Origin of the sequence: Sphingopyxis sp. P8 (assembly GCF_020622175.1) — a bacterium.
Lineage (GTDB): Bacteria > Pseudomonadota > Alphaproteobacteria > Sphingomonadales > Sphingomonadaceae > Sphingopyxis > Sphingopyxis jiangsuensis.
Window position 1 is genome coordinate 170,162 of sequence record NZ_JACNMK010000002.1, and the last position, 52,880, is coordinate 223,041.

60 protein-coding genes (2 of these 60 running past the window's edge) are annotated in these 52,880 nt (G+C 66.0%); 34 read left to right on the forward strand and 26 right to left on the reverse strand.

Annotation, left to right across the window (positions count from 1 at the left end; genetic code table 11):
* The 5 genes in view from H7692_RS09215 to hemC are tightly spaced (at most 46 nt apart) and all read right to left on the reverse strand, a layout consistent with a single transcriptional unit that may run on beyond the window.
* Window positions 1-394 carry the start of a CaiB/BaiF CoA transferase family protein gene (locus tag H7692_RS09215; protein WP_201928549.1) on the reverse strand. 746 nt of this gene lie to the left of the window's left edge, so the window shows 394 of its 1,140 coding nt (coding positions 1-394); the start codon lies at window positions 392-394; the stop codon falls past the left edge of the window.
* Window positions 387-1,589 (reverse strand): acyl-CoA dehydrogenase, encoded by a 1,203-nt coding sequence (locus H7692_RS09220; protein WP_201928548.1) that lies wholly within the window; start codon window positions 1,587-1,589, stop codon window positions 387-389. Before H7692_RS09220 ends, H7692_RS09215 begins: the two co-directional genes overlap by 8 nt.
* A gap of 46 nt (window positions 1,590-1,635) precedes the next feature.
* On the reverse strand, window positions 1,636-2,541 hold the full coding sequence (locus tag H7692_RS09225) for a mitofilin family membrane protein (protein WP_201928547.1): 906 nt from the start codon (window positions 2,539-2,541) through the stop codon (window positions 1,636-1,638).
* Window positions 2,542-2,563: 22 nt separating this feature from the next.
* Window positions 2,564-3,250 (reverse strand): uroporphyrinogen-III synthase, encoded by a 687-nt coding sequence (locus tag H7692_RS09230; protein WP_222136631.1) that lies wholly within the window; start codon window positions 3,248-3,250, stop codon window positions 2,564-2,566.
* Window positions 3,247-4,194: a hydroxymethylbilane synthase gene (hemC, locus tag H7692_RS09235; RefSeq protein ID WP_201928545.1), complete on the reverse strand. Its 948-nt coding sequence runs from the start codon at window positions 4,192-4,194 to the stop codon at window positions 3,247-3,249. Before hemC ends, H7692_RS09230 begins: the two co-directional genes overlap by 4 nt.
* A 63-nt stretch (window positions 4,195-4,257) precedes the next feature.
* Here hemC and tsaD point away from each other — a divergent pair, with 63 nt between their 5' ends.
* The 3 genes from tsaD to H7692_RS09250 all read left to right on the forward strand — a co-directional run bounded on the left by tsaD (window position 4,258) and on the right by H7692_RS09250 (window position 7,923).
* Window positions 4,258-5,292 (forward strand): tRNA (adenosine(37)-N6)-threonylcarbamoyltransferase complex transferase subunit TsaD, encoded by a 1,035-nt coding sequence (gene tsaD / locus H7692_RS09240; protein ID WP_227340086.1) that lies wholly within the window; start codon window positions 4,258-4,260, stop codon window positions 5,290-5,292.
* The gene (locus H7692_RS09245; protein ID WP_227340087.1) at window positions 5,289-6,299 is read left to right on the forward strand and encodes an NAD(P)H-dependent glycerol-3-phosphate dehydrogenase; all 1,011 of its coding nucleotides are present in this window, start codon (window positions 5,289-5,291) and stop codon (window positions 6,297-6,299) included. Before tsaD ends, H7692_RS09245 begins: the two co-directional genes overlap by 4 nt.
* A gap of 76 nt (window positions 6,300-6,375) precedes the next feature.
* The gene (locus tag H7692_RS09250) at window positions 6,376-7,923 is read left to right on the forward strand and encodes a lipopolysaccharide biosynthesis protein (protein WP_413541443.1); all 1,548 of its coding nucleotides are present in this window, start codon (window positions 6,376-6,378) and stop codon (window positions 7,921-7,923) included.
* On the opposite strand, the gene H7692_RS09255 is transcribed toward H7692_RS09250, so the two are convergent.
* Complete coding sequence (locus H7692_RS09255; RefSeq protein ID WP_201928542.1) at window positions 7,920-8,183, reverse strand: hypothetical protein; 264 nt, start codon at window positions 8,181-8,183, stop codon at window positions 7,920-7,922. The genes H7692_RS09250 and H7692_RS09255 overlap by 4 nt on opposite strands.
* A gap of 55 nt (window positions 8,184-8,238) precedes the next feature.
* A complete protein-coding gene (locus H7692_RS09260; protein ID WP_222136638.1) occupies window positions 8,239-9,237 on the reverse strand; it encodes an adenosine kinase in 999 nt (332 codons plus the stop codon).
* Between the two features lie 109 nt (window positions 9,238-9,346).
* On the opposite strand from H7692_RS09260, the gene H7692_RS09265 reads away from it, so the two are divergent.
* Together H7692_RS09265 and H7692_RS09270 are read left to right on the forward strand one after the other, a co-directional pair.
* Window positions 9,347-10,039, forward strand: coding sequence for an EI24 domain-containing protein (locus tag H7692_RS09265; RefSeq protein ID WP_201928540.1), 693 nt, complete (start codon window positions 9,347-9,349; stop codon window positions 10,037-10,039).
* Window positions 10,036-10,404, forward strand: a complete 369-nt coding sequence (locus tag H7692_RS09270) for a hypothetical protein (protein WP_222136642.1) — start codon at window positions 10,036-10,038, stop codon at window positions 10,402-10,404. The genes H7692_RS09265 and H7692_RS09270 overlap by 4 nt, the downstream gene beginning before the upstream one ends.
* A 7-nt stretch (window positions 10,405-10,411) precedes the next feature.
* On the opposite strand, the gene queG is transcribed toward H7692_RS09270, so the two are convergent.
* Window positions 10,412-11,464, reverse strand: coding sequence for a tRNA epoxyqueuosine(34) reductase QueG (gene queG, locus H7692_RS09275; RefSeq protein ID WP_201928538.1), 1,053 nt, complete (start codon window positions 11,462-11,464; stop codon window positions 10,412-10,414).
* Window positions 11,465-11,531: 67 nt separating this feature from the next.
* Between queG and H7692_RS09280 the strand changes: the two genes are divergently transcribed.
* From H7692_RS09280 to H7692_RS09300, 5 genes are all read left to right on the forward strand, one after another.
* Window positions 11,532-12,488, forward strand: coding sequence for an ABC transporter ATP-binding protein (locus tag H7692_RS09280; protein ID WP_222136644.1), 957 nt, complete (start codon window positions 11,532-11,534; stop codon window positions 12,486-12,488).
* A complete protein-coding gene (locus tag H7692_RS09285) occupies window positions 12,485-13,759 on the forward strand; it encodes an ABC transporter permease (RefSeq protein WP_222136646.1) in 1,275 nt (424 codons plus the stop codon). The genes H7692_RS09280 and H7692_RS09285 overlap by 4 nt, the downstream gene beginning before the upstream one ends.
* A gap of 69 nt (window positions 13,760-13,828) precedes the next feature.
* Window positions 13,829-15,088 (forward strand): cytochrome P450, encoded by a 1,260-nt coding sequence (locus H7692_RS09290; protein ID WP_201928535.1) that lies wholly within the window; start codon window positions 13,829-13,831, stop codon window positions 15,086-15,088.
* Window positions 15,089-15,131: 43 nt separating this feature from the next.
* Window positions 15,132-15,635: a peptide-methionine (R)-S-oxide reductase MsrB gene (gene msrB / locus H7692_RS09295; RefSeq protein WP_227340088.1), complete on the forward strand. Its 504-nt coding sequence runs from the start codon at window positions 15,132-15,134 to the stop codon at window positions 15,633-15,635.
* A 122-nt stretch (window positions 15,636-15,757) separates the two neighbouring features.
* The gene (locus tag H7692_RS09300; RefSeq protein ID WP_222136648.1) at window positions 15,758-16,522 is read left to right on the forward strand and encodes a hypothetical protein; all 765 of its coding nucleotides are present in this window, start codon (window positions 15,758-15,760) and stop codon (window positions 16,520-16,522) included.
* A gap of 46 nt (window positions 16,523-16,568) precedes the next feature.
* Here the strand turns inward: H7692_RS09300 and H7692_RS09305 are convergent, their stop codons facing one another.
* From H7692_RS09305 to H7692_RS09330, 6 genes are all read right to left on the reverse strand, one after another.
* Complete coding sequence (locus tag H7692_RS09305) at window positions 16,569-17,516, reverse strand: ParB/RepB/Spo0J family partition protein (protein WP_222136650.1); 948 nt, start codon at window positions 17,514-17,516, stop codon at window positions 16,569-16,571.
* The gene (locus H7692_RS09310) at window positions 17,517-18,299 is read right to left on the reverse strand and encodes a ParA family protein (RefSeq protein ID WP_201928532.1); all 783 of its coding nucleotides are present in this window, start codon (window positions 18,297-18,299) and stop codon (window positions 17,517-17,519) included.
* Entirely contained in the window at window positions 18,296-18,946 is a 651-nt protein-coding gene (rsmG, locus tag H7692_RS09315; protein ID WP_390881109.1) for a 16S rRNA (guanine(527)-N(7))-methyltransferase RsmG, read from the reverse strand. The genes H7692_RS09310 and rsmG overlap by 4 nt, the downstream gene beginning before the upstream one ends.
* Window positions 18,947-19,192: 246 nt before the next feature.
* Complete coding sequence (mnmG, locus tag H7692_RS09320; RefSeq protein ID WP_222136654.1) at window positions 19,193-21,055, reverse strand: tRNA uridine-5-carboxymethylaminomethyl(34) synthesis enzyme MnmG; 1,863 nt, start codon at window positions 21,053-21,055, stop codon at window positions 19,193-19,195.
* A gap of 76 nt (window positions 21,056-21,131) precedes the next feature.
* Window positions 21,132-22,436 carry a tRNA uridine-5-carboxymethylaminomethyl(34) synthesis GTPase MnmE gene (mnmE, locus tag H7692_RS09325; RefSeq protein ID WP_314817501.1) on the reverse strand — a complete coding sequence of 435 codons (1,305 nt, stop codon included), beginning with the start codon at window positions 22,434-22,436 and terminating at the stop codon, window positions 21,132-21,134.
* A 23-nt stretch (window positions 22,437-22,459) separates the two neighbouring features.
* The gene (locus tag H7692_RS09330; protein ID WP_201928528.1) at window positions 22,460-22,750 is read right to left on the reverse strand and encodes a DUF6489 family protein; all 291 of its coding nucleotides are present in this window, start codon (window positions 22,748-22,750) and stop codon (window positions 22,460-22,462) included.
* A 102-nt stretch (window positions 22,751-22,852) separates the two neighbouring features.
* On the opposite strand from H7692_RS09330, the gene H7692_RS09335 reads away from it, so the two are divergent.
* Both H7692_RS09335 and H7692_RS09340 read left to right on the forward strand, forming a co-directional pair.
* The gene (locus H7692_RS09335) at window positions 22,853-23,551 is read left to right on the forward strand and encodes a dienelactone hydrolase family protein (protein ID WP_201928527.1); all 699 of its coding nucleotides are present in this window, start codon (window positions 22,853-22,855) and stop codon (window positions 23,549-23,551) included.
* On the forward strand, window positions 23,548-23,964 hold the full coding sequence (locus H7692_RS09340; protein ID WP_201928526.1) for a nuclear transport factor 2 family protein: 417 nt from the start codon (window positions 23,548-23,550) through the stop codon (window positions 23,962-23,964). The genes H7692_RS09335 and H7692_RS09340 overlap by 4 nt, the downstream gene beginning before the upstream one ends.
* Here H7692_RS09340 and H7692_RS09345 read toward each other — a convergent pair.
* From H7692_RS09345 to hemE, 8 genes are all read right to left on the reverse strand, one after another.
* Window positions 23,951-24,352 carry a DUF1489 domain-containing protein gene (locus H7692_RS09345; protein WP_201928525.1) on the reverse strand — a complete coding sequence of 134 codons (402 nt, stop codon included), beginning with the start codon at window positions 24,350-24,352 and terminating at the stop codon, window positions 23,951-23,953. The genes H7692_RS09340 and H7692_RS09345 overlap by 14 nt on opposite strands.
* A gap of 31 nt (window positions 24,353-24,383) precedes the next feature.
* Window positions 24,384-24,818, reverse strand: a complete 435-nt coding sequence (locus tag H7692_RS09350; protein ID WP_201928524.1) for a hypothetical protein — start codon at window positions 24,816-24,818, stop codon at window positions 24,384-24,386.
* Between the two features lie 77 nt (window positions 24,819-24,895).
* Window positions 24,896-25,234 carry a c-type cytochrome gene (locus tag H7692_RS09355; protein ID WP_201928523.1) on the reverse strand — a complete coding sequence of 113 codons (339 nt, stop codon included), beginning with the start codon at window positions 25,232-25,234 and terminating at the stop codon, window positions 24,896-24,898.
* A 53-nt stretch (window positions 25,235-25,287) separates the two neighbouring features.
* Window positions 25,288-26,274: a lyase gene (locus H7692_RS09360; protein WP_227340089.1), complete on the reverse strand. Its 987-nt coding sequence runs from the start codon at window positions 26,272-26,274 to the stop codon at window positions 25,288-25,290.
* 73 nt (window positions 26,275-26,347) lie between these two features.
* Window positions 26,348-27,070: a TerC family protein gene (locus tag H7692_RS09365; protein ID WP_201928521.1), complete on the reverse strand. Its 723-nt coding sequence runs from the start codon at window positions 27,068-27,070 to the stop codon at window positions 26,348-26,350.
* 22 nt (window positions 27,071-27,092) lie between these two features.
* Window positions 27,093-28,349: a transcription termination factor Rho gene (gene rho, locus H7692_RS09370; protein WP_201928520.1), complete on the reverse strand. Its 1,257-nt coding sequence runs from the start codon at window positions 28,347-28,349 to the stop codon at window positions 27,093-27,095.
* A 193-nt stretch (window positions 28,350-28,542) separates the two neighbouring features.
* The gene (locus tag H7692_RS09375; RefSeq protein WP_201928519.1) at window positions 28,543-28,983 is read right to left on the reverse strand and encodes a CopD family protein; all 441 of its coding nucleotides are present in this window, start codon (window positions 28,981-28,983) and stop codon (window positions 28,543-28,545) included.
* A 9-nt stretch (window positions 28,984-28,992) separates the two neighbouring features.
* Window positions 28,993-30,018, reverse strand: coding sequence for a uroporphyrinogen decarboxylase (gene hemE, locus H7692_RS09380; RefSeq protein WP_201928518.1), 1,026 nt, complete (start codon window positions 30,016-30,018; stop codon window positions 28,993-28,995).
* A gap of 336 nt (window positions 30,019-30,354) precedes the next feature.
* On the opposite strand from hemE, the gene H7692_RS09385 reads away from it, so the two are divergent.
* The 12 genes from H7692_RS09385 (at window position 30,355) to H7692_RS09440 (ending at window position 38,664) form a co-directional block, all read left to right on the forward strand.
* Window positions 30,355-31,173, forward strand: a complete 819-nt coding sequence (locus H7692_RS09385) for a pyruvate, water dikinase regulatory protein (RefSeq protein WP_201928517.1) — start codon at window positions 30,355-30,357, stop codon at window positions 31,171-31,173.
* A complete protein-coding gene (locus H7692_RS09390; protein WP_201928516.1) occupies window positions 31,170-31,769 on the forward strand; it encodes a Maf family protein in 600 nt (199 codons plus the stop codon). The genes H7692_RS09385 and H7692_RS09390 overlap by 4 nt, the downstream gene beginning before the upstream one ends.
* Window positions 31,766-32,584, forward strand: a complete 819-nt coding sequence (aroE, locus tag H7692_RS09395) for a shikimate dehydrogenase (RefSeq protein WP_222136656.1) — start codon at window positions 31,766-31,768, stop codon at window positions 32,582-32,584. The genes H7692_RS09390 and aroE overlap by 4 nt, the downstream gene beginning before the upstream one ends.
* Complete coding sequence (coaE, locus tag H7692_RS09400) at window positions 32,581-33,204, forward strand: dephospho-CoA kinase (protein ID WP_201928514.1); 624 nt, start codon at window positions 32,581-32,583, stop codon at window positions 33,202-33,204. Before aroE ends, coaE begins: the two co-directional genes overlap by 4 nt.
* Window positions 33,205-33,224: 20 nt before the next feature.
* A complete protein-coding gene (gene dnaQ / locus H7692_RS09405; RefSeq protein ID WP_201928513.1) occupies window positions 33,225-33,926 on the forward strand; it encodes a DNA polymerase III subunit epsilon in 702 nt (233 codons plus the stop codon).
* 47 nt (window positions 33,927-33,973) lie between these two features.
* Window positions 33,974-34,546, forward strand: a complete 573-nt coding sequence (gene hpf / locus H7692_RS09410; RefSeq protein WP_201928512.1) for a ribosome hibernation-promoting factor, HPF/YfiA family — start codon at window positions 33,974-33,976, stop codon at window positions 34,544-34,546.
* Between the two features lie 146 nt (window positions 34,547-34,692).
* Entirely contained in the window at window positions 34,693-35,157 is a 465-nt protein-coding gene (locus H7692_RS09415; protein ID WP_201928511.1) for a PTS sugar transporter subunit IIA, read from the forward strand.
* A gap of 18 nt (window positions 35,158-35,175) precedes the next feature.
* Window positions 35,176-35,514, forward strand: coding sequence for a DUF1491 family protein (locus H7692_RS09420; RefSeq protein ID WP_222136657.1), 339 nt, complete (start codon window positions 35,176-35,178; stop codon window positions 35,512-35,514).
* Window positions 35,515-35,749: 235 nt separating this feature from the next.
* Window positions 35,750-36,373, forward strand: a complete 624-nt coding sequence (locus H7692_RS09425; RefSeq protein WP_227340090.1) for a cell wall hydrolase — start codon at window positions 35,750-35,752, stop codon at window positions 36,371-36,373.
* Between the two features lie 73 nt (window positions 36,374-36,446).
* A complete protein-coding gene (locus tag H7692_RS09430; RefSeq protein ID WP_201928508.1) occupies window positions 36,447-37,073 on the forward strand; it encodes a DUF4136 domain-containing protein in 627 nt (208 codons plus the stop codon).
* Complete coding sequence (locus tag H7692_RS09435; RefSeq protein WP_201928507.1) at window positions 37,070-38,185, forward strand: M14-type cytosolic carboxypeptidase; 1,116 nt, start codon at window positions 37,070-37,072, stop codon at window positions 38,183-38,185. Before H7692_RS09430 ends, H7692_RS09435 begins: the two co-directional genes overlap by 4 nt.
* The gene (locus tag H7692_RS09440) at window positions 38,182-38,664 is read left to right on the forward strand and encodes a GNAT family N-acetyltransferase (RefSeq protein WP_227340091.1); all 483 of its coding nucleotides are present in this window, start codon (window positions 38,182-38,184) and stop codon (window positions 38,662-38,664) included. The genes H7692_RS09435 and H7692_RS09440 overlap by 4 nt, the downstream gene beginning before the upstream one ends.
* 59 nt (window positions 38,665-38,723) lie before the next feature.
* On the opposite strand, the gene H7692_RS09445 is transcribed toward H7692_RS09440, so the two are convergent.
* On the reverse strand, window positions 38,724-39,182 hold the full coding sequence (locus H7692_RS09445; RefSeq protein WP_227340092.1) for an Hsp20 family protein: 459 nt from the start codon (window positions 39,180-39,182) through the stop codon (window positions 38,724-38,726).
* Window positions 39,183-39,383: 201 nt separating this feature from the next.
* Here H7692_RS09445 and gpmA point away from each other — a divergent pair, with 201 nt between their 5' ends.
* Window positions 39,384-40,070: a 2,3-diphosphoglycerate-dependent phosphoglycerate mutase gene (gene gpmA / locus H7692_RS09450; RefSeq protein WP_227340093.1), complete on the forward strand. Its 687-nt coding sequence runs from the start codon at window positions 39,384-39,386 to the stop codon at window positions 40,068-40,070.
* Between the two features lie 6 nt (window positions 40,071-40,076).
* Here the strand turns inward: gpmA and dapD are convergent, their stop codons facing one another.
* A complete protein-coding gene (dapD, locus tag H7692_RS09455; protein WP_227340094.1) occupies window positions 40,077-40,919 on the reverse strand; it encodes a 2,3,4,5-tetrahydropyridine-2,6-dicarboxylate N-succinyltransferase in 843 nt (280 codons plus the stop codon).
* Window positions 40,916-41,593 carry a pyrimidine 5'-nucleotidase gene (locus H7692_RS09460; RefSeq protein WP_201928503.1) on the reverse strand — a complete coding sequence of 226 codons (678 nt, stop codon included), beginning with the start codon at window positions 41,591-41,593 and terminating at the stop codon, window positions 40,916-40,918. The genes dapD and H7692_RS09460 overlap by 4 nt, the downstream gene beginning before the upstream one ends.
* Window positions 41,594-41,726: 133 nt before the next feature.
* Between H7692_RS09460 and H7692_RS09465 the strand changes: the two genes are divergently transcribed.
* Window positions 41,727-44,123 (forward strand): S8 family peptidase, encoded by a 2,397-nt coding sequence (locus H7692_RS09465; RefSeq protein ID WP_222136666.1) that lies wholly within the window; start codon window positions 41,727-41,729, stop codon window positions 44,121-44,123.
* Between the two features lie 46 nt (window positions 44,124-44,169).
* A complete protein-coding gene (locus tag H7692_RS09470; RefSeq protein WP_227340095.1) occupies window positions 44,170-45,471 on the forward strand; it encodes an amidohydrolase family protein in 1,302 nt (433 codons plus the stop codon).
* Between the two features lie 139 nt (window positions 45,472-45,610).
* On the opposite strand, the gene H7692_RS09475 is transcribed toward H7692_RS09470, so the two are convergent.
* Complete coding sequence (locus H7692_RS09475) at window positions 45,611-46,114, reverse strand: DNA-deoxyinosine glycosylase (protein ID WP_227340096.1); 504 nt, start codon at window positions 46,112-46,114, stop codon at window positions 45,611-45,613.
* Window positions 46,115-46,405: 291 nt separating this feature from the next.
* Between H7692_RS09475 and rpsL the strand changes: the two genes are divergently transcribed.
* From rpsL to rplD, 7 genes are all read left to right on the forward strand, one after another.
* On the forward strand, window positions 46,406-46,777 hold the full coding sequence (rpsL, locus tag H7692_RS09480; RefSeq protein WP_067108793.1) for a 30S ribosomal protein S12: 372 nt from the start codon (window positions 46,406-46,408) through the stop codon (window positions 46,775-46,777).
* 130 nt (window positions 46,778-46,907) lie between these two features.
* Window positions 46,908-47,378 (forward strand): 30S ribosomal protein S7, encoded by a 471-nt coding sequence (rpsG, locus tag H7692_RS09485; protein WP_033074359.1) that lies wholly within the window; start codon window positions 46,908-46,910, stop codon window positions 47,376-47,378.
* A 122-nt stretch (window positions 47,379-47,500) separates the two neighbouring features.
* Window positions 47,501-49,594, forward strand: coding sequence for an elongation factor G (gene fusA / locus H7692_RS09490; protein ID WP_222136671.1), 2,094 nt, complete (start codon window positions 47,501-47,503; stop codon window positions 49,592-49,594).
* A gap of 118 nt (window positions 49,595-49,712) precedes the next feature.
* Entirely contained in the window at window positions 49,713-50,903 is a 1,191-nt protein-coding gene (gene tuf / locus H7692_RS09495) for an elongation factor Tu (RefSeq protein WP_201928498.1), read from the forward strand.
* A 147-nt stretch (window positions 50,904-51,050) separates the two neighbouring features.
* The gene (rpsJ, locus tag H7692_RS09500) at window positions 51,051-51,362 is read left to right on the forward strand and encodes a 30S ribosomal protein S10 (RefSeq protein WP_011543089.1); all 312 of its coding nucleotides are present in this window, start codon (window positions 51,051-51,053) and stop codon (window positions 51,360-51,362) included.
* 308 nt (window positions 51,363-51,670) lie between these two features.
* Window positions 51,671-52,444, forward strand: a complete 774-nt coding sequence (rplC, locus tag H7692_RS09505) for a 50S ribosomal protein L3 (RefSeq protein ID WP_201928497.1) — start codon at window positions 51,671-51,673, stop codon at window positions 52,442-52,444.
* Window positions 52,445-52,446: 2 nt separating this feature from the next.
* A protein-coding gene (rplD, locus tag H7692_RS09510; protein ID WP_201928496.1) for a 50S ribosomal protein L4 crosses the window boundary here: on the forward strand, window positions 52,447-52,880 show its 5' portion. It continues 193 nt past the right edge of the window; only the first 434 of its 627 coding nucleotides appear in the window; the start codon lies at window positions 52,447-52,449; the stop codon falls past the right edge of the window.

The window sequence follows — 52,880 nt, forward strand, 5'->3', positions numbered from 1 at the left end:
TCGAACAGACGATCAGCCGGGGGAAATCGGCGCGCAGCCGCGCGGGGTCGAGCCCATATTTGGCGAGGCCGCCGACCTTGTAATTTTCGATGACGACGTCGGCGCCCGCAATCAGGTCGCGGATCTCGGCCTGCCCCGCCGCGGTCGCGATATCGATCGCGACGCCGCGCTTGCCGCGGTTGCAGCTGTGATAATAGGCCGCGCCCAGATTGTCACCGTCGGCGCCGGTGACGAAGGGCGGCCCCCAGTGGCGCGTATCGTCGCCCTGTCGCGGCCGTTCGACCTTGATCACCTCTGCGCCAAGGTCGGCGAGCAACTGCCCGCACCACGGCCCCGCAAGCACCCGCGCCAGTTCGACGACGCGGACGCCCTCGAGCGGCCTCGGATCAGGCAAAGGCGCTGATGCCGGTAATCGCGCGGCCGAGGATCAGCGCGTGGACGTCGTGCGTCCCTTCATAGGTGTTCACCGTTTCGAGGTTCACCGCATGACGGATGACATGATATTCGGCGGCGATCCCGTTGCCGCCGTGCATGTCGCGCGCAACGCGTGCGATGTCGAGCGCCTTGCCGCAATTGTTGCGCTTCAGGAAACTGATCATGTCGGGCGCGAGCCGCCCCTCGTCGATCAGCCGCCCGACGCGCAGCGCCGCTTGCGTTCCGAGCGCGATTTCGGTGAGCATGTTCGCGAGCTTCAGCTGAACGATCTGGTTCGCCGCGAGCGGACGCCCGAACTGCTTGCGCTCGAGCGTGTAATTGCGCGCGGCCTCGTAACAGAATTCGGCGGCGCCCATCGCGCCCCAGCCGATGCCGTAACGCGCACGGTTGAGGCAGCCGAACGGCCCTTTCAGCCCCGAGACGTGCGGCAGCAGTGCATCCTCGCCGACCTCGACGCCGTCCATCACGATTTCGCCGGTGATCGAGGCGCGCAAGCTGACCTTGCCCTCGATCTTGGGCGCCGACAGCCCCTTCATCCCCTTTTCGAGGATGAAGCCGCGGATCGCGCCGTCGTGCGCGTCCGACTTCGCCCACACGACGAAAACGTCGGCGATGGGCGAATTGGTGATCCACATCTTCGCGCCCTTGAGGCGATAGCCGCCCTCGATCTTTTCGGCGCGCGTGCGCATTCCGGCGGGGTCGCTGCCCGCATCGGGTTCGGTGAGCCCGAAACAACCGATCAGCTCGCCCGACGCGAGGCCGGGGAGAAAACGCTTCTTCTGCTCGTCGCTGCCATAGGCGTTGATCGGATGCATCACGAGCGAGCTTTGCACCGAACAGGCCGAACGATAGCCCGAATCGACGCGCTCGACTTCGCGCGCGATCAGCCCGTAGCTGACATAATTGAGCCCCGCGCCGCCATATTCGGGGTCGATCGTCGCGCCGAGCAACCCGAGCGCGCCCATTTCGGACATGATCTCGCGGTCGAATCGCTCGTCGAGAAAGGCCGAGGTCACGCGCGGCAGCAGCGCGTCGGTCGCATAGCTGCGCGCGGTATCGCGCACCATGCGCTCCTCTTCGGTCAGCTGATCGTCGAGCTGGAGGGGGTCGAGCGGGTCGAGCGCCTCGATGCGCTGCGGATCGGCGAGGGCCATGAAAGGGCTTTCTTCAAAGGCGACCGGCGCCGCGCGCGGGCCGGTGCTAGGGGGTCCGATCGCCCTGGCTGCGGGCGATTGCGGCAGCGGGGCTGTCGCGCGGTTCCAGTATCGCCGCAGTCTCGATCAGGTCAAGCGCGCGGCGCGCTTCATGATAGCGGCGCGCATCCATGATCCAGTCGGCGGCGTCATCGGCGCCGGGCATCGCCTCGACCTCCTCGATCGCCTTGTCGACCTGGCCCGCCGACAAATAGCGACGTGCACGGTCGAGGCGCTCCGACGCGCGCGGCGATTGGGTGCCCGCGGGACGCACGACGAACAGCTCGGACAATTCACGGCGCAGGCCGGTCCACAGGCTGCCGCCATCCTCGGCACCGCGACCGACAAGCTCGGGCGCAAGCCGGTCGAGCGCGGTGCGCAATTGTTCGAGCGTCACCGGGTCGCGCGAGGTGTCGATGATCGTTTTCACCGCATTGGGCTGGTCGTCGCCAAAGCGCAGCCGGAGCTGGGCGTCGAGATAGCCGAGCGACAGCCCGCGGTCGAGCGCGCGACGCACTGCAAAGGCGACGAGCAGCCCTTCGGCGCGCGAGGCATTGCCCGACGCCGATTCGGCCTGCAGCGTGATGCGCGACAGGCGCTGCTCGAGTTCGGCGACGCGCGCTGCGAGCGCGCTGGCGCCATCGACCGGTGCGACGACCATCGCCGGTTGCGCGGCGACCGCAGCCTCGGCCGTGGTGCCGATCAGCGTGTCGGCAGCCGCCGGTTCGGGAGCAGCCTTCGCCGCCGCCGGGCGATCTTCGACAGCTATCAGGCGGTTCATCGCCCAGCCGCCGCCGACGATGCCGATCAACAGCAGCAGCGCCGCTCCGATCGCCAATGTGCGGAACGATGGCCCCTTCGTCGATGCCGCGCCATTCGCAGGCGCAGCCGTGTCGAAGTTTTCGATTGGCATGTTTCTCTTTCGAACGACCCTGTTATCCCCTCTTGTGGCACAAAGCATGTGCCTCTGCCAACATTGCGGCGTCGTCGGGGCGAGGAGAAATTGCCAATCCGGCCCAACCAGCGCCCGCAGCGTCCGCCGCGGCGGCACTTATCGCAAGCAAGATCAGATGCTTACGCTCCGGCCCCATCAGGTCGGACAGCCGGGCAGCCGCCCGTGACGAATGCACCATCATCACCGCCGGCCCGGCAACCAGCGCGCTCCATTCGGCGGGGGGATCGACCGGGTCGACCGCATAGACCGGACGCGCGGTGAGCGCGGCGCCGCGCGCATCGAACGACGACCGTTCGCGCCCGCAAAGCCATAGAATCCTTGTAAAATTCTGTGACGTCATAGCGTCAAGAAGCCCCTGCCCGTCGCCCGGGCCGATTGCGGTCACGGCCAGCCCCGCCGCACGCGCCGCGGCGGCGGTCGCATCGCCGACGGCAAATACGGGTAGGCCCGCAAGCGCAGCAATCCCCGGCCCCGCCAAGCGCGGCGCCTGTGCGCTGGTCAGCATCAGCGCGTCGAAATCGGCGGGATCGGGCGGCGTCCAGTCGAGCGGATGCGCGGCGAACAGGGGCATGTGCCGCACGTCGAGCCCCATGGCCGCAGCGCGCTCGACCGTCTGCGCGCCGCCGGGGTCGGGACGAACGACAACGAGCGGAATCGCGCCCCTCATACCGTGAAAAGGCGCTTTACCGACGCGGGCGCCTGCGCCAGCAGGCGGTGCCCCAAAGCCTCGGCGTCGGCGGAGTCAGACACGAAGGTCGCACCGCCAATATGATCGGCCCCGTCTTCCGAGAATATTTCGGCGAAAAGCCGCAGGCGCCCGTCGTCCTGCCACATCGCATGGGCCGCCACCGGCGAGCGGCAATCGCCGCCGAGCGCCGCGAGCAGCGCGCGTTCGGCGGCGACGGCGCGATGCGTCGGTTCATGGTCGACCGCAGCAACCAGCGCGCGCGTCGCGGCATCGTCGGCGCGGCACTCGATCCCGATCGCGCCCTGCGACGCCGCCGGGAGCAGGATCTCGGCCGATTGGGCAAAGCCGACGTCGTGCATCCCGAGCCGGTCGAGACCCGCCGCCGCAAGCAGGGTCGCATCGCAGTCGCCGCTGTTCAGCTTGGCGAGGCGCGTCGCCACATTGCCGCGCAGCAGCGGCGTTTCGAGGTCGGGCCGAAGCTTTTTGACCTGCGCGGCGCGGCGCGGGCTGCTCGTCCCCAGCCGCGCACCCTGCGGCAGGTCGGCGATCGTCTGCGCTTCCAGCCCGTCACGCATGACAAGCCGGTCGCGCGGATCGGCGCGCTCGAGCATCGCCGCGACGTGAAAGCGCGGATCGCGGATCGTCTCGACATCCTTGAGGCTGTGCACCGCGACATCGATCACGCCTGCGTCGAGCATCGCGTCCAGTTCGCGCGTCCACAGCGCCTTGCCGCCGACCTCGGCGAGCGCGCGGTCCTGGATCTTGTCGCCCGTCGCGGTGACCGGCACGATTTCGAGCGCCTGCGGATCGAGCCCGTGACTCGCAATCAGCGTGGCAACCGCCATATGCGCCTGCGCCATCGCGAGCGGCGAGGCGCGCGTGCCGATGCGAAGCGGGTGGTCGGGCGTCGGAAGCATGGTCATCGTGCCGCTGCTAGCGTGGCTTGCCCTGCCGATAAAGGGGCGGGTAAAGGGAAGCGTAATATTATGACTCTGATCCTCGGCCTCGAATCGAGCTGCGACGAAACCGCGGCCGCGCTCGTCACCAGCGACCGGGCCATTTTGGCGCATCGCGTCGCGGGGCAGGAGGCCGAGCATCGCCCCTATGGCGGCGTCGTTCCCGAAATCGCCGCGCGCGCGCACGTCGACCGCCTTGCGCCGCTCGTCGAACAGGTGCTCGCCGACGCGGGCGTCGCGCTGTCCGATGTCGACGCGATCGCGGCGACCGCCGGCCCCGGGCTGATCGGCGGCGTCATGGTCGGCCTCGTCACCGGAAAGGCGCTCGCGCATGCGGCGGGCAAGCCGCTCGTCGCGGTCAATCATCTCGAAGGCCATGCGCTCAGCCCCCGACTCGTCGAACCCGACCTCAGCTTTCCCTACCTGCTGCTGCTCGTCTCGGGCGGTCATTGCCAGCTGCTGCTCGTCGAGGGGGTGGGCGCCTATCGCCGCCTCGCCACGACGATCGACGACGCGGCAGGCGAAGCCTTTGACAAGACAGCGAAACTTCTCGGACTCGGCTATCCGGGCGGGCCCGCGGTCGAACATATTGCCGCCGAGGGCGATCCGCGCGCCGTCGCGCTGCCGCGTCCGCTCGTCGGCAGCGACGAGCCGCATTTCTCCTTCGCAGGGCTCAAGAGCGCGGTCGCGCGCGCGGCGGCCAGCGGAGCGCACGCCACGCCCGATCTCGCCGCCTCCTTCCAGGCCGCGGTGGTCGATTGCCTCGTCGACCGAAGCCGCATCGCGCTCGCGGCCTGCCCGCAGGCAACCGCTTTTGTCGTCGCGGGGGGCGTTGCCGCCAATGGCGCGATCCGTACCGCGCTTACCGCGCTCGCGGGCGAGTTCGGCAAGCCCTTTGTCGCGCCGCCGCTGTGGCTGTGCACCGACAATGGCGCGATGATCGCGTGGGCGGGCGCCGAGCGTTTCGCCGCAGGGCTCACCGATCCCCTCGACACGGCGGCGCGCCCGCGCTGGCCGCTCGATCCCGCGGCCGAAGCCGTGCGCGGTGCCGGAGTCAAAGCATGACCGATGACAGCATGACGTCGTCACCTGCGCATTTCGGCGTCGTCGGCGCGGGCGCGTGGGGCACGGCGCTCGCGCAGCTCCTCGCCGCCGACGGCGCCCCCGTGCGGCTCTGGGCGCGCGAGGCCGAGGTCGTCGCTGCGGTCAACGCCGATCACGCCAATCCGCTTTTCCTTCCGAATGCCAGGCTTTCGCCGTCGATTGCCGCGACCGACTCGCTTGCCGATCTTGCATCGTGCGACGCGCTGCTCATTGTCGTGCCCGTTCCCTTCATGCGCGGCGTGCTTGCCAATCTCCCCGCAGGCAACGCCCCGCTCATCCTGTGCAGCAAGGGGATGGAGGCGGAGAGCTTCGCCTTTCCCATCGATATTGCGCGCGCGCTCTGCCCCGGCAGGCCGCTCGCCGTGCTCGCCGGGCCGACCTTTGCCAAGGAGGTTGCGGCGGGGCTGCCCACGGCGATCACGCTCGCGGCCGAGGACGCCGGCGTTGCCGACGCGCTCGCTCGCGCGATCGCGCGGCCGCATTTCCGCCCCTATGTTTCGCACGACATGATCGGTGCCGAAATCGGCGGCGCGATCAAGAATGTCCTCGCCATCGCCTGCGGCATCGTCGAGGGCGCGGGGCTGGGCCTCAATGCGCGCGCCGCGCTGATCAGCCGGGGTTTTGCCGAGATGACGCGCTTCGGCCTCGCGCGCGGCGCGCATGCCGAAACGCTCGCCGGACTCGCGGGGCTTGGCGACCTTGTCCTCACCTGCACCTCGTCCAATTCGCGCAATTTCGCGCTTGGCGAAGGGCTGGGGCGCGGCGAATCCGCCGCCTCGCTGATGTCCGACCGCCGTTCGGTCGCCGAAGGCGCCTTCAGCGCGCCGGTCATCGCCGCCGCCGCCCGCGCCGACGGTATCGACATGCCGATTACCGATGCGGTGGCGCGCCTCGTCGCGGGCGAGACCCGCATCGCCGACGCCATTCAGGCGCTGCTCAGCCGACCGCTGCGACCCGAGGGGCGATGAGCGACCGCTTGCAATTGCCTGCCTCCCCGCGCCGCGCTAAACCCGGCGCAGGGGACGAACAGAAGGGGCGCGGGGCTTGAGCCAGACCGACAGCGGAACCGCGCGCACGCCCGATTCGGAGCATCGCCCCGACGCCGAGTTGCGCGATGCCGATGCCGCCGCGCTCGCCAAGGGCGGACGCACCAATTTCTTCGGATTCGTGCTGCGCCTCGTCGCGCGCCTGCCCTTTCTCTATGTGGCCGGGCGCTGGTACGGGCCCGAGGCGGTCGGGCGTTTCGCCTTTGCCGTCCTCGTCATCGAACTCGTCGCGCAGCTCGCCACTTTGGGCCTCAAGCGCGGTCTCGCCGAACAGTTGAGCGCGCCGGGCGCCGATCACCGCATGGTCGTGTGGGACGGCATGTTCGTCGCCTTTCTCGCCTCCGCCGCAGGCTCGACCTTCCTCTTTCTTCTTCCGCAGGTCATGTTCCCGGCGGGCGACGTCGCGGGAGCCGACCGCTGGATGGCGCTGCTCGTCTTTGCGATTGCAGGGACCGAGATTGCGCTCGCCGCCTGCGCCTATCGCTTTGACATCGGCGCGACGGTGCGTGCGCGCGCGGTCGTCGAGCCGTGGGTGATCAGCGCCGCGGCAGCCGGATTCTGGTACGTGTCGGTGCGCGACGGGCTGATGCTGTCCTACGCCACGGCGATGATCGCGGCCTTTCTGACCGCACTCGTCCCGATGATCGGCCATTATGGCGCCCCGCGCGGGTGGCAGCCGCACCCCGCAACGCTGATCAGGGTTGCGCGGCGCAACGCGCCGCTCGCCGCCGCCGATGCGATCGAATGGGGGACGCGCCGGCTCGACCTCTTCATCCTCGGCCAGTTCACCTCGCCGGCGATTTACGGCATCTATTACATGGCGCAGCAGGTTGCCTCGCTGCCACAGAAACTCAAGACAAGCTTCGAGCCGATCCTCGGCCCCGTGATCACGCGGAACCTGGCGGAAAACCGGCTTGGCGCCGTGGCGGCACAGGTCAGCCAGGTCGGCTTCTGGATTATCGCCGCGCAGGCGGGCGTCGCGCTCGCGCTCGGCATTCCGGGCGAGGCGGTGATGGGGCTCGTCGGCCCCGAATTCGTCAGCGGTACCGGCGCGCTCGCCTTCCTGCTCGCCGCCGAGGTCGTGGCGGCGACCGCGGTCGTCAGCGAAGCCGCGCTCGTCTATGTCGCGCGCCACCGCAACCTGCTCATCAGCCTCGCGACGCTCGCGCTGCAGGCGGTCCTCAGCGTCGGGCTGATCCTGCTCGCGCAGTCGATGGGGCTTCACCCGATCTATTATGCTGGCGCCGTCGCGCTCGCGCTGATGCTGGCACTCGGCTTTGCCTCGCTCGTCAAGGCGCGACTGCTGTCGCGGATCCTCGGCGCGCCGGTGAACAGCCTGCGCTGGGCGCTGTTCTGGGCGACCGGCGGCGCGGCGGTGCTCGGCTGGGGCGCGACGCAGCTTCCCGAATGGGCCGAGCTGCTGATCGGCGTCCCCGTCATCCTCGGTATCTATGCCTGGCTCATCTGGACGCGCGGCTTCGGCCCCGCCGACCGCGCGCTGTTCCGCAAGCATCCCGATGCCGCCGCACCGGCAACCCAGGCCTAGTCGTTATTCACGGCGTCCTGCGCCGCATTTCCGACATCCTGCGCGGCGTCGCCCACCTTTTGCGCGGCTTCGGTGATTGCGCCGGTTTCGGCCTGTTCGTTGCCGAGGAACTGGAACGCGACGAAGACGGCGACCGCAAGCGCGACCAGCGCGATGATCGCCATGCCCAGCCCGCCGCCGCGGCGCGGTTCGCGATCGACGACCGTCGTGGTGTGCGTCGTCCCGTCGGGATTGCGCGTCGTGTGAATTTCATCGGCCATGCTTATGCCTCCTATGCTGTTGGGCGATAGGACGCACGACGCGGGCCGAAGGTTCCTAACCGAGCCGCGCGGCGACCTTGGCGTTGAGGTCGCTTTGCGCGCGCGGGCCGATCTGCGCGATGATTTCGCGCGCGCACACCGCGCCCATCGTCAGGCATTCGGCAACCGGGCGCGCTTCGGCGAGGCCCGCCAGGAATCCGGCCGCGAACAGGTCGCCCGCGCCCGTCGTGTCGACGACCTCGTCGATCGGCTCGGCGCCGACTTCGGTGCGGACGCCGCCCTCGACCGCGATCGCGCCCTTTTCGCTGCGTGTCACGACAAGCAACGGCACTTTCGGCGCAATCTTCGCGACCGCCGCCTCGAAATCCTGCTCGTCCGCGAGCGCCATGATCTCGACCTCGTTCGCGAACAGGATGTCGAACAGCCCTTCGGCGATCAGCGCGCGGAAATCCTCGCCGTGGCGGTCGATGATGAAGGCGTCCGAAAGGGTGAACGCGACCTTGCGGCCCGCCGCGCGCGACACGTCGATCGCGCGGCGCATCGCCGCACGCGACAGCGGCGGATCCCACAGATACCCCTCGAGATAGAGGATATCCGACGCCGCGATCACGTCCTCGTCGATCATCGCCTGTTCGAGCAGGTGGCTCGCGCCGAGAAAGGTGTTCATCGTGCGCTGGCCGTCGGGCGTGACAAGGATCAGGCAGCGCGCGGTCGGCGCGCCTTCCTTGAGCGCGGGCGTATCATAGGCGACGCCGAGCGCGCGCAGGTCGTGCGTGAAGACATGGCCGAGCTGGTCGTCGGCGACCTGCCCGATGAACGCGCAGCGCCGCCCGAGCGCTGCCATCCCGGCCAGCGTGTTCGCCGCCGACCCGCCCGACATTTCGACCGCCGGACCCATTGCGGCATAAAGGCGCGTCGCCTCGTCGGCGTCGATCAGGCGCATCGACCCCTTGGTCAGCCCTTCGGCGGTGATCAGCGCATCGTCGGCGCGGGCGATGACGTCGACGATGGCATTGCCGATGGCGACAACGTCGAAACGGGCGGTGGAGGCCATGAAAATTCCTGTGTCCGGATGCGGGAGTTGCGCGCGCCTTTACGGGGCGGGGCGCCGCAAGGCAAGCGCAGCGCTTGACGCGGCGCCGCCCGGCGCGCCAACGAAGCGCATGACCCGCGCGCTCCACGCCCTGTCGCTCGCCCTCGGCGACCTCCCCAACCGGCGCGTGCTCGCGATTCTGGCGCAGAGCCTCGCGCTCACGCTGCTCGTCTTCGTCGCGGCGGGCGCGGCGATTGTCGCGGCGGCGCGCTGGGCGCTCGTCCATTGGCAATGGCTCGGCTCGCGCGAAGCCGACATGGCGGGGGTGCTGGTCGCGCTCCTGCTCGTCGCGGGCGCGTGGCTGCTCTTTCGCGCGGTCGCGATCCTCGTCATCGGCCTGTTCGCCGACGGCATCGTCGCCGCGGTCGAGCGGCGCCACTATCCCGCCGCCGCCGACCGCGCGGTTCCGGTCAGCCTTGCGGCGAGCGCGAGGCTCGGGCTCGCCTCGGCCGGGCGGGTCGTCGCGGTGAACCTCGTCGCGCTGCCATTCTATATCGCGCTCATCTTCACAGGCGTCGGTGCGCCGCTCCTTGCCTTTGCGATCAACGCGGTCCTGCTCGGCCGCGATCTCGAGGCGATGGTGCGCGCGCGCCATCCGGCGAGCATGCCCCTGTCGCGGCGGGCGCGCTGGTCGCTCGGCGCGCTGTCCGCCGCAGCCTTTCTGGTCCCCGTCGCCAATCTGTTGGCGCCCATCGTCGGCGCGGCTATGGCGGTCCACCTGTTCCATCTCGGCCGCACCGGCCCGATCGAGGATGTGCCATGACCCTGCGCCCGCTCGCCCTCCTGCCGCTTGCGGCACTGCTCGCCGGATGCGCCGGCAGCGCGATCCCGCAGGTTTATCGCCCCCCCGCAGCGACCGCTCCGCCCGTCGCCGCGCAACCGGTCCAGCACAACCGGCTGCTCGGCAACAGCGCCGATGCGGTGGGACGGATGTTCGGCAAGCCGCGGCTCGACGTCAGCGAGGGCGGCGGGCGCAAGCTGCAATTTGCGGGGTCGAGCTGCATTCTCGACGTCTATTTCTATGCGCCGCGCACCGGGGCACAGGCGGTCGCAACGCACGCCGACGCGCGCACCCCCGATGGCCGCAACGCCGAAGTCGACAGCTGCGCCGAGACGCTGCGCCGCTAGCGCGGCGTCATGACGCCAGTTCGGCGAGCGCCCAGCGCGCCGCGTCGGCGACCATCGGTGATTCGTCGTTTGCCAACGCGCTGAGAATCTTCGTAAATCCTGCATCGCCGCTGTTCCCCGCCGCGATTGCGGCGTTGCGGACCATGCGGTTGCGCCCGATCCGCTTGATCGGCGATCCCGCAAAGACGCGGCGGAAATCGGCGTCGTCGAGCGCGAGCAGCCCCGCCAGCGACGGCGCCGCAAGCTCGGCGCGCGGCAGGAAGGCGCGGTGCGCCTGCGCCGTGCTTGCAAATTTGTTCCACGGGCACACAGCAAGGCAATCGTCGCAGCCATAGATGCGATTGCCGATCGCGCGGCGATGCTCGACCGGGATCGGCCCGTCATGCTCGATCGTGAGATAGGAGATGCAGCGCCGCGCATCGAGGCGATAGGGCGCGGGAAAGGCGTTCGTCGGGCACGCGTCCTGGCACGCGGCGCAACTGCCGCAGCGGTCTCGCCCGGGCGTGCTCGCGGCGAGATCGAGCGTGGTATAGATCGCGCCGAGGAACAGCCAGCTGCCATGTTCGCGGCTGACCATGTTCGTATGCTTGCCCTGCCAGCCGAGCCCCGCGGCGGCGGCGAGCGGCTTTTCCATCACCGGCGCGGTGTCGACGAAGACCTTGACCTCAGCATCGGGAACCTCGCCGACGAGCCAGCGTGCGGTCGCCTTGAGCGCCTTTTTGACGACGTCATGATAGTCCGCGCCCTGCGCATAGACCGAAATGCGCCCGCGGTCGCGATGACCGGCGAGCGCGAGCGGGTCGGTCGCGGGCGCATAGCTCATCCCGAGCGCAATCACCGATTTGACCTCGGGCCACAGCCCCTTGGGCGATCCGCGCTGCGCTGCGCGGCTCTCCATCCAGATCATGTCGCCGTGGCATCCATCGGCAAGCCATTCGCGCAGCCGCGTCGCCGTTTGCGGCGCGGAATCGGCCCCCGCGATCCCGAAGGCGACGAACCCGTGCGCGCGCGCGGCGGCTTCGAGGCGCTGTTCGAGGGGAGGCAAGGCTTCGGAAACCATCGGCGCTCTATACGGCAAGCACCCGTCCATGCCATAGGTCGGGATATGTCAGCACGGGGACCAGCTTTTGACCGACTATAGCGTCGAGGCGACCGGCCTCTCGAAAGATTTCGGCGGATTCAAGGCGGTCGACGGCGTCTCGTTGCAGGTTCCATCGGGCAGTATCTATGGCGTGCTCGGCCCCAATGGCGCGGGCAAGACGACGAGCCTGCGCATGACGCTCGGCATCATCGACCCCGACGCGGGCCAAAGCCGCCTGCTTGGCGGCCACGCGCCGCGCGCCGTGCGCCACCGCATCGGCTATCTGCCCGAAGAACGAGGCCTTTATCCCGGGATGAAGGCGCGCGAGGCGATCGCCTTCATGGGCGCGCTGCGCGGGCTCGACTGGCGCGAGGGGCGCCGCCGCGCCGCCGCCTTCATGGGCGAACTCGGGCTCGAACGCGTCGTTGACGAAAAGATCCGCAAGATGTCGAAAGGCATGGCGCAGATGATCCAGCTCATCGGGTCGATCGTCCACGCGCCCGACCTTATCGTCCTCGACGAGCCTTTTTCGGGGCTCGACCCCGTCAACCAGGAACGGCTCGAAATGCTCGTCCGGCGCGAGCGCGACCGCGGCGCGACGATCCTCTTTTCGACGCATGTCATGGCGCATGCCGAGCGGCTGTGCGACCGGATCGCGATCATCGCGCGGTCGCAGCGCCGCTTCGAGGGCAGTGTCGACGATGCGCGCGCGCTGCTGCCGATGCAGGTGCGCTATACGCCGCGCGGCGACGCCGACGCCCCCGCCATCGCCGCTCTGCTCCCCGCGGGCGCCGAGCGGCGCGGCGACGCCTGGTATTTTCCCGTCGACGACACGGCGATCGAGCCGCTGCTCGCGCGCATCACCGCGAGCGGATTCGGCGTCGCCGGCTTGTCGATCGCGCGTCCCGGATTGCACGATGCCTTCGTCCATATCGTGCGACAGGTCGACGCCGCCTTCGACGCCGACGCAACGAGCGACGCGGTCGAGGAGGCAGCGGCATGAATCATTTCGTCCGCAACATGCTTGTTATCGCGCGGCGCGACTTTCTTTCGATCGTCGCAACGCCGACCTTCCTCCTTTTCCTCCTCGCGCCGCTGTTCATGATCGGCCTCGGCGCGATCGGCGGGCTCGGCGCGTCGCAGCTCGCCGACAGCGCGCGCGGCGCGGGACGCATCGTCGCGCTGGCCGACGCCGCCGATATCGAGGCGCTGCGCAGCGCCGACCAGCGGCTGCGCGCCGCGCTCGCGGGACGCGGCGCCCCGCCGACGCTGCTCATCCGTGTCGCCGCCCCCGGCGACGACCCGCGCGCGGTGATGCGCGAAAAGGGAAGCGACACCTATGCGGTGATGCACGGCCCGCTTGCCGCACCCGCGATCGTCGAGCAGGAAGCGGGCAGCCGCTCGGGACGCTATCTCGCGCTGCTCGCCGACGCCGTGATGCGCGACCGCGCCGCGGGAACGGTCACCCCGGTCGAAGCGCGCTTCGAAAGCGTCGCGACCGGCGGCACCAGCGTCGCGGCGCAGCAATCGATGGGCTTTGGCGCGGTCTTCACCATCTTCCTCCTCACCCTGCTCCTCGCGGGACAGGCAGTGGGGATGCTCGCCGAAGAAAAAGGCAACAAGGTCATCGAGATACTGGCGGCAGCCGTGCCGCTCGAAAGCGTCTTTCTCGGCAAGCTGCTCGGCCTGCTCGGCGTCGCGATCCTTTTCATCGCTTTCTGGTCGGCGATGGCGGTCGGCGGCGGTTTCATCGCCGCGACGCAGATGGACCCCGCGGCAGTCGCGGCTGCCAATGCGGCGAGTCCGGCCGCAGCCGCGCTCGGCGCCGCCCCTGCAACCGGCTGGGCTTTCTTCATCGCCATCTGCTTTGCCTATTTCGTCATGGAATTCCTGCTGCTCGGCGCGGTGTTCCTCGGCGTCGGCGCGCAGGCGGGGACGGTGCGCGAAATCCAGATGCTCAGCCTGCCGATCACCATTTTCCAGGTCGGCATGTTCAGCCTGTCGGCGGCCGCGGCGAGCGCGCCCGGCACAGCGCTCGCGACCGTCGCGCAGATCTTCCCCTTCTCCTCGCCGCTCGCGATGGCGGCGCGCGCCGCGACCGACGGCGACCACGCGGTCCACCTGCTCGCGCTCGGCTGGCAGGCGCTGTGGGTCGGACTCGTCATCCTCCTCTCGGTCCGCCTCTTCCGCTCGGGCGTGCTCAGCGGCGGCGGCGGGTGGAAATTCTGGCGCGGCACGGCGCGCGCGCAGGGCGATTCGCCAGCGCTTCGTTGACAAAGCTGTTAATAGTGGCATTCTGCAACTGATCGGGCCGCATCAGACGGCCAAGAGAGGAGCTGCCCCATGGCCACCGTCGTTCGCGAATCCCCCGCTGCCGCCGCCAATCCGCTCGACGTCAGCCGCGCCGAGCTGTGGAGCGAGGATCGCTGGCAGGAGCCGATGCGCCAGCTGCGCACCGAATCGCCGATCTATTATTGCGAGGATTCGAAGTTCGGCCCCTATTGGTCGGTCACGACCTACAAGCCGATCCAGCATGTCGAGGCGCTGCCCAAGATCTTCTCCTCGTCGTGGCAATATGGCGGCATCACCGTCGCCGGCGACGGGGTCGACCATCTGAAAGAGGGCGAGGTCCCGATGCCGATGTTCATCGCGATGGACCCGCCGCAGCACACCGCGCAGCGGCGCACCGTCGCGCCCGCCTTCGGCCCCTCCGAAATCGAACGGATGCGCGCCGACACGCAGCAGCGCACGAGCGACCTTCTCGACACGCTGCCCGTCGGCGAGACGTTCGACTGGGTCGAAAAAGTGTCGATCGAACTCACGACCGACATGCTCGCGATCCTCTTCGACTTTCCCTGGGCCGACCGGCACAAGCTCACCGGCTGGTCCGACCGCCTCGGCGATATCGAAAGCTTCGGCACGGTCGAGGAGCGCCAGGCGCGGCTCGCGACTGCCTATGAAATGGGCGCTGCTTTCAAGGAGTTATGGGATCACAAGGCCAAGAATCCCGGCAAGCACGACCTGATCTCGATCATGCTCCAGTCGGACGCGATGAGCCACATGAGCCATGAGGAATTCATGGGCAACCTCATCTTGCTCATCGTCGGCGGCAACGACACGACGCGCAATTCGATGTCGGCCTATGCCTATGGCCTCCATCGCTTCCCCGACGAGCGCGCGAAGCTCGAATCGAACCACGATCCCGAACTCGCGGTCAATGCGATGCACGAGATTATCCGCTGGCAGACCCCGCTCGCGCACATGCGCCGCACCGCGATGGAGGATACCGAGCTGTTCGGCCAGCAGATCAGGGCGCGCGACAAGATCGCGCTCTGGTACGCTTCGGCGAACCGCGACGAGAGCGTCTTTCCCGACGGCGACCGCATCATCGTCGACCGCGAAAATGCGCGACGCCACCTCGCCTTCGGTTACGGCATCCACCGCTGCGTCGGCGCGCGCGTCGCCGAGCTTCAGCTGACGACGCTGATTTCCGAAATGCAGCGCCGCCGCCTCCGCGTGAATGTCGAGGCCGAGCCCGAGCGCGTCCACGCCAGCTTCGTCCACGGCTATCGCCACATGAACGTCACGCTCGAAAAATACTGACGCGCGCTGAAACCGGGCGGGCGTCGCCACCGAACAAGGGGCAATGAGAAAGCCCGACATGATCGAACGTCGCTATATATTGTCCGGACTCGCCCTCGGCGGGGCGCTGATCGGCGCGCCGATGCTGTTCGCCAAGTCGGGTTCGCGCCCGCAGGCGGCGCCCGGCTGGCGGCTGAGCGAGGCCGAATGGCGCAAGCGGCTGACCCCGATGGAGTTTCGCGTGCTGCGCGAGGCGGCCACCGAACGCCCCTATTCGAGCCCGCTCGACGGCGAAAAACGCGCCGGAACCTTTGTCTGCGCGGGGTGCGCGCTGCCGCTCTATTCGAGCAGGACCAAATATGAAAGCCGCACCGGCTGGCCCAGCTTCTGGGCGCCATTGAAGGGCGCGATCGGCACCGGCACCGACTATGACCTCGGCTATCCGCGCACCGAGGTGCATTGCAAGCGCTGCGGCGGGCATTTGGGCCATGTTTTCAACGACGGACCGAAGCCGACGGGCAAGCGCTATTGCATGAACGGCGTCGCGCTCGATTTCCGTCCCGCCTGAGGCGGCGCGTTCGCGGGGCCGTTCGGCGCGCGCTTGCGGGCAGATACTTGTAAAACTTCGGGCGCGCCCGTATTCCGCGACCTGTCGCATCTGGCATCCGGGCCAGCGGACATCATCAAAGATTGCCCCAGCTGAGCCGCGCTTCCGCCACCCCCTATGTCGAACTTCTCAGCATCGGGGCGGGGCGCCGCACCTTTGCGATAAGCCTCGCCGTCCTGATCACCGCGCTGCTGCTTCTGATGCTGCTCGCCTTTGGCCCGCAACTGCCAACCGACGAAAAACTGCAACCGATCAGCGTCGTGACGATCAGCGCGCCGCAGGAGTCCGTGGACGAGGCGCAATCGAGCCGCTCGGAAAGCGTGCCTGCCGCCGAACAGCCCGTCCCGACCGAACCCGACATGGTCGAACCGCAGCCGGTCCGGATGCCCGAGCCGCAGCCCGCCCCACCCCCGCCGATCCCCGTCGAACCGCTGCCTTCGCCGACAGCTCCCCCGATCGGCGTCCGTCCGCCCGGCGGCGCGGTTTACGGCCCCCCCGACCGCGGCGGCTCCCCCGCCGCGCGCGATTCGGAGCGGGTCGGAACGGCGCCCAATGGCGAACCGCTCTACGCCGCCTCCTGGTATCGCGAGCCTACCGACGCGGAACTGCGCGGTTTTCTGTCGACCGCGAGCGGCCCCGGCTGGGGGCTGATCGCCTGCCGCACCGCGCCCGATTACCGCGTCGAGGATTGCGTCGGGCTCGACGAATATCCCAACGGATCGCAGATCACCCGCGCCGTCCTCGCGGCGGCATGGCAGTTCAGGGTGCGGCCGGCGCGCATTCGCGGGCGGCCTCAGGTGGGCAGCTGGGTCCGAATCCGGATCGATTACGGCATTCGGGCGCGTTAGGGCGCCGCGCGCCCCGGCATTTGCAGCCGCGCCCAGGGTCAGGACCCTAGATTCCCTCGCCCGACAACCTCTGGCAGATCATGTCGAGCTGGTCGAGCGATGCGAATTTCAGCGTCAGCGTGCCCTTGCCGCCGCCGGCATATTGGATCGCCGTGCCGATTCCGAGCAACTCGGACAGGTGCCGCTCGACCGCGACAATGTCGGGATCGCGCCCCGACGAAGGCGCCGCATCGCCGGCTGACTTGCGCGGCGCGCGGCTGTCGCGCACGAGCGATTCGACCGCGCGCACCGACAATCCCTCCTTGACGACGCGCCGCGCGAGCGTTTCGGCCTCGTCGGCGCCGATCAGCGCGCGCGCATGCCCCATTGCGAGCGATCCGTCGGCGACCATCGCGCGCACCGTCGGCGGCAGGTCGAGCAGGCGCATCAAATTGGCGACGTGGCTGCGCGATTTTCCGACGAGTTTCGCCAGCGCTTCCTGGCTATGCCCATAATCCTCGATCAGGCGGCGATAGGCGACCGCCTCTTCGATCGCATTCAGGTCCTCGCGCTGGATATTCTCGACGAGCGCAATCTCGTAGGTCGCGGCATCGTCGAGTTCGCGCACGAGCGTCGGGATCTGGTGCAGCCCGGCGCGCTGCGCGGCGCGCCAGCGGCGCTCGCCCGCGACCAGCTGATACCCCTGCCCGTCGGGGGCGCGGCGGACGATGATCGGCTGAAGCAGCCCGCGCGCGGCGATCGATACGGACAGTTCGGCAATCGCGGCCTCGTCGAAATGGCGGCGCGGCTGCCCGGGAAGCGGACGAATTGCGCCGAGCGCGATATGCTGGACAGCGTCGCCATCGACCGGCGCCGGCCGTGCCGCGCCGCCGGCGCTCGCAAGCACCGGCGATTCGACCGCGGCGTCGCCGAACAGCGCGTTCAGCCCGCGGCCGAGGCCCGACGGGCGCTTGCGCGGCGTTGGAGCAGCATTTTCATCACTTGAATCAGACATTTAAGCGGCCTTGCGGACGTTCGGGAGGCGGCCGATAAGCTCGCGCGCGAGCGCGATATAGGCCATCGACCCGGGACAGCGGTGATCGTAAATCAGCGCCGGAAGCCCGTGGCTCGGCGCCTCCGACAGCCGCACATTGCGCGGAATCACCGTATCGAAGACCACGGGCCCCAGGCATTCGCGGACATCGTCGGACACCTGATCGGTCAACCGGTTGCGGCGGTCGAACATCGTCAGCGCGACGCCGAGGATCATCAGTTGCGGATTGAAGCGGCCGCGCACGCGCTCGACCGTGGTGAGCAGCTGGCTCAGCCCTTCGAGCGCAAAAAATTCGCACTGCAACGGCACGATCAGCGATTCGGCCGCAATCAGCGCGTTGAGCGTGAGCATGCCGAGCGACGGCGGGCAATCGATCAGGCAGATGTCCCACTGACCCGCTTCGGCGCTCGCGAGCGCGGATTGCAGCCGGTGCAGCCGGTCGGAAAATTCGACAAGCTCGATCTCGGCGCCCGACAGGTCGACCGTCGCGGGAACGATATCGAGGCGCGGTACCGCGGTCGGCACGGTGCATTCGCCGAGCGTCGCGTCGCCGCGCAGCAGCTCGTAGCTCGAACAATCGCGCTGCGCCTTGCTGATTCCCAGCCCGGTCGAGGCATTGCCCTGCGGATCGAGGTCGATAATCAGCGTCCGCCACCCCGTCGCCGCGAGCGCGGTCGCCAGATTGATCGCGGTCGTCGTCTTGCCGACTCCCCCCTTCTGGTTCGCCACGGCGATACGGATCATCGCTTCCCTCTTTTTTTGCTGCCGATCCGGCCTGTGCCGACCAATATCTGGCTGTCGACGTCGGTGCGGCTCTGTTCCACGTGAAACAGAGTCTGCCATGCCGGCGGCAGCAATGCCAGTTCCTTTACCGCATTTCGACCCTTGGGAAGCAGCCAGCGCGTCGATTCGGTGGAAAAACGCGCGGATAAGTCGAGCAGGCGGTCGAGCGGAGCAAAAGCGCGCGCGCTGATCGTCGCCGCCGCGCGCGTATCGAGCGTCTCGAGCCGCGCTTCGGCGACCTCGACATGCGCGAGTCCCAGTTCGGCCGTCACCGCGCGCAGAAAGTCGCAGCGGCGCCGCCGTGATTCGACGAGCAGCATCGGCCGCTCCGACAGGATCGCAACGACCACCCCCGGCAACCCCGGCCCGCTCCCCAGGTCGATCCAGAGCCCTTCGCCGTCCTTGTCGAACGCCAGCAACTGCGCGCTGTCGGCAATATGCCGCGCCCAGATCGTCGGAATCGTCGACGCCGCAACCAAATTCTGCTGCGTATTTTCTTCGACGAGCATCGCAGCGAAGCGCTCGAGCCTGCCCCATTGCTCGGGCGTCGGCGCAAGCGCCTCCCCGATCCACGCCCGGGCTTCGACCTCATTCGTCAATATATTCAAGCCGTTCAACCCTGCTGGCCCCCGAAACAATCTTCGCGCCTTCGCGCCTTTGCGTGAGATTTTTCATCGCTCATGCAAGGGCGCAAGGGCGCGAAGCGGGCCCGGCCAGGCCCATCGGGAAAGTTTCTCATAGCAGGACCCTAAGAGCGTAGCGGACCACAAATCCGCCTTTGCCGGCGACAGTCCGGTCATGCGCCGCCCCCTTCGTGGCCTTGTGTGAGGCAAATCGAAGCGCCGATACCGCCATCACGCCGCCCGCCGGCGGCTATGGACGAGGATCGCGGTGAGAGCAGCGGGCGTCACACCATCGACGCGCGACGCCTGCCCCAGCGTTTCGGGGCGCGCCTTCGACAACCGCTCGACCATCTCGCGCGACAATCCGCCGATCGCCGCATAATCGAGGGCGGGGTCGAGAATGATCGCCTCATTCGCCGCCAGCGCTTTCAGCTCGGCGTCGTGCCGCGCGACATAGGGCGCATAATGCGCATCTTCGGCGATTTCGGCGCGAATCGCGCCGTCGATGTCGCCCAGCTCGGGCGCAATCGCCGAAAGCCGGTCGATCGTCATGCCCGGAAAACGCAGCAGGTCGATGCGCTTGCGCGGCGCGCCGTCGCCCGGAAGCGCCAGGCCGAGCGCGGCATAATCGGCGGTGGTCGCCGCAACGTCGAGCAGCGCGGCCGCACACTCGCGCATCGCCTGCCGCGCCGCGAACTGCGCGGCGGTGGCGCCGCGCACCAGCCCCAGCGCGACCCCCGATGGCGTAAGCCGCGTCGCAGCATTGTCGGCGCGCAGCCGCAGCCGATATTCGGCGCGCGCTGTGAGCATGCGATAGGGTTCGGTGACGCCCTGCAGGACAAGATCGTCGACCATCACCCCGATATAGGATTGCGCGCGGTCGAGGATCAGCGGCCCCTGCCCCGCCACGCTCAGCGCGGCATTCGCACCGGCAATCAGGCCCTGCGCCGCTGCCTCTTCATAACCGGTCGTGCCATTGATCTGCCCGGCGCAATAAAGGCCTGCGATTGCGCGGACCTGCAACGTCCGGTCGAGCGCGCGCGGATCGATATGGTCATACTCGACCGCGTAACCCGGAACGATCATCGCGACCTGTTCGAGGCCATCCATCGTGCGGAGCATCGCGAGCTGAACATCGGCAGGGAGCGAGGTCGAAATGCCGTTCGGATAGACCAGATGCGTATCGAGCCCCTCGGGCTCTAGGAAGACCTGGTGGCCGTCGCGGTCGGCAAAGCGGTGGATCTTGTCCTCGATCGAGGGGCAGTAACGCGGTCCCGCGGCGCCGATGGCGCCGGTAAAGAGCGGCGACCGGTGAAGATTGTCGGCGATAATCCGGTGCGATTCGGCGTTCGTGCGCGTAATCGCGCAGAAAATCTGCGGCACGATGCGGTGATTGTTCCACGTGGAACAGGTCCAGTCGCCGCCGTCCGAAGGCTGTTCCTCGAGCCGCGCCCAGTCGATCGAACGTCCGTCGAGGCGCGGAGGCGTCCCGGTCTTGAGCCGCGCCATGGGCAAACTTGCGCCGCGCAACTGTTCGGCAAGGCGGTGCGCGCCCGCCTCGCCGATGCGTCCGCCCTCCATCCGTTCCTCGCCGCGGAACAGCCGCCCGCCGAGGAAGGTGCCGGTGGCGAGCACAAGCGCCGCGGCGGTCAGCGCGCGGCCGTCGGCGAGATCGAGCCCTTCGACGCGTGCGCCGTCGGGCGACAGGCGCAGCCCCGCCGCCTCACCCGCGATCACCTCGATCCCCGGCTCCGACGCGAGCATCGCCTGGATCGCCTCGCGATAGAGGCGGCGGTCGGCCTGCACGCGCGGCCCCTGGACGGCGGCGCCCTTCGATGCGTTGAGCATGCGATAATGGATCGCCGCCGCGTCGGCGGCGCGCGCCATCCAGCCGTCGAGCGCGTCGACCTCGCGCATCAGATGCCCCTTGCCGAGGCCGCCGATCGCGGGGTTGCACGACATTGTCCCGATCAGCGCGGGGTCGAAACTGACGAGCGCGACGCGCGCGCCGAGCCGCGCGGCGGCGGCTGCCGCCTCGGTCCCGGCGTGGCCGCCGCCGACGACGATGACATCATAAAGTGCGCGATTGGGCATGATTGCGGCGCGCTTTAGCCGATGACGCGCGCCAAAGCTACCGCCGCGCGGCGCTCGCGCTGTTTCACGTGGAACATCATTTCCCGATGCAGAAACGACCGAACAAGGTATCGAGCATGTCCTCGACGCCGGCGCGTCCGGTGATCCGGTCGAGCGCGCCACCCGCGAGGCGCAGCCGTTCGGCCAGCAGGATCAGGTCGCTCGCCTCGCGCGATCCGCTTTCGACGGTCAGCCAGTCGCGCGCTTCGGCGAGTGCGTCGCGTTGGCGTTTGCGGAGCGCCGCCTCGCCCTCGCGCGGCAACAGCGTGCGCGCCATTTCGACGATATGGCGGTGCAGCGCCGCCATCCCCTCGCCCGTTGTTGCCGACACGGCGAGGTCGCAGCGCGCGGCGCGCGCTTCGGCGGCGGCGTCGCCGCGCCAGCGGTCGGCCTGCGCCGCGACCAGAATGGTGCGCGGGTGTGCGGGTGCCTCGTCCGGGGCGCCGAGCCACAGGACGATGTCGGCCGCCTCGATCGCGGCGCGCGCGCGGTCGATTCCGATCGCCTCGACAACATCGGCACCTTCGCCGCGCAGGCCCGCGGTGTCCGAAAAGCGCATCGCGATCCCGTCGAGCGCGAGCGGCGTCTCGATCACGTCGCGCGTCGTCCCGGCCAGCGGCGACACGATCGCCAGCTCGCGCTGTGCCAAGGCATTGATCAACGTCGATTTTCCGGCATTGGGCGGCCCCGCGATCACCACCGACAACCCGTCGGCAATCACCTCGGCCGCCGGCCGCGCCAGCCACTCCCCCAACTCCGCCGCCAGCCCCCCCATCCCGCCAACCAGACGCTCCGCGGCACTTTCATAAACTTCGACATCATCCTCGTCGGAAAAATTCAACTCGGCCTCCGCCCCCGCCATCAGCGCGAGCAGTTGCTCCTGCCAGCCTGCAATCGCGCGCGAGACATGCCCGCTCGCCATGTCGAGCGCCTGCACGCGCTGGCTTTCGGTTTCAGCTGCGAGCAGGTCGGCGAGTCCTTCGGCCTCTGCGAGATCGATCCGCCCATTCGCAAAAGCGCGCCGCGTGAACTCGCCCGGCGTCGCCGCACGCAATCCCGGCAGCGCCGCAAGTGCGCGTTCTACAGCCGCCACCACCGCGCGGCCGCCGTGCAGATGCAGTTCCGCCAGATCCTCGCCAGTCGCGGTCGCAGGTCCGGGAAACCAAAGCATCAGTGCCTGATCGAGCGCCCTTCCCTCGGGATCGCAAAGCCGCGCGAGCGAAGCGCGGCGCGGTGACGGCAGCCGCCCGCTCAGCAACGTCAGTGCGCTCGCCGCCGCCGGCCCGCTGATGCGCACGACCGCAATCGCCGCCGGCGGCATCCCGCTCGACAGCGCAAATATCGTGTCCGTCGCGGCCGTGTCGCTCAGCTCTTGCGTCCCCGCGCCGGCTTGTCGTCACTATCCGCCTTCGCCGCCGACGCCCCCATCATCGGGCCGCCGAACTGGCCGAGCAGCGACTGGATCAACCCCAGCCCCGATTCGCCCATCGGAACCCAGCTTTTCACCATCGATTGAACCATGTCGGGCGTAATTCCCTTGGCCATCAACTCCTTGACTCGGCTGAGATAAATGTCGTGAAGTGGCTCCAGGTCGGGGAGGCCAACCAGCCGTCGTGCCTCTTCGGGGGTGCAATCGATCTCGATATTGAATTTCATCGCGCCTTCTCCGCCCCGATTTGCCATGCCGCTTGAGCACCGCCCGCAGCATCGCTAGCTTTGCGCCTTCCCGCCCAATTGGCAAGAGTGAGGAGTGACATCATGTCCGCGACGAACACCATCATCCCCGCGCTCGACGGCGAGGGCGACATCCCAGCCTATGTCGCGCGCCCAGATGCCGATTCGTCGCGCGGCATCGTCGTCATCCCGGAGATTTTCGGGGTGAACGCCGGAATCCGGGAAAAATGCGATGCCTGGGCGGCCGAGGGCTATCTGGCGATCGCACCCGACATTTTCTGGCGCTTCGCGCCCGGAATCGAACTCGACCCCGATGTCGAGGAGCAGTTGCAGGAGGCGTTCGGTTATTTTGGCCGGTACGACCCGGACGGCGGAGTCAAGGATATCGAGGCGGCGATCCGCTGGCTGCGCACACAGGGTACCGCAAAGACCGGATGCGTCGGCTTCTGCCTGGGCGGTCGGCTTGCCTATATGGCTGCCGCACGGACCGACATCGACGCGTCGGTCGGCTATTATGGCGTGATGATCGATCAGATGGTCGGCGAAAGCCACGCGATCGCCAACCCCCTGATGCTCCATATCCCGACCGACGACCAGTTTGTGAGCGCGGAGGCGCAGGCGAAGATGCACGAGGCGCTCGACCCGCATCCGAAGGTCACTCTCCATGATTATCAAGGACTTGGTCATGGGTTCGCGGTGACCGAGGGCAACCGGCGCGACAACGACACCGCCGAACTCGCCGATCGCCGCACGCGCGAATTTTTCGCAAAGCATCTCGCATGAGTGCGACCGCGGGCCACGCCGGTCTCGCCGCATGGCATGCCTATATGGAGGGCAGAGGCGATCCGCAGGCGCTGCGCGACCTGCTCGCACCCGACGCTGTATTTCATTCGCCGGTGGTCCACACGCCGCAGGAGGGACGCGACACCGTCTTCGCCTATCTTCACGCTGCAAGCCATGTGCTCGGCGGAGACAATTTTCGTTACTTGCGCGAAATCGTCGATGGCGACCAGGCGATGCTCGAATTCGAGACCGAAATCGACGGCATCCGGATCAATGGAGTCGACATCATCCGTTGGGACAACAGCGGAAAAATCGCTGATTTCAAAGTGATGGTTCGACCGCTCAAAGCGATCAACAAGGTCTGGGAGACGATGGCAAAAATGCTTGCGGCGCAGGCGGCTAAATCAGGCTGAGTTCCGCAAGCTCGCGATAGAGTTCGGGCGGCAGGTCGGCGATTCCGCTGTCATCGCCCGCTGGCCGCGGTGCGTCGCCCTCGGCCATATATCGCCAGCCCTGATGCGCGCGTTTCGGCTGCGGATGGACGCGTTCGAGCCGCGCCGCACAAACGATATCGACGCGACCGTCGGACCGATCGTCGAAGCGCAGTATCCGGACGCGGCCGACGATCAGGTGCCTAACGATGAAATGAAGGTAGCCGCCGATCAATTCATCGGCTCGTTTCGGCCGAAACCGCGTCGTGAGCCTGACTTCGCCGCGCTCGGCACGATCCGAAATCCGTGCTGCGAGCGCGGCATAGTCGGGACATCCCACCGCGACGCGCGTCATATGTAGCATGCTCATGCGGCCTAGATCGGGTCACAACCTTTATGATTCAAGCGCGGTCGGAGGCGAGAAAATATTCCCCTCGCACGCGTGGATCGACGGGAATTTGCAGCATGATCAACGGCGAAAGCAGGATGGCCAGCAAAATTTTGACCCCGTGGATGGCGACAAATGGCGCCATCGTTACGCTGGATGCAATCAAGATGCCTTTGAGCAGCCTGCGCAATGCTCGATGCCGATCGGGGGAAGGCTCTGGTTCGGGCATAGCCACCAACTCGGTGAGAACGGCGACCGCTTCGGCATGCTGCCAGACAGGGACCGTCAAACGAAACCCTCCCACAGCGATGATATGGGCTGTGACGCTCGTATAATGTTCGCCGCCCACATGGACAATGATTCCGGCAGCATCGAGCATTGCCGCGACGCTCAGGGCTTCGCCACGACCAAATATCAAGGCGACTGGAACCATGGCATCGTCCGACATATGCCAAGATTGAAACCGGTCGGTTGATTTGTCCAGCAAATCGAATCCGCTGGCCGTGACGCGTGGCGTCTAAACCCTCAACGGTCCGCCGCAATATAGGCGACGAGCGCGCGCCTTTGCTCGGCGTCCTTCATTCCGAAATAGCTCATACTGTTATGCGGGACGAGTTTTTCGGGGTCGGCTATAAACTGATCGAGCAAGGGGCGCGTCCAGACCTTCTCGCGCCGGGCAAAGCCGCGGAATGCCGGCGAGTAGGCAAAATTGCGATCGGCCGCGATCGGCTTTCCGATCAATCGGTCGAGATTGGGACCGCTAAGCCCCGTCTCGGTCGCGTCGAGCGAATGGCAGCTGTAGCAGCGCTGAAACGCCCGCTCGCCCGTTGCGGGGCGGGGAGTGGGGGTCTGAGCGATGGCCATAGCGGCGAAGCAGGCACCACCCGCCAACAGCGTGAAAAATGTTGCGGTCGTCCTCATTCGGCGGTCGTCACCACCATGATGCGGTCGGTGCCCGATTCGGGAAGGAATATCTGCCCCGGGCGTCCGAGTATCTGGCGAACATTGGCTCCCGGTGCGCTCCCCGCATAGCTGGTCCAACTCTCGTCTGCAGCATCGAACACCAGCGTGGCGTTGGCGGCAAAATCGCTCACCCACACAAGGTCGCGCTCATCGACATAGACGGCATAGGCCTTGGGTGCCTCACCCGGCAGCTTCCATGTCTTCCAGCTCTCGGCAGCGGGGCGATAGCGATAGAGTTCGCCGCTATTCCAGCCGGTTATCCACAGATCACCCTTGCTGTCGGCCCATACACGGCGCAGCCCAGCACCCGGCGTCGGCGGTTCGATCGTTTCGATGCTGCCATCCTCGCTGTCGATCCGCGCGAGGTGGCTGCCCGCAAGCGAGACATACCAGACGGTGCCGTCGGGGGCGGTCGCGATGCCATAGGGGCCGCGCCCTTTCGGGTCCTTCCAGATAGTCACCTTGCCGTCCAAGGCCGACACCCGGCCATAGATGCCATTCTGTCCGGTAAACCAATGCACGCCCTTGCCGTCGAACGCGCCGGTGTTGAGATTGGTGTAGCCGCTGTCCGCGGGAAGCTTCCAGACGTCGATCTTGCGCGTGGCGGGGTCGAAGCGGACGATCGCATTCTGCCCGCCGTCGGTGATCCAGGCCATGCCGTCGGGCCCCTGAATCACGCCGTGCGGCGCCGAATCGGGACCGAGCGGAATCTGTTCGACCGCACCGGTCGCAGGATCGAGGATACCAAGCGCGCCCTGACGCTGCGCCGTGTACCAGATCTTTCCGTCCGGAGCGGGCGCCACGTCGTGGGGGCGCGATCCGCTCGTTACATCGAAGACCTGGACGTTTGCTGTCGGCTTCGTCGAAGCCGGTTCCTCGGCGCATGCGGTCGCACTCGAAAACATCGAAACGGCCACGACGATCAGTCCAAGCTTCTTCATATGCGCCTCGCTAGTCAGCACGCCCCTATAGAATCATGCTATCGCAAAGCGCGGCATATACAAAGCCTTGGGTTCAGCCGAACAGCGTCCCGACGCCGACACTCGGGTCGACCCAACCGTCGACGATCATCTTCACCGCGACATAGAGAATGACCACGAGTCCGACATAGGCGATCCAGCGATAGCGCTCGATATATTTGGCGATAATGTTCGCCGCGAGACCCATCAGCGCCACCGCGAAGATCAGGCCAACGATCAGGATTCCGGGGTGATCGCGCGCTGCACCGGCGACAGCCAGCACATTGTCGAGGCTCATGCTGACGTCGGCGACCGCGACCGCCCAGGCGGCCCCGGCAAAGCTTTTCGCCGGCTTCAGTCCCGAATGTTCATCGCCCTCGATTTCGGGCGAGCCCGCCGAATGGGCGCCCTCGCGCAGCTCGCGCCACATCTTCCAGGCAACCCACACGAGCAGCAGGCCGCCGACGAAAATCAGGCCGACGATCTGCATCAGCTGGGTCACGACGAGGGCGAAGGCGATGCGCAGGACAAGCGCGGCCAGCACGCCGATCATGATAACCTTGCGGCGCTGATCGGCGGGAAGCCCTGCGGCGAGCGCACCGACAACGATCGCATTGTCGCCCGCGAGCACGATGTCGATCATCAGCACCTGCAGGAAAGCCGCAAAGGCGGCAGGCTCAGTGATGTTCGAAAAATCGGAGACGATGGCGTCCCACATCCCTGCGGGTCCGCCAAATCCGCCGGCATGGGCGCCAGCCTGCATCAGAAAGTCCAGCATATCGCCCTAACCCGCGCCGCGATTATTGGTTCATCGAATCGAAGAAATCTTCGTTCGTTTTCGAATCCTTGATCTTGTCGAGCAGGAACTCCATCGCGTCGACGGTGCCCATCTGCATGAGGATACGGCGCAGCACCCACATTTTCGACAGCTTGTCCTTTTCGACGAGCAGTTCTTCCTTGCGCGTGCCTGACTTGCCGACATCGAGCGACGGGAAGATGCGCTTGTCGGAAACCTTGCGGTCGAGCACGATTTCGCTGTTACCGGTGCCCTTGAACTCTTCAAAAATAACCTCGTCCATGCGGCTTCCGGTATCGATGAGCGCGGTGGCGATGATCGAAAGCGATCCACCCTCCTCGATATTGCGTGCGGCGCCGAAGAAGCGCTTCGGACGCTGGAGCGCATTGGCGTCGACGCCGCCCGTGAGCACCTTGCCCGACGAGGGAACGACGGTGTTGTAAGCCCGTCCGAGGCGGGTAATCGAGTCGAGCAGGATCACGACATCCTTCTTGTGTTCGACGAGGCGCTTCGCCTTTTCGATCACCATTTCAGCAACCTGGACGTGGCGCGTTGCGGGTTCGTCAAAGGTCGAGGAGACAACCTCGCCCTTCACGCTTCGCTGCATGTCGGTGACTTCCTCAGGCCGTTCGTCGACGAGGAGGACGATCAGATAGACTTCGGGATGATTGTCGGTGATCGCCTTCGCGATATTCTGGAGCAGCACCGTCTTACCGGTACGCGGCGGCGCAACGATCAGTGCGCGCTGCCCCTTGCCCTGCGGGCTGACGAGATCGATGACGCGCGCCGACTTGTCCTTGACCGTCGGATCGACCGTGTCGAGCGACAATTTCTGGTTCGGATAGAGCGGCGTGAGGTTGTCGAAATTGACGCGGTGCCGCACGACGTCGGGATCGTCGAAATTGACGCTGATCAGCTTGGTGAGCGCAAAATAGCGTTCGCCGTCGCGGGGGGCGCGGATCTCGCCTTCGACCGTATCGCCAGTGCGCAGCCCGAATTTGCGAACCTGGTTCGGCGAGACATAGATGTCGTCAGGCCCGGCAAGATAATTGGCTTCCGACGAGCGCAGAAAGCCGAAGCTGTCGGGCAACACTTCGATGGTTCCCGATCCGATAATCTCCTCGCCTTCTTCGGCGAGCTCCTTGAGGATCGAGAACATCAAATCTTGCTTGCGCAAGGTCGACGCACCTTCGACGCCGAGTTCTTCCGCCATTTCAACGAGTTGGGCGGGCGATTTGGTTTTGAGTTCTTTGAGGTGCATCGATGGATTCCAGGGTAAAATTCGATGGAGGATATCAGTTTCTGTCGCACCGGGTGGTGCCTATCCGGCTGGGGGACAGCCGTTGTCGATAGATTCGGCGCGATCGGGTGCGCCGCCTGCGTGGAACAGGTTCGATCGGCCCCTATAACCCGCTTTGGTCCAAGTCAATCGGCGTAACGCGAACCGGACGCGGTCAGGGACGAATGACCGCGAGTATGACAATGATAGCCGCGGCGGCGCCGGGAACTTCGTTGAGCAATCGAAGCTGCTTTTCGGTCAGCGGGCGTTCGCCCTTCTGCAGCTTCTTGAAATAGCCGATCGTCCAGCCATGATAGCCCGACAGCGCGATCACCAGCACAAGTTTGGCGATGAACCAGCCTTGGCCCCAATAATTGCCGTTAAACGCCAACATCAGCCCAAAGACCCACACGATCGCCAGCGACGGGTTGAGGATGATCCGCCGCAACCGATCCTCGCGCTCGATCCACTTTCTGTCTTCGTCCGAACCGACCGCGCATTGCTGATGATAAACGAAGAAGCGCGGCATCATGAAAAGACCCGCCATCAGAAAGATGACGAAAATGACGTGCCCCGCCTTGATCCACAGCATCGTCGCTCCCAAAAATCCGGTCATATCCATAATTTAGTCGCGAACGCGCCTAATGAGATGTTCGACATGCGCGATGGGCGTGTCGGGCAGGATGCCGTGGCCGAGATTGAATATATGGGGCCTGTCCGGAAAGGCTGCAAGGATGCGGTCGATCGCTGTATCGAGCGCTTCACCGCCCGCGATCAGCGCGAGCGGGTCGAGATTGCCCTGGACCGGCAGTTGTGACGGCAAGACGGCATTGGCCCATGCCGGGTCGATCGTCTCGTCAAGCCCGACCGCATCGACGCCGGTTTCGTTAGTATAGGCGACGAGCTTGGCGCCCGCGCCCTTGGGGAAACCGATGACGGGCGTGTCTGGGTGCATCTGTTTGATTCGGCGTACGATTTCGGCGTTCGGCGCGATGACCCACTGCTCGAACTGCGCGGGACTGAGGCTTCCTGCCCAGCTGTCGAAGAGCTGGACCGCTTCGACCCCCTGTTCGATCTGTCCCGACAGGTAAGTTACGGTAACGTCGACGATCGCATCAATAATAGCGCCGAATGCGGATGCGTCGCCAAACGCCATGCGCCGCGCCGCCGCCTGATCCTTCGACCCTTGCCCCGCGACCATATAGGTCGCGACCGTCCAAGGGCTCCCGGCAAAGCCAAGAAAGGTTGTCTCGGGCGCGAGCGCCGCGGCGACACGCGCGACCGTTGCATAGACCGGATCGAGCCGCGCGGGCGCAGCGGTCAGGCTTTCGAGCGCGTGATCGACGAGCGCCGGCGCGAGCCGAGGCCCCTCGCCCGCTTCGAACCACAGATCCTGCCCCAAGGCATGCGGTATGACGAGAATGTCTGAAAAGAGAATCGCGCCGTCGAAACCGAAGCGCCGGATCGGCTGCATCGTGACCTCGGCCGCCGCCTCGGGATCGTAGCAAAGCTCGAGGAAGCCCCCCTTCGTTTCGCGGAGCGCGCGATATTCGGGGAGATAACGTCCCGCCTGACGCATCAGCCACATCGCAGGCCTGTCCTGCCGCACCCCGCGCAGCGTTGCCAGCAAGCTCTTCGGTGACGCCTTCACGCGGCCCCTCTTTCTTTCATCATATAGATATATAGAAATATTGTGGTGGTTTGTTGTCGGGCGAATAGCGCGGCTTTAGGGATTGGCGCCGCCTTTGCCAACAGCTTGACTCGGTCGCGCGATCGGCCTGCACAGGAGTCGCGGGTCATATTCCCGCTGCCCACAGCCTGTGGATAAGATTCGTCCCATGTGGACAAGATGCGGATCGAATCGACGCGTCGCGGGATGGAAATTTACCCCCGAAATGCTCCCTGCACTTATGCCGAAAATTATCCACAGGCACCGTTTGCGGTTCGCTACTTGCCTTTTTCAACGCCTGAGCGCCATGGTGCGGCGATGAGCCGCCTTCATCTGCACCTCATATCCGATTCCACGGGCGAGACGCTCGAAAATATCGCAAAGGCGGCCATCGCGCAGTTCGACGATGTCGAGGTCGTGCGCCATTTCTGGCCGATGGTGCGATCGGAATCGCATCTCGACCGGATCATGGCCGAAGTGCAGGCTAGCCCCGGGATGATCCTCTTCACCCTCGTCAACGGCGAGCTGCGCGCGAGCCTCGAACGCCGCGCAACGGCGCTTGATCTGCCGACCGTAGCCGCGCTCGACGCCGTCACCGATGCGTTGTCGCGCATGCTGGGTCAGGAGGCCAAGGCGCGGCCCGGGCGCCAGCACGCGCTCGATGCCGCCTATTTCGCCCGCGTCGAGGCGATCCAGTTCACCGTCGCGCACGACGACGGTATCGGTTGGGAGAATTGGGAACAGGCCGATATTGTCCTCGCTGGCGTGTCGCGCACGTCGAAAACGCCGACGAGCATCTATCTCGCCAATCGCGGGTACAAGACGGCAAACATCCCGATCGTCCCCGAATCGCCGCCGCCCGACTGTCTGTACCACCTCCGGCGCCCGCTCGTCGTCGGGTTGACGACGAGCCTGGACCGGCTTGTCCAGGTGCGTCGCAATCGCCTCCTGTCGCTCAATCAGGCGCCTGAAACCGCCTATGTCGACGACGAACGCGTCAAGGCGGAGATCGCCTTTGCGCGCCGTATCTTTGCCGACAATGACTGGCCGGTTATCGATGTGACACGGCGCTCGATCGAGGAAACCGCCGCCGCGGTCATCAAGCTTGTCGACGACCGCGCGGCGGGCGCGGCATGACCCAGCTGCTTCTCGCCTCGCAAAGCAGCGGACGCGCGGCGATGCTGCGCGCGGCCGGTCTGGTTTTCGAAACGACCGCGGCGCACATCGACGAGGACGCGCTCACCGCGTCGCTCGCGGCGACGGGGCAAAGTGCGCGCAACATCGCTGACGCGCTCGCCGAAGCAAAGGCGATCAAGATTTCCTCGCGCGTCCCCGGCGTTACGGTGCTCGGCGCCGATTCGACGCTGGCGCTCGACGACGGTACGATGCTCACCAAGCCCGCTGATCGCGACGAGGCGATGGCGCAGCTTGGGCGCATGGCGGGGCGGCGCCACCGTCTGTTCAGCGCGGTCGTCGCCGCGCGCGATGGGGGTCCAGTCTGGCGCGCGATCGGCGAGGCCAAACTTTGGATGCGCCCCTTGTCGGACGCCTTCATCGCCGACTATGTCGCGCGCCATTGGGACAGCATCCGCAGGACCGTCGGATGTTATGAAATCGAGGGGGCGGGCGTGCAATTGTTCGACCGGGTCGAAGGCGACCCCTGGACTATCGTCGGAATGCCGATGCTGCCGTTGCTGGCGTGGTTGCGCGCGACCGGAATGGCACCGGCATGACGCAAAACCTGCCCTATGCCGAGGTGATCGGCGACCCGATCGCGCAATCGAAATCGCCGCTGATTCACGGCTTCTGGCTGGAGAAGCTGGGACTTTCTGGCGACTATCGCCGCGCACACGTCCTTGCGGAGGGACTTGCGGCCTATGTTGACGAGCGCCGCAACGACCCCGACTGGCGCGGTTGCAATGTGACGATGCCGCACAAGGGCGCCGTGATGGATCTTGTCGACGATCCCGGCGATGTGCGGGCGACGATCGGCGCGATGAACACGGTGGTGCGCCAGCCCGACGGGCGCCTTGTCGGCACCAACACCGATGCCGCGGGCTTTTTTGCGCCGCTTTCGGAAGTCGAACTTGCTGGCGCGCCCGTCGTCGTCGTTGGCGCGGGCGGCGCCGCGCGGGCGGTGCTGTTCGCGCTTGCGCGCGCCGACGTTGGTCACGTTACCATCCTCAACCGCTCGCCGCTCAAGGCGATGGGTTTGCTTGCGACCTTCGGCCTCAGGGGCGAAGTCTGTGCGCTCGACACGGTGCTTCCCCCCGCCGCGCTGCTTGTCAACGCAAGCAGCCTCGGCATGAACGGACAGCCGCCGCTCGATCTCGACCTTTCGCCGCTCCCGGAGGACGCGATCGTTTATGATCTTGTCTATTCGCCGCTCCAGACGGGCTTGCTCCGGGCGGCCGAGGCACGCGGACTCGATACCGTCGACGGACTCGACATGTTGATCGGTCAGGCTGCGCTGGCTTTCGAACTGTTTTTCGGGTCTGCGCCGCCCGAAGGGCACGACGACGAACTGCGGGCACTGCTCGTCGGGTGAAGTTTTCGAAGCGCCCGCACCGGCCGCTGCGCCGTCCTTTTGTCATCGGGCTTACGGGTTCGATCGGGATGGGCAAATCGACCGCGGCGCAGATGTTCGAGCGCGAGGGCGTTCCGGTGTTCGACGCCGATGCCGAGGTGCACCGCCTCCAGGCGCGTGGCGGGGCGCTGGTTCCGGCGATCGAGGCACGCTTTCCGGGCACCACCGGGCCCGACGGGGTCGACCGTCAAAAGCTCGGTGCGCTGGTGCTCGGAAACACGCACGAACTGGCGGCGCTCGAGGCGATTGTGCATCCTGCCGTGGCCAGGGCGCAGCGCGAATTTCTGATGCGTAACCGCGCACGCGACGTGGTCATTCTCGACATCCCCTTGCTTTTCGAACGCGGCGGTTGGCGCAAGGTCGGGGCGATTGCCGTCGTCTCGGCGCCGGCCTGGGTCCAGACGAAACGGGTGATGCGGCGGCCCGGAATGACCTATGCCAAGCTGAAGGCAATCCGCCATCTGCAAGTGCCCGACCGCGTCAAACGCGCGCGCGCCGATTTCATTATCGAGACGGCCCGTCCGAAAAGAGAAACGCATCGCGAAATCCGGCGTATCGCCTCTTGTTTCCGGTCCCGTTAAGGTCAATATTGGCTTTTCCGATGCGTGAGATCATCTTCGATACCGAAACGACAGGACTCGACCCAAGGGCCGGGCACCGGCTTGTAGAAATCGGTTGTATCGAACTGATCGACCGGCGCGAATCGGGGCGCACATTCCACGCCTATTTCCATCCCGAACGCGACATGCCCGCCGAGGCAGAGGCAGTGCACGGCCTGTCGATCCAGTTCCTGTCGGACAAGCCGCTGTTCGCAGCAAAGGTCGACGATCTTCTCGAATTTCTGGGTGACGCGCCGATGGTCGCGCACAATGCGGCGTTCGACTTTGGCTTCGTCAACGCCGAACTCGCCCGCGCGGGCCGACCTGCCCTCGACATGACGCGCATGTGCTGCACCGTCCAGATGGCGCGAAAGCTTCACCCGGGTGCGAAACACAGCCTCGATGCGCTGTGCACCCGCTATGGCATCGACCGCAGCCACCGTGTCAAACATGGCGCCTTGCTCGACGCCGAGCTGCTCGCGCATCTCTATATCGAGATGACCGGCGGGCGGCAGATCGGGCTCGGGCTTGCAGCACAGGCGGGCGGGCCGCAGCGAGCCGCGGTTGCGGCGGCGCCGCGTCCGGCCGAACCGGCGCGCCCGTTCCGCGAACCGCGCCCGCATGCCGCGAGCGCCGCCGAACTTGCCCGCCATTCAGAATTCGTCGCCGCGCTGAATCAGCCGCTTTGGCACGATAGCCCGTGACGACGGCCCCGCGCCGCCGCCGCTGAGACCCTGGAAGGAGAAGAAAAATGGAAATCCGCGTCTCTGGACACCAGATCGAAACCGGCGAAGCGCTTCAGGCGCATGTGTCGGACCGGATGAACGCGATTGCCGACAAATATTTCTCCCGCGCGATCGGCGCGCACGCGACCTTCGGAAAGGGGCCGCACGACAGTTTCCAGTGCGACATCGTCGCGCATGTGATGCAGGGTCTCGTCCTCAAGGGGCACGGACAGGCACAGGACGCGCATGTCGCCTTCGAAGGGGCGGCCGATCGCATCGAAAAGCAGCTTCGACGTTACATGCGCCGACTCAAGGATCGAAACAGCAGTGGCGGAACGCCAAGCCCGTCGGTCGAAGAGATCGAAGATAATGCGAGCTATATCGTCTTTGACGGCGGCGGCGACGAAGATGCGGGCGATGCCCCCGCGATCATCGCTGAAACGCGCGTCGATATTCCGACGAGCAGCGTGTCCGACGCGGTGATGATGCTCGACCTGCGCAACACCAATGCGCTGCTGTTCGTCAACAGCAAGACCGGGTCGCACAATATGGTCTATCGCCGCGATGACGGCACCATCGGCTGGGTCGAACCGCGATAGGGGGTGGATTTTCTCTGCCAACCGGACTAAGGGCCGCGCCCAACAATGCCCTGTGCCGGTTGGTGGGCCCGGTACGATCCTGCGACCATTAGCGATCGTGACAAGCCTGGCAGCATGCCCGGCGTGAAACAGATTTGACCAGAACAATGAACCTTTCTTCCCTACTTTATCCCGCGACCGTGCGCGCACATGTGCAGCTCGATTCGAAAAAGGCGCTCTTTCCTTTCGTCGGCGACCTCGTAGCGCGATCGCTCGGCCTCGACGCCGGCGAAGTCAGCGAAGCGCTGCTCGAGCGCGAGCGTCTGGGTTCGACCGGATTCGGCCGCGGCATCGCGCTTCCGCATGCCAAAATGGCAGACCTGACGGGGGTGCGCGGACTTTTCCTGCAGCTGGCGCGTCCGATCGATTTCAATTCGGTCGACGGCCTTCCGGTCGATCTGCTCTTCGTCCTGCTCTCGCCGCTCGATGCCGGTGCCGATCATCTGAAGGCGCTCGCAGGCGTGTCGCGGATGCTTCGCGACGATGCGATGGCCGACCGTTTGCGCGGTGCGAAGAATGACGAAGCGCTCTATGCGCTGCTCGCCGATACCGAAACGCGTGACGCGGCCTGACGCCGCCGTGGTCGGCAGATGGCGCGGCTGACCAGCCGCTTCCTCGTCGACCTGCTGCTGCGCGAGACGCAGGCGGCGGGCGGTTTTGCTGCCATCCTTGCTCGCGGCGACGAACGCGCTGGGTCGATATTGGTCCAATGCAGCGAGCGCGGCGAAGCCGGACCGCTCCTCGAAAGGCGCTTTTCGCTTGCCGGAGGCCATGTCTGGGAAGCGGTCGGACCGGATGCGTCCGAAGATGCTGAATCGCGGGAAAACTATTGCCGGCGGCGGCTGAAGGCCGATCCCGACCTCTGGATCGTCGAACTGGATATCGTAGATGCGCCACGGCTCGTCGCGCAATGGGGTGCGTTAACTTGACTTTGCTGCGCCGCACAATAGGTGGCCCGCACGATGTAACGCGTAGGTCGTTCCGCGGGTTCCCGGCTTGTCCGGACAATTCGGTAAAACGGTTCGGACACGCAGTCGGATGATGACCGCAGGTGCCATAGGGCCATAGCCCCCCGCCTGTTATTGAAGTTTCGGTCCATCAGCCGCCCTTTTGACGGACAAGATGAGTCGTATTTTGAACGTGGCCAGCGTGGCTGCTGTCGGCATGACTGCTGCAACCATGTTGGTGCTGGCCGAACCCGGCTTCGCCAGCGACCTTGGCGCCGACGCCAATCTTCCCGCCTTCAGCCTGCCCGGCGCCGACGTGCCGGTTGCGGCCGAAACAGCGGATCTGCCGACCGAGCCCGCTGCGCCGGTCGATGCCATCGAACAAATCGTCGAAGACAGCATCGTCGAGCCCGAAGTCGAGGAATTAACCGCGGCCTCGCTTGCCGAACTCGTCGCCGCTACGCCGCGGCCGGCCAAGCTCGACGCCGAACTGCGCTGTCTTGCCGGCGCCGTCTATTTCGAATCGCGCGGCGAATCGCTCGCCGGCCAGCTGGCGGTCGCGCATGTCGTGATCAACCGCGCCAATTCGGGCCGTTTCCCGAAGAGCCTGTGCGGCGTCGTCCACCAGAAGCACCAGTTCAGCTTTGTTCGCGGCGGCAAGATGCCGAAGGTCCGCGAGGGCCGCCAGTGGGACAATGCCATCGCGATTGCGCAGATTGCCCGCGACGACCGTTGGAAGAACCGTGCGCCCGGCGCGCTCTATTTCCACGCACGCTACGTCTCGCCGAACTGGGGCAAGACGCGAATCGCGCAGATCGACAATCATATTTTTTATCGGTGATGCGCCGGCGTGCGGGGCGCGACCCCGCACGCCGTTCATTGCCAAGCCATTTTTTGTGGCGCATGATGCGGGAATGATGCGTCATTCCTCCGCTGCGCTGCTTCTCGCAGCGTCGCTCGCGCTCGGCGGCTGCGCCACGGCTGTGCCGCCCGTCGAAGTCACCCGCTTTCACGACAATGCGCCGACCGGCTGGGCGCCGGGGACGCGCTATGTCGTCGATCCGGCGCCGCTTGGCGCAGCGCTGGCACCCGAAGCGGACACTCCACCGTCGCTCGAATGGACCAGTTACCGCGCCGCTGTCGAACAGCAATTGCAGCTGCAGGGGCTGGTCGCTGCGGGTGCCGGTGCGTCCGCGCCGCTCAAGGTGCGCATCGGGTTCGATCGCGCCGAACCGGCACCGCAGGGACGGCGCTCGCCGGTGTCGGTCGGGGTCGGCGGATCGACCGGCAGCTATGGCTCGGGGGTCGGTGTCGGGGTCGGAATCAATCTGGGCGGCGGTCCGCGCAAGATGCTCGACCTGCAGCTTTCGGTCCGCATCGACGATGCGGCGAGCGGGCAGGCGTTGTGGGAAGGCCGCGCGCTGACTGCGGTCCCGGTCAAGGCACCCGCGGCACAGCCGTCGCTCGCGGCCGCAAAATTGGCCGAAGCCTTATTCAAGGACTTCCCCGGCGAATCGGGACGCACTATCAGCGTCCCATGACCATCAGCATCAACGCCGCCTTCGACAGCGGCAACATCGTCGTGGACGGAATCGACGGCACCAGTGCGCGACTTTCCATCCGCAAGGATCGCGAATCCGATTTCTTCCAATGGTTTCATTTCCGCGTGAATTGCGCGGTGGGCGACCCGCTCGAGTTCGTCATTTCGGGCCTGGGCGATTCGGCCTATCCCGACGGGTGGCCGGGCTATGCCGCGTGCGCGAGCAGCGATCGCGAACATTGGTTCCGCCTCGACACCGACTATGATGCCGCGACGGGCACACTCACCATCCGCCATGCCGCAGAAAGCCAGATCCTCTACATCGCCTATTTCGCGCCCTATTCTATGGAGCGCCACCACGACCTTGTCGCCTCGGTCGCCGAATGCGAGGGCGTCACATACCGGTGCCTCGGAACCAGCCTCGAAGGCCAGCCGATCGACTGTCTTGAAATGGGGACGGGCGATACGCAGGTCTGGCTCTATGCGCGCCAGCATCCGGGCGAGAGCATGGCCGAATGGTGGATGGAAGGCGCGCTCGAAAAGCTCACGGATCCTGCCGACCCGCACGCGCGTTCGCTGCTGCGCAAGTGCCGCTTCCACATCGTCCCCAACATGAACCCCGACGGCTCGCGCCGCGGCCATCTGCGCACCAATTTTGCGGGCGTGAACCTCAACCGCGAATGGGACACGCCGAGCGCCGAGAAGAGTCCCGAAGTGCTGTGCGTACGCAATGCGATGGACGAAACGGGCGTCGACTGGGCGATGGACGTCCATGGCGACGAAGCGATTCCTGCCGTCTTTCTTGCGGGGTTCGAGGGCATTCCCTCGCTTCAGCCGGACCAGCTCGACAAATATAAGGCGTTCGAAAAGGCGCTCGCCGCGAACAGCCCCGATTTCCAGACCGAACTTGGGTATGGTGAATCGAAACCGGGCGAGGCCAATCTGTCGATGTCGACGACCCAGCTTGCCGAACGTTTCGGCGCGGTGTCGATGACGATCGAGATGCCGTTCAAGGACAACCGCGACCTCCCCGACCCCGTACAGGGCTGGTCGCCCGAACGGTCGAAGCTGCTCGCGCACGCGTGCCTCGCGACCCTGGATCAGATGCTGTGACGCCGGGTGCGGACGCGGCGTTGTGGCAGATTGTCGAGGACGATCTGTCGGGCACCGCGATCCGCGCGCTGCTCGAAGTGCATTTTTCCGGCATGCTGGCCAATTCGCCGCCGGGAAGCTGCCACTTCCTCGACTTCGACGGGCTGAACGCGCCCGACGTGACTTTCTGGTCGATTCATTGCGGCGGCGAACTGGCGGGGTGCGGAGCGCTCAAGATGCTCGATGCGCGTCACGGCGAGATCAAGTCGATGCGGACCGCCGAATCCTACCTTCGAAGGGGGGTCGCCGCGCGCATGCTCGAGCATATCCTGACACAGGCGCGCCGGCGCGGGCTCGAGCGGTTGAGCCTCGAAACCGGATCGGGCGAGGCGTTCGCTCCGGCGATCGCGCTCTATCGCCGGTTCGGCTTTGTCGATTGCCCGCCGTTCGGCGACTATCGGCCCGATCCGTTCAGCCGTTTCATGACTCGTAGGCTGTAGGGTCCTGACCCTAAGGAAAAGGCCCGGGCGTCGCCGCCCGGACCTGTTAAGGCGCCTATTCAGGCGGCCTTCTTTTCGCCCTCGATGAGCGTGGCGCTGCCGCCGCCGATCGCGATCTTGTGCGGCTTCATCGCTTCGGGCACTTCGCGGACGAGGTCGATGGTCAGCAACCCGTCGGCAAGGTCGGCCTTGTCGACGCGGACGAAGTCGGCAAGCTGGAAGCGGCGCTCAAAGGCACGGGTGGCGATGCCGCTGTAAAGCAGCTGGCGTTCTTCGCCCTCCTTCGGCGCAGCCTTCCGGCCGCTGACGGTCAGCATATTCTGCTGCGCGGTCAGGTCGATCTCGTCGGACTTGAAACCCGCGACCGCCACGGTGATGCGGAAATGGTCGTCGGCGATCTTTTCAATGTCGAAGGGCGGGTAATTTTCCGCCGAGCCGCTGTTTTCGAGGAAATCGAACAGCCGGTCGAAACCGACGGTCGAGCGGCGATAGGGGGTCCAGTCAAAGCTGTTACGCATGGGTCATTCCTTCCTTTCAAAGCGAAGTCATGGAGCTGCCGCACGAGCTGTGCGGCAGCCTCCGCCCGGCCCCGTTGCGGCGACCGGACAGTGCAGATTTGGTAACCCGGGATACCATTTCAAGGGGGCGGTGGCCCTTACGGAAAAGGCGCGCTATGGCGCAGCGAATCATCGCCTCGGATCATTCTGGAAGGACCGAAAATGCCGCAGCTCATCCTCATCCGTCACGGCCAGTCGCAATGGAATCTCGAGAACCGTTTCACCGGCTGGTGGGACGTCGATGTGACCGAAAAGGGCGCGGCCGAAGCCTGGGCGGCGGGCGAGCTGATGAAGGAAAAGGGGATCGCGCCCGATAGCTGCTTCACCTCGGTCCAGACGCGCGCGATCAAGACGCTGAACCTCGCGCTCGAGGCGATGGGGCGGCTGTGGCTTCCCGTGACCAAGGATTGGCGGCTCAACGAGCGTCACTATGGCGGGCTGACCGGGCTCGACAAGGCTGAAACCGCGGCGAAACATGGCGATGAACAGGTCCATGTCTGGCGCCGCAGCTTCGACGTTCCGCCGCCGCCGCTCGAGGCGGGGTCGCCCTATAATCTGTCTTCCGACGCGCGCTACGCGGGCATCGCGATTCCGGCGACCGAAAGCCTGAAAGACACGATCGCGCGCGTCCTGCCCTATTATGAGGAAGCCATCGCGCCGCAGCTCAAGGCCGGAAAGACCGTGCTCATCTCGGCGCATGGCAACAGCCTGCGCGCGCTCGTCAAGCATCTCTCGGGCGTTTCGGACGAGGAAATCACGGGCCTCGAAATCCCGACGGGGCAGCCGATCGTCTATGAACTCGACGACGCCCTTGCAGCGCGCGAGCGCTATTATCTCAGCGAACGCTGACGCGCGTCAATCGCGCAGCAGTTCGTTGATCCCGGTTTTGGCGCGCGTCTTGGCATCGACGCGCTTGACGATCACCGCGCAATAGAGCGAGGGGCCGGGCGAGCCGTCGGGAAGCGGCTTGCCGGGCATCGCGCCGGGAACGACGACCGCAAAGGGCGGGACTTCGCCGATGAAAACCTCGCCGGTCGCGCGGTCGACGATCTTGGTCGAAGCGCCAAGATAGACGCCCATCGACAGCACCGCGCCCTCGCGCACGATCACGCCCTCGGCAACTTCGGCGCGCGCGCCGATAAAGGCGCCATCCTCGATAACGACCGGGCCAGCCTGCAACGGCTCGAGCACGCCGCCGATTCCTGCACCGCCCGACAGATGGACGTTGGCGCCGATCTGCGCGCAGCTGCCGACCGTCGCCCAGGTATCGACCATCGTTCCCTCGCCGACGCGCGCGCCGATATTGACGAAGCTCGGCATCAGCACCGCGCCCTTGCCGATATGCGCGCCGCGGCGGACGATCGCGCCCGGAACCGCGCGAAAGCCCGCATCGCGAAAGCGGTTCTCGCCCCAGCCGGCGAATTTCGACGGCACCTTGTCCCACCAGGTCGAGCCGCCGGGGCCGCCGTCGATGATCTCCATGTCGTTGAGGCGGAACGAGAGCAGCACCGCCTTCTTGAGCCATTGGTTGACGTGCCATGCGCCGTCGTCGCCGCGCTCGGCGACGCGAAAGCTGCCGTCGTCAAGTCCCGCCAGCGCTGTTTCGACCGCGTCGCGCACCGGCCCCTGCGTCGAAAGGCCGAGCGTTTCGCGCGCGTCCCACGCGGCGTCGATCGTCGTCTGAAGGTCGGTGCTCATCGATTTCCCCAATGTTGCGGCAGCGTTTCGAGCCAGTCGGTGATGTCGTTCACGTGGAAATCCACATGCTCGGGCAGGTGGTCGCGATGGCCGCTTTCGCTGCCATTGTCCAGCCACACGGTCGTCATTCCCAGCGCTTTGGCGGGGGTCAGATTGCGGGCCATGTCCTCGACGAACAGGCTGCGCGCCGGGTCGATTCCCAGATGATCGACCATCGCGGCATAGGCGGCCGGATCGGGCTTGGGCGTGTAGCGCGTGACGCGAATGTCGCAGATGCCGTCGAACAAATCGGCGATCCCGCGCGCCTCGAGTACGCGCGCGGCATAGTCGGCATCGGCATTGGTAAAGACGAGCCGTCGGCCGGGCAGGCGCGCAAGTCCCGTGTGCAACCGTGCGTCGGGCGCAATGCGGTCGAGCGCGATTGCGTGGACGTCGACCAGAAAATCTTCGGGATCGACGCCATGATGGCGCATGAGTCCTGCCATCGTCGTGCCATGGTCGTGAAAATATTGTTTCTGGACCGCGCGCGCCGCAGCGGCATCGACGTCGAGGAGGCGCATGATGAAAGCGCCCATCCGCTCGTCGATCAGGTCGAAAAGCCGCGCCGACGGCGAATAGAGCGTATTGTCGAGATCGAAGATCCAGCAATCGATATGGGCGAGCGAAGCGGTCATGGCGTCGCGCGCCATAAGGGCGAAGGCGTGATGCGGCAAGGCGCGGGCCTTTACCGGCGGGCAATATTTGCGGGGGTAGCATGGCGTCCGTCCGCTGCGCTAAGAAGAGCTGCTGCGGCAAAAGGGGATGGCCATGACCGAAACTGCCGGACGCCGGACCGTCGGAAACTATGGCGCGCTACCGATCATTCCCCTCGTCGCCGCTTCGCTGGCGCTGTCGGGGTGCGGTGGCGGGGGTGGCGGACCCTCGCCTACACCGCCACCGCCGGTTTCACCTGCTCCGACCCCAACGCCTGTCCCAACTCCGACGCCTGCGCCGCCGCCCACGGGCAATTTCAACACCGCCGAAGTCCGCCGCTCGGACGGTGTCAACTTCCACGGCGCGATCACCGCCTACCAGTCCGGTGCTACCGGAAGCGGCATATTGGCCGGCGTGATCGACGACGGCATCGACGAGGACAGCCCCGAATTTGCGGGCCGCATTTCGCCGCAATCGGCAGATCTGGCCGGATCGCGCGGTATCGATGGCGAGGGCAGCCACGGAACCAATGTTGCCCAGATCCTGCTCGGCGCGAAGGACGAGGTCGGGACCATGGGCATCGCCTTCAATGCGAGCCTTCTGGTGCTGCGCGCCGATCGACCGGGAAGCTGTGCGACCGAGGACCCATCGAACGACGAAAGCGGTTGCCGCTTTTCCGAAACCGCGATCGCCGCCGGGCTCGACCGAGCGGTCAGCGCCGGCGCGCGCGTGGTCAATATCTCGCTCGGCGGGGCCGATGCGCCGGGGGCGACGTTGCGCGCGGCGATTTCCCGCGCGACCGCTGCCGGGATCATCGTGGTCGCATCGGCAGGGAATGAGGGCGACAACACCGCCGGCGGAAACAATCCGAACAACCCCGAACCCTTTGCGCAGGGCTTGCGCGATGCGGGGGGCGGCCTCGTGATCATCGCCGGATCGGTCGACGAGGATGGCGCGATTTCTCCCTTCAGCAACCGCGCGGGAACCTATGCCGGTTCCTATCTCGCGGCACTGGGAGAGGGCGTTTGCTGCGCCTATGAGAATGGCGTGCTGAAGACCGAAACCGGGCCCGGCGGTACCTTTGTCTTCCTGCTCAACGGGACAAGCTTTGCAGCGCCGCAGGTGGCGGGTGCCGTCGCGCTTCTCGCCGAGGCTTTTCCCTCGCTCACCGGCCAGCAGATCGTCCAGCTTCTGTACCAGTCGGCTCGCGACGTCGGCGCTGCGGGCGATGACGCGGTTTTCGGTCAGGGCATCCTCGATATTGCGCGCGCCTTCCAACCGATGGGGGCGACGACGCTGGCCGGCACCGAAACGGCGGTGGCGCTCGACGAGCCGCTCGGTGCGCTCGGCGGACCGATGGGCGATGCGGGCACCGCCGGACCCCGGACCGCTGTCGGGCTGGTCACCGACGGATTCGGCCGCGCGTTCAACGTCGATTTCGGCCAATCGCTCATCCAGCGCCGCCCCGATTTCAGATTGACGGGGGCGATCGCCGGGCATGTTCGACAGCAAAGCGCGGCATCGCGTGCGCTCGCGCTGTCGTTTGTCACGTCGCCAGGATCGGCGGCGCACGATCCGCTCGCGGGGCTTTCCTATCACGACGCCTCGCGCGCCCGCGCGCTCGCCGCATCGGTCGTCACGCGCGTCGATGCGCGCACGCGTTTCGGTTTTGCGGCGGCTCGCGGAACGAGTGGGCTGCTCGCCGGCGAGCGCGGAGAGAGCGGGCTTGCGATGTTGATCGGCGATGCAGCGCAGGAAGGGTTGGGCTTTGCATCCTCGCCTGACGTCGGCGTGATTTTTCGCCGCCGGATCGGCGCGCGCCAGCATCTCAGCCTGACCGCCGAAAACGGGTCGGTGTCGCGAGGGCGCTGGGCGGACGATCCGCTGGGCCCGTTGCAGCACCATCACGAGGCACGATACCAGCGACTGGGCGCAGCGTGGGATGGCCGCATCGGCGCGGTTTCGGTCGCGGCGGGCGGCGCGTGGCTGCGCGAAGCGGACAGCCTGCTCGGCGCGCGGCTCGGGCCGGTCTTTGGCAGCGGCGGCGCGACGAGCCTTGTCGGCGACGCCCGCCTGGCGATCGATCTCGACAGCGGATGGAGCCTCGCCGCCGCGTGGCGCCAGATGTGGACGCGTCCCGATCGCGGGGGGCTGATCGCGGGCGGAGCGCTGCAGTCGAACGCCTTTTCGTTCGACGTCGCGCGCGCGAACCTGTTCCATGGCGGCGATCGTGCGGCGCTGCGTTTGGCGCAGCCGCTCCGCGTTGAGCGGGGCGGGCTGCAGCTCGATCTGCCCGTCGCCTATGATTATGACAGCGGCACTGCCGAACTGGGCCGCCGTACGTTCAACCTCGCCCCGACTGGACGCGAGTTGGTGGCCGAAGCGAGCTACATGGTGTCGCTGCTCGGTGGCGAACTGATCGTCAACACATGGTGGCGCAAGGACCCCGGCCACATCGCCGCGATCGACGACGACAAGGGTGCAGCGCTCCGCTTTACGCGCGGCTTCTGATCGGCTCTAAGGTCCGCTGTTCGAAATACAGGGGACAGGTTTCCGGATGAGAAAAATCGCAATCATGTCGTTCGCAATGTTGGGCGCGGCGCTGGCCGGTTCGGCGGCTGCCCAGGCTCCGACGCGGACCTTTATCCATGCCGGCCAACTTCTTGCCGAGCCGGGCAAGCAAGTACGCGGCCCGTCGACCATCGTCGTCGAGGGCGGACGTATCGTCGCAATCGGCGATGGTTTCCAGCCTGCTGACCCCGGCGCGACGCTGGTCGACCTCAAGGACAAATATGTCCTCCCCGGCCTGATCGACAGCCACGTCCATCTGACGAGCGATGCGGGTGGGCTGGCCGGACAGCTCGAAGACGTGACGCTTTCATCTGCGGCACAGGCCTTCAATGCCGAGGTCAACGGCATGAAGACGCTGCGCGCAGGCTTCACCACGGTGCGCAACCTCGGCGACGGCGACGGGGCGACGCTCGCGCTGCGCGATGCGGTGGCGGCCGGCAAGGTGCGCGGTCCGCGTATCGTCGACGCGGGCGTATCGATCTCGGGCACCAGCGGGCACATGGATGGCGCGCTCGGTTATCGCGACGAGCTGCGGCCATTTTTTGAAGGCGCGGCGAACACCTGCAACGGCGCCGACGATTGCCGCCGCGTCGTGCGCATCCAGATCGGGCGCGGCGCTGACGTCATCAAATTCGCCTCGACCGGCGGGGTCAACAGCCGCATCGGCGCGGGGCTCGGCAAGCAGATGTTCGACGACGAGGCAAAGGCGATCGTCGATACGGCGCGCCTCTTCGGTCGCAAGGTTGCGGTGCACGCGCATGGCGCCGACGGCATCCGTCTTGCGATTGCCGCGGGCGCCGATTCGATCGAGCATGGCACGATTCTCGACGAGGAAACGATCGCTTTGTGGGCGAAGTCGAAAACCTATTATGTCCCGACGCTGTCGACGGTGAACGGCTACAAGGAACGGCTCGCGGCCAATGCCAATGCCTATGAACCCGACGTGCTCGAAAAGATCAAATGGCGTATTTCGATCACGGGCAAGAGCCTCGAACAGCTTGTCCCGCGCGGTGTGCGCATCGCCTTCGGCACCGACGCCGGCGTCTCGAAGCACGGCCGCAACGCCGACGAATTCGAACTGATGGTCCAGCACGGCATGACGCCGGTCGAAGCGCTGAAGGCCGCGACGGTCAACGCCGCCGACCTGCTCGGCCTCGCCGACGAGATCGGCACGATCGCGCCGGGCAAGAGCGCCGACATCATCGCCGTTTCGGGCGACCCGATCGCCGATGTGCGCGTGCTCAAGACGGTCGATTTCGTGATGGCGCGCGGCGAGGTCGTCGACTGACGGAAACGATCCGCCCCGCCGCGAAGCGGTGGGGCGGAGGCGGCCCGCAGGGCTGACGGGAGGGGGCGTGGCGCGGCGTCGCCGCCCGTCCATCATCCTTCGGACGGTCCGCTTCCCTAAATTTTGGCCGCCGGGAGAATTATCGCTCCGCCACCGCGGTGCGCAGCGCCCGCCACCGCTCCAGCTTCGCGGCATAGCCGCTCGTGTTCGCGGCGCTGCTCGACGGCAGGTCGACGACCTCGATTCCCTTCAGCACCGGCAGTTGCCGCCGCCCGATCGCAGCGGCCTTGCCGCCGTTGAACGCAATCATGCGGAGGTCGGGCAGGCCGGCAATGAGGTCGGCGAGATCATGCGCCTCGGCCGCTCGAATGTCCGAATCGCTGCTTGTGCGCCGAGCGGCGCTGCGGATCACGTCCCACAGGCCGACCTTTGCGGCGCGCAGTTCAGCCAGCCTTTCCTCATAGTCCAGCGATGCGACCGGCCGGTCGATCACCTCGCCGACCAGCCGCCAGAACTGGTTCGTCGGATGCGCATAATAGCGCCGCTCGGCCAGCGACCGCGCACCGGGAAGGCTGCCGAGGATCAGCAGGCGGGCATCGCGGCCGACATGCGGGGCAAAGCTAGTATGTCGGGCGGCGCGCATCCCTGTCTGCTATCGGGCGCAACCGCCCCTCGCAAGCCGCTTCGCCCTTGACCGCGGGGGGAATCGGGTCTAGGGGCGCGCTCGTTCGGAAAAGGACGCTTTGCGGCCCGTTTCGATCACAACAGCGCTTGAACATTGCTGGCGCGGATGGAGCCTCCGGGGGATGAAATGATTCCGCCGGGGTCTTTTGCTGTTATCAGGTCGGTGCATTTTGCAATGCGCCGGAGCTTCATCCACCGCGGTAGAGTAACCGTTCGCTCTGATGGGCGGACACAAAAAGGTGAAGCATTCATGCCCACGATCAACCAGCTGGTCCGCAAGGGCCGGACGCCGCAGAAGGCGAAGTCCAAGGTCCCGGCGATGGAGGCGAACCCGCAGAAGCGCGGCGTTTGCACCCGTGTCTATACGACGACCCCGAAAAAGCCGAACTCGGCGCTCCGCAAGGTTGCCAAGGTCCGCCTGACCAACCAGCGCGAGGTCATCTCCTACATCCCCGGCGAAGGCCACAACCTGCAGGAGCACAGCGTTGTGCTCATCCGCGGCGGCCGTGTGCGCGACCTTCCCGGCGTGCGCTACCACGTCCTGCGCGGCGTGCTCGACACCCAGGGTGTGAAGGACCGCAAGCAGAGCCGTTCGAAGTACGGCGCGAAGCGTCCGAAGTGACGTTCACGGGGTGAACGTCGTCCCGGAAAAGCGCTTCAGGCGATTTCGTCCGGGATCCATTCACTCCTCGGCTATTTGATCATCCCGAGGTCGCTCTTGCGCCGGGATGCTGTTGTAAAAGGAATTACCTATGGCTCGTCGTCGTCGTCCCGAACGCCGCGAAATCCTGCCCGATCCCCGTTTCGGGGATGTCGTGCTGTCGAAATTCATGAACAGCGTCATGCTCGACGGGAAAAAGTCCGTCGCCGAAAGCATCGTTTACGGTGCGCTCGAATCGGTCGAAGCTCGCGCCAAGAAGGAACCGCTCGGCGTGTTCCACGAAGCGCTCGCGAACATCCGCCCGAACATCGAAGTGCGCAGCCGCCGCGTCGGCGGTGCGACCTATCAGGTTCCCGTCGAAGTCCGTCCGGACCGCGCGCAGGCGCTCGCGATCCGCTGGCTGATCACGGCCGCGCGTAACCGCAGCGAAACGACGATGGCCGCGCGCCTCTCGGGCGAGTTGCTTGATGCGTCGAACAACCGCGGCAACGCGGTGAAGAAGCGCGAAGACACGCACCGCATGGCGGAAGCCAACCGCGCTTTCAGCCACTACCGCTGGTAACAGCGGGCAGGTTAGACTCCGCTGGTAATTTGCGTGGGCGCTTCGGCGTCTCGCAAATGTAATCATTCTTCCTATATCGGGGGCGGCCTCCAAAGCCTCCCCCCAAGTCCAAGGAAAAGACCATGGCACGCAGCCATCCGCTCGAACGCTATCGCAATTTCGGTATCATGGCGCACATCGACGCCGGCAAGACCACGACGACCGAGCGTATTCTTTACTACACCGGCAAGTCCTACAAGATCGGCGAAGTCCATGACGGCGCCGCGACGATGGACTGGATGGAACAGGAGCAGGAGCGCGGCATCACCATCACGTCCGCGGCCACCACTTGCTTGTGGAAAGCCGAAGAGGGCAATGGCCCCGAGCATCGCCTGAACATCATCGACACCCCCGGACACGTCGACTTCACGATTGAAGTCGAGCGCAGCTTGCGCGTCCTCGACGGCGCGGTCGCGGCGTTTGACGGCGTGGCTGGTGTCGAACCGCAGTCGGAAACCGTGTGGCGTCAGGCGGACAAGTACAAGGTTCCGCGGATGTGCTTCATCAACAAGCTCGACCGCACCGGCGCCGATTTCTATTATTGCGTCCAGACGATCATCGATCGCCTCGGCGCGACGCCGGCTGTTCTGTACCTTCCCATCGGCGCCGAAGGCGATTTCAAGGGCCTCGTCGATCTCGTCAACAACCGCGGCATCATCTGGAAGGATGAAAGCCTCGGGGCCGAGTTCGAATATGTCGACGTCCCCGCGGACCTCGCCGACAAGGCGGCCGATTATCGCCAGAAGCTGATCGAGCTCGCCGTCGAACAGGACGACGATGCGATGATGGCCTATCTCGAAGGCGAAGAGCCCGACGTCGCGACGCTGAAGGCGCTGATCCGCAAGGGCACGCTGAACCAGTCGTTCGTGCCCGTGCTCTGCGGCTCGGCATTCAAGAACAAGGGCGTTCAGCCGCTGCTCGACGCCGTTGTCGACTATCTGCCTTCGCCGCTCGACATCCCCGACGTCCAGGGCATCAACCCCGATTCAGAAGAAGCCGATTCGCGCGCGACGTCGGACTCGGCGCCGCTCTCGATGCTCGCGTTCAAGATCATGAACGACCCGTTCGTCGGCTCGCTCACCTTCGCGCGCATCTATTCGGGTACGCTGTCGAAAGGCACTTATCTGAACTCGGTGAAGGACAAGAAGGAAAAGATCGGCCGTATGCTTCTGATGCATGCGAACAGCCGTGAGGACATCGAAGAAGCCTATGCGGGCGACATCGTTGCGCTCGCCGGCCTCAAGGAAACCACGACGGGCGATACGATCTGCGCCACCAGCGCGCCGATCATCCTCGAGCGTATGGAATTCCCCGAGCCGGTCATCGAGCTGTCGGTCGAGCCCAAGACCAAGGCCGACCAGGAAAAGATGGGCGTCGCGCTCAATCGTCTGGCCGCCGAGGACCCCAGCTTCCGCGTGTCGACCGACCATGAATCGGGTCAGACGATCATCAAGGGCATGGGCGAGCTTCACCTCGACATCCTCGTCGATCGCATGAAGCGCGAGTTCAAGGTCGAGGCGAATGTCGGCGCGCCGCAGGTGGCGTATCGCGAAAGCCTCGCGAAGCCGGTGGCCGTCGATTACACCCACAAGAAGCAGTCGGGTGGTTCGGGTCAGTTCGGCCGCGTGAAGATCGAGGTTGCGCCCGGCGAACGCGGCAGCGGCATCACCTTCATCGACGAGATCAAGGGCGGCAACATTCCGCGCGAATATATCCCGTCGGTCGAGAAGGGCATGCGCGAATCGGCCGAGAACGGGCACATGATCGGCTTCCCGATCATCGACTTCGAGATCAAGCTCGTCGACGGTGCCTACCACGACGTCGACTCGTCGGCGCTGGCGTTCGAAATCGCGGGCCGCGCAGCCATGCGCGAAGTCGCGGCAAAGGCAGGCATCAAGCTGCTCGAGCCGGTGATGAAGGTCGAAGTTGTCACGCCCGAGGAATTCATGGGCGACGTGATCGGCGACCTCAACAGCCGTCGCGGCCAGATCCAGGGCACCGACAGCCGCGGTAACGCGCAGGTTGTCGAGGCCATGGTGCCGCTGGCGAACATGTTCGGCTATGTGAACCAGCTGCGCTCTTTCACGCAGGGCCGGGCACAATATTCGATGCAATTCTCGCATTACGAAGAAGTGCCGACCAACGTCGCCGAAGAAGTGAAGGCCAAGATGGCCTGATGGTCGAGGCCGCGCGGGCTTGCACCGCGCGGCAAGACCTACTAAGGGCGGCGCCTGATTCAGCGGGCGTCGGCCAGGACTGATCAACCCAACCCAATGAACAAGAAGGTTCAACAACATGGCCAAGGCTAAATTTGAGCGGAACAAGCCGCACTGCAACATCGGCACCATCGGTCACGTCGACCATGGCAAGACCTCGCTGACCGCCGCGATCACCAAGGTGCTCGCCGAAACGACCGGCGGCACCGCCGTCGACTTCGCGAACATCGACAAGGCTCCCGAAGAGCGCGAGCGCGGCATCACCATCTCGACCGCGCACGTCGAATATGAAACCGGCGCGCGCCACTATGCGCACGTCGACTGCCCGGGCCACGCCGACTATGTGAAGAACATGATCACCGGCGCCGCGCAGATGGACGGCGCGATCCTCGTCGTGTCGGCCGCTGACGGCCCGATGCCGCAGACGAAGGAGCACATCCTGCTCGCGAAGCAGGTCGGCGTTCCGACCATGGTCGTGTTCCTCAACAAGGTCGACCAGCTCGACGATCCCGAACTGCTCGAACTCGTCGAACTCGAAATCCGCGAAGAACTTTCGAAGCGCGACTTCGACGGCGACAATATTCCGATCATCCCGGGTTCGGCGCTTGCCGCGCTCGAGGGCCGCGACGACAACATCGGCAAGGAAGCCATTCTGAAGCTGATGGAAGCCGTCGACAGCTGGATTCCGCAGCCGGAACGTCCGCTCGACAAGCCCTTCCTGATGCCGATCGAAGACGTGTTCTCGATCTCGGGTCGCGGCACCGTCGTCACCGGCCGTGTCGAAACCGGCGTGGTCAAGGTTGGTGAAGAAGTCGAAATCGTCGGCATCAAGGACACCAAGAAGACCGTCGTCACCGGCGTCGAAATGTTCCGCAAGCTGCTCGACCAGGGCGAAGCCGGCGACAACATCGGTGCGCTGATCCGCGGCGTCGGCCGTGAGGAAGTCGAGCGTGGCCAGGTTCTGGCGAAGCCCGGCTCGATCACGCCGCACACCGAATTCACCTCGGAAGTCTATGTCCTGTCGAAGGACGAGGGTGGCCGTCACACGCCGTTCTTTGCGAACTATCGTCCGCAGTTCTACTTCCGCACCACCGACGTCACCGGCGAGGTCATCCTCCCCGAGGGCACCGAGATGGTGATGCCGGGCGACAACGTCCAGCTGTCGGTCAAGCTGATCGCCCCGATCGCGATGGACCAGGGTCTGCGCTTCGCTATTCGCGAAGGTGGCCGCACGGTCGGCGCAGGGGTTGTGGCTTCGATCACAAAGTAATATAGGGCCGCGAGCCGCGCGATTCGGATCGATTCGCGCGGCTCGTAGCTTAAAGGTTTTTGATGGCCGCGCCGGCCTCCCTGCGGGGGCGGGCAGTGGCCATTTCGGCTCTTTCGCATCGTCAGACGGGATTCGACTGGAACAGTCATGGAAACGCAGAATATTCGCATTCGCCTGAAGGCCTTTGATCACCGCGTGCTCGATCAGGCCACCACCGACATCGCCGACACGGCGCGTCGTACCGGAGCGCTTATTCGCGGCCCGATCCCGCTGCCGACGCGCATTGAAAAATTCACCGTGAACCGCGGCCCGCACATCGACAAGAAGTCGCGCGAGCAGTTCGAGGTGCGCACCCACAAGCGGCTGCTCGACATCGTGCAGCCCACCCCGCAGACGGTCGACGCGCTGATGAAGCTCGACCTCGCCGCGGGCGTGAATGTCGAGATTAAATTGGCCTAAGCCAATTTACCTTTAGCCCCGGACTTGATCCGGGGTCTCTATCGGCCAGCCGCTTCGGCGATGGCACAAGTCCGGAGCGATCCGGACCGACGATAGGGTGGATACCGCCGGACCGCTTCGCTGAAGCATCATGGTCCGGGCCGCGTCCCCCGTCTCGCCGCAACGGTCCTTCGGGACATGCGGCACCTCAGCCCGGACGGGGCGATGCACAAAATTCGGGCTGGGAGGGTTCCGTGAAGGCAATGCCTTCGTGGGTCCCGCAAGCCGTGCGGAATGGTCCGCCCGGCCTCTGTTGAGGAGTGAAGATCATGCGCACTGGCGTGATCGCGAAGAAAATGGGGATGACCCGCCTGTTTCAGGACGACGGCCGCCACGTGCCCGTCACCATCCTGAGCCTCGAAGGCTGTCAGGTCGTTTCCGTCCGCGATAAGGAACGCGACGGCTATGTGGCCGTTCAACTGGGTGCCGGCTCGGCCAAGGCGAAGAATGTCGCCAAGCCGCAGCGTGGCGCCTATGGCAAGGCCGAAGTCGAGCCGAAGGCGAAGCTCGTCGAATTCCGCGTCGCCGACGATGCGACGCTCGACGTCGGCGCCGAACTGTCGGCCGACCATTTCGTCGCCGGCCAGATCGTCGACATCCAGGGCGTGACGCAGGGCAAGGGCTTTGCCGGTGCGATGAAGCGCTGGGGTTTCGGCGGTATGCGCGCGACCCACGGCGTTTCGATCAGCCACCGTGCACATGGTTCGACGGGTAACCGCCAGGATCCGGGCCGCGTCTTCAAGAACAAGAAGATGGCCGGCCACATGGGCGCGCGCAATCGCACCCAGCAGAATCTCGAAATCGTCCGCACCGACGTCGAGCGCGGTCTTCTCTTCGTCAAGGGTTCGGTCCCTGGCTCGAAGGGCGGCTGGCTGCTCGTTCGCGATGCGGTGAAGCTGCCGCGCCACCCCGAGGCCCCCTATCCGGCGGGCATCAAGAGCGCGGCCAACAGCAACGAAGCCCCGGCTGACGCGCCGGTCGAAACGCCGGTGGAAGACACCGTCGTCGACACCGCGGCGACCGACGGCGCACAGGAGTCCTGATCATGAAGGTCAAGGTTCAGACCCTCGATGGCAAGGCTGGCGCCGACATCGACCTTAACGATGACGTCTTCGGCGTCGATGCGCGTGCCGACATCCTGCACCGCGTTGTCGCGTGGCAGCTCGAAAAGCGCCGCGCGCCGGCGCGTGCCGCGCGCGAACGCAGCGACGTGTCGCGCACCGGCAAGAAGTTCGGTCGCCAGAAGGGCGGCGGTACAGCGCGTCACGGCGACCGCAAGGCGCCGATCTTCATCGGCGGCGGCAAGGCGCATGGCCCCCGTGCCCGCACCTTCGGCCATTCGCTGAACAAGAAGATCCGCACGCTCGGCCTCAAGATGGCGCTCAGCGACAAGGCGAAGGGCGGCAAGCTCGTCGTCCTCGACACGCTCGAGCTCAAGGACGCGAAGACCAAGGCGCTCGCCGGCAAGCTCGGCAAGCT

Excerpts from the sequence above, each read along its gene's own strand:
- H7692_RS09220 (WP_201928548.1), bottom strand. The coding sequence starts at position 1,589 with ATGGCCCTCGCCGATCCGCAGCGCATCGAGGCGCTCGACCCGCTCGAC.
- H7692_RS09225 (WP_201928547.1), bottom strand. The coding sequence starts at position 2,541 with ATGCCAATCGAAAACTTCGACACGGCTGCGCCTGCGAATGGCGCGGCA.
- H7692_RS09230 (WP_222136631.1), bottom strand. The coding sequence starts at position 3,250 with ATGAGGGGCGCGATTCCGCTCGTTGTCGTTCGTCCCGACCCCGGCGGC.
- hemC (WP_201928545.1), bottom strand. The coding sequence starts at position 4,194 with ATGACCATGCTTCCGACGCCCGACCACCCGCTTCGCATCGGCACGCGC.
- tsaD (WP_227340086.1), top strand. The coding sequence starts at position 4,258 with ATGACTCTGATCCTCGGCCTCGAATCGAGCTGCGACGAAACCGCGGCC.
- H7692_RS09245 (WP_227340087.1), top strand. The coding sequence starts at position 5,289 with ATGACCGATGACAGCATGACGTCGTCACCTGCGCATTTCGGCGTCGTC.
- H7692_RS09255 (WP_201928542.1), bottom strand. The coding sequence starts at position 8,183 with ATGGCCGATGAAATTCACACGACGCGCAATCCCGACGGGACGACGCAC.
- H7692_RS09260 (WP_222136638.1), bottom strand. The coding sequence starts at position 9,237 with ATGGCCTCCACCGCCCGTTTCGACGTTGTCGCCATCGGCAATGCCATC.
- H7692_RS09265 (WP_201928540.1), top strand. The coding sequence starts at position 9,347 with ATGACCCGCGCGCTCCACGCCCTGTCGCTCGCCCTCGGCGACCTCCCC.
- H7692_RS09270 (WP_222136642.1), top strand. The coding sequence starts at position 10,036 with ATGACCCTGCGCCCGCTCGCCCTCCTGCCGCTTGCGGCACTGCTCGCC.
- queG (WP_201928538.1), bottom strand. The coding sequence starts at position 11,464 with ATGGTTTCCGAAGCCTTGCCTCCCCTCGAACAGCGCCTCGAAGCCGCC.
- H7692_RS09285 (WP_222136646.1), top strand. The coding sequence starts at position 12,485 with ATGAATCATTTCGTCCGCAACATGCTTGTTATCGCGCGGCGCGACTTT.
- H7692_RS09290 (WP_201928535.1), top strand. The coding sequence starts at position 13,829 with ATGGCCACCGTCGTTCGCGAATCCCCCGCTGCCGCCGCCAATCCGCTC.
- msrB (WP_227340088.1), top strand. The coding sequence starts at position 15,132 with ATGAGAAAGCCCGACATGATCGAACGTCGCTATATATTGTCCGGACTC.
- H7692_RS09305 (WP_222136650.1), bottom strand. The coding sequence starts at position 17,516 with ATGTCTGATTCAAGTGATGAAAATGCTGCTCCAACGCCGCGCAAGCGC.
- H7692_RS09310 (WP_201928532.1), bottom strand. The coding sequence starts at position 18,299 with ATGATCCGTATCGCCGTGGCGAACCAGAAGGGGGGAGTCGGCAAGACG.
- mnmG (WP_222136654.1), bottom strand. The coding sequence starts at position 21,055 with ATGCCCAATCGCGCACTTTATGATGTCATCGTCGTCGGCGGCGGCCAC.
- H7692_RS09330 (WP_201928528.1), bottom strand. The coding sequence starts at position 22,750 with ATGAAATTCAATATCGAGATCGATTGCACCCCCGAAGAGGCACGACGG.
- H7692_RS09335 (WP_201928527.1), top strand. The coding sequence starts at position 22,853 with ATGTCCGCGACGAACACCATCATCCCCGCGCTCGACGGCGAGGGCGAC.
- H7692_RS09340 (WP_201928526.1), top strand. The coding sequence starts at position 23,548 with ATGAGTGCGACCGCGGGCCACGCCGGTCTCGCCGCATGGCATGCCTAT.
- H7692_RS09345 (WP_201928525.1), bottom strand. The coding sequence starts at position 24,352 with ATGAGCATGCTACATATGACGCGCGTCGCGGTGGGATGTCCCGACTAT.
- H7692_RS09350 (WP_201928524.1), bottom strand. The coding sequence starts at position 24,818 with ATGTCGGACGATGCCATGGTTCCAGTCGCCTTGATATTTGGTCGTGGC.
- H7692_RS09355 (WP_201928523.1), bottom strand. The coding sequence starts at position 25,234 with ATGGCCATCGCTCAGACCCCCACTCCCCGCCCCGCAACGGGCGAGCGG.
- H7692_RS09360 (WP_227340089.1), bottom strand. The coding sequence starts at position 26,274 with ATGAAGAAGCTTGGACTGATCGTCGTGGCCGTTTCGATGTTTTCGAGT.
- H7692_RS09365 (WP_201928521.1), bottom strand. The coding sequence starts at position 27,070 with ATGCTGGACTTTCTGATGCAGGCTGGCGCCCATGCCGGCGGATTTGGC.
- rho (WP_201928520.1), bottom strand. The coding sequence starts at position 28,349 with ATGCACCTCAAAGAACTCAAAACCAAATCGCCCGCCCAACTCGTTGAA.
- H7692_RS09375 (WP_201928519.1), bottom strand. The coding sequence starts at position 28,983 with ATGACCGGATTTTTGGGAGCGACGATGCTGTGGATCAAGGCGGGGCAC.
- H7692_RS09385 (WP_201928517.1), top strand. The coding sequence starts at position 30,355 with ATGAGCCGCCTTCATCTGCACCTCATATCCGATTCCACGGGCGAGACG.
- H7692_RS09390 (WP_201928516.1), top strand. The coding sequence starts at position 31,170 with ATGACCCAGCTGCTTCTCGCCTCGCAAAGCAGCGGACGCGCGGCGATG.
- aroE (WP_222136656.1), top strand. The coding sequence starts at position 31,766 with ATGACGCAAAACCTGCCCTATGCCGAGGTGATCGGCGACCCGATCGCG.
- dnaQ (WP_201928513.1), top strand. The coding sequence starts at position 33,225 with ATGCGTGAGATCATCTTCGATACCGAAACGACAGGACTCGACCCAAGG.
- hpf (WP_201928512.1), top strand. The coding sequence starts at position 33,974 with ATGGAAATCCGCGTCTCTGGACACCAGATCGAAACCGGCGAAGCGCTT.
- H7692_RS09415 (WP_201928511.1), top strand. The coding sequence starts at position 34,693 with ATGAACCTTTCTTCCCTACTTTATCCCGCGACCGTGCGCGCACATGTG.
- H7692_RS09420 (WP_222136657.1), top strand. The coding sequence starts at position 35,176 with ATGGCGCGGCTGACCAGCCGCTTCCTCGTCGACCTGCTGCTGCGCGAG.
- H7692_RS09425 (WP_227340090.1), top strand. The coding sequence starts at position 35,750 with ATGACTGCTGCAACCATGTTGGTGCTGGCCGAACCCGGCTTCGCCAGC.
- H7692_RS09430 (WP_201928508.1), top strand. The coding sequence starts at position 36,447 with ATGATGCGTCATTCCTCCGCTGCGCTGCTTCTCGCAGCGTCGCTCGCG.
- H7692_RS09435 (WP_201928507.1), top strand. The coding sequence starts at position 37,070 with ATGACCATCAGCATCAACGCCGCCTTCGACAGCGGCAACATCGTCGTG.
- H7692_RS09445 (WP_227340092.1), bottom strand. The coding sequence starts at position 39,182 with ATGCGTAACAGCTTTGACTGGACCCCCTATCGCCGCTCGACCGTCGGT.
- gpmA (WP_227340093.1), top strand. The coding sequence starts at position 39,384 with ATGCCGCAGCTCATCCTCATCCGTCACGGCCAGTCGCAATGGAATCTC.
- dapD (WP_227340094.1), bottom strand. The coding sequence starts at position 40,919 with ATGAGCACCGACCTTCAGACGACGATCGACGCCGCGTGGGACGCGCGC.
- H7692_RS09460 (WP_201928503.1), bottom strand. The coding sequence starts at position 41,593 with ATGACCGCTTCGCTCGCCCATATCGATTGCTGGATCTTCGATCTCGAC.
- H7692_RS09465 (WP_222136666.1), top strand. The coding sequence starts at position 41,727 with ATGACCGAAACTGCCGGACGCCGGACCGTCGGAAACTATGGCGCGCTA.
- H7692_RS09470 (WP_227340095.1), top strand. The coding sequence starts at position 44,170 with ATGAGAAAAATCGCAATCATGTCGTTCGCAATGTTGGGCGCGGCGCTG.
- H7692_RS09475 (WP_227340096.1), bottom strand. The coding sequence starts at position 46,114 with ATGCGCGCCGCCCGACATACTAGCTTTGCCCCGCATGTCGGCCGCGAT.
- rpsL (WP_067108793.1), top strand. The coding sequence starts at position 46,406 with ATGCCCACGATCAACCAGCTGGTCCGCAAGGGCCGGACGCCGCAGAAG.
- rpsG (WP_033074359.1), top strand. The coding sequence starts at position 46,908 with ATGGCTCGTCGTCGTCGTCCCGAACGCCGCGAAATCCTGCCCGATCCC.
- fusA (WP_222136671.1), top strand. The coding sequence starts at position 47,501 with ATGGCACGCAGCCATCCGCTCGAACGCTATCGCAATTTCGGTATCATG.
- tuf (WP_201928498.1), top strand. The coding sequence starts at position 49,713 with ATGGCCAAGGCTAAATTTGAGCGGAACAAGCCGCACTGCAACATCGGC.
- rpsJ (WP_011543089.1), top strand. The coding sequence starts at position 51,051 with ATGGAAACGCAGAATATTCGCATTCGCCTGAAGGCCTTTGATCACCGC.
- rplC (WP_201928497.1), top strand. The coding sequence starts at position 51,671 with ATGCGCACTGGCGTGATCGCGAAGAAAATGGGGATGACCCGCCTGTTT.